The following is a 45,550-nucleotide window of genomic DNA, read 5'->3' as shown; positions in this document are numbered from 1 at the left end:
GGTTTGGCGAAGCGTCGGACCTGCAGCTTCTTGCGGGTGGCGTACAGTGTCACACCCGAAAGCTTCGCCTGCTGGGCTTCGGCGGCGATTTGCGAGCCCCAACCACACACTTTGCGGTCGTTCTGATCAAGCGGCTTGGCGTGTGCGCCGAAGGCCAAGGCGGTGAGTGAGAAGACGGCTACTGTAGCTCGAATGGGTCGCATGTTGCTGTCCTAAGCATCTGAAGATCAAAGGAGTTTGCCTGTGCTTGCGCAACCTGGGGGCCAGCATTTTCCCATCAAGTCACCGGGTGCAAGCCCATGGGTGGTGCCTGGCGCAGGGTCCACAGCGCAAGCGCCGCCACCCACATTACCGACACGCCATAGTTGAGCCGTTGATACAAACCGAATAGATGGCCGTTTTGTGCTGCTTGGGCCATCAGCGCTGCTGTCACCAAGGCGGCTATCAGGCAGAACAGAGACAACCGGCTCAAAGCAGGCGCAGCGGCCAATCTCTTGCCGAGCCTTACCCAGATTGCGCAGGCTAGCGTCAACGATAGGAACATCAGCAAACCGCTGAGGTTATGAATTTGTTGAGCATGCGAGGGGACGGTGGGAGCGCAGCCTTCGTCGCAAGCGAAAACCCCAGTACCGAGGCTGCCTACACCGTGTAAGAAAACGAGTGCCGCACTCAGCATGGCCAACTTCGAGTGGCGCCATTGCCGGGCCAGCCCGAATGCGCAGCAGGTAAATAGTACGGCGAGTGGAAAGTTGTTCACCCACGCAGACCAACGCTGGGTTGGTGCGCCGGTAGCACCCAGTTGGCTCATGGCATGATGCAAATGATCATACCCCGGATAGGCCAGTGCGGTGAGCCAGACACCTATCAACAACCAGAACGGGATGATCACCGCGCAGGTGAGCAGGGCACGGTCGAGTGGTTTCATGCGCATTGCTTCCTTCCATGGAAAGCGCACACGATAGATAAGTTGCGGAGCTTTGTCTCGCGCCCTTCAAAAGGCGCTGAGATGTGGAGCTGCGCGCAGCCGGGGGTTGTGCAGGGTAATCTGCAGACTTACAGCGCGAGCGTGAAATACCGCATAGGGTGTATGTGATCGTACAACTGCTTGCGCTATCATGGGCGCTGTCTTTCAAGGTGAAATACACGGCATGACAGAGCAGCAGGTACAGGCTAGGACCCGGCGCAAGCCGCGCAGTCTGGCTCAGGAACTGGTCACGGTGCTGACCGAGCGCATTCGCAGCGGCCAACTCAAGCGCGGCGACAAGCTACCGACCGAATCGCAGATCATGGCCGAGGAGGGTGTCAGCCGCACCGTGGTGCGTGAGGCGATCTCCCGGCTGCAGGCGGCGGGGCAGGTCGAGACGCGACACGGTATCGGCACCTTCGTGCTGGATGCACCAGCGACTGGCGGCTTTCGAATCGACCCGGCGACCGTGGTTACCTTGCGCGAGGTGCTGGCGGTGCTGGAGCTGCGCATCGCCCTGGAAATCGAAGCGGCGGGCCTTGCGGCACAGCGGCGCAGCGATGAAGAACTGGCGGGTATGCGCGCGGCGCTGGACGAACTCAACGAAGGTGCTGCCCACGCCAACGATGCGGTGTCGGCAGACTTCCAGTTCCATTTACGTATTGCCCAGGCCAGCGGCAACCATTACTTCGCTGATATTCTCAACCACTTGGGCACCAGTATCATTCCGCGTACCCGGTTGAATTCGGCACGTTTGGCCCACGACGACCAGGCCCACTACATGAGCCGACTGATGCATGAACATGAAGCGATCTATGAAAGCATCTCGCGGCGCGACAGCGAAGGGGCGAAAATGGCCATGCGCATGCATCTGAGCAATAGTCGCGAGCGTTTGCGTCAGGCCCATGAGCAAGCCGAGGCGCAAGGGGCCTGATTGCTCAAGAGCTTGTTCCGGTCTCTTCGCGGGTAAATCCGCACGCACCCCACTCTGTAGCAGGTTGATGCTGGAAACGCCCGCATAATGCTGTCAATCCAAGGCCTGCTCGGACCTTGTACTCAGCCTTAGGCAGGCAAAGGGCCGCAAAGCGACCCCCCTAGTTCACTGAGCAGCGTTAGCGCACGTGCGGAGCGTGCGCGTTTCAGAGCCTTTAAATCGAGCCTTCGCTCCACTGCCCGTTGACCAAGCGGCGCAGCCCAAGCGGGTTGCTGTCGCGCAGTGCTTCGGGCAGCAACGCCTGCGGGTAGTTCTGATAGCACACCGGGCGCAGGAAGCGGTCGATGGCCAGGGTGCCAACCGACGTGCCGCGGGCATCGGAGGTAGCCGGGTAAGGGCCGCCATGCACCATCGCGTCGCAGACTTCAACGCCGGTCGGGTATCCGTTGATTAGAATGCGGCCGACTTTTTCCTCTAGCAAAGGCACCAGCCAGGCATATGCCTCGAAGTCTTCAGCCTCGCCGATCAATGTGGCGGTAAGCTGGCCACGCAGCCCGAGCAGTGCGGCGCGCAACTGGTCGTCGTCCTGAACCTCCACAGCAACGGTGGTCGGGCCGAACACTTCTTCCTGCAGCAGCGGATCGGCGTTGATCAGCAGGCTGGCATCAGCTTTGAAGAGTTGCGCGCGGGCCTGACTGCCTTCCTGGGCTTGACCAGCCAGATGCTGGATGCCGGCATGGGCTTGCAAATGCTCCAACCCGCCTACGTAGCTTCGCAGGCCGCCAGCATTGAGCATGGTCTGGCCGGCTTGGGCATCCAGCTGCTGCCCCAGATTCGTCAGCAGTTGACTGAACTGTGGCGAGCTCAGGCCGATTACCATCCCTGGGTTGGTGCAGAACTGGCCTGCGCCCATGCACACAGAGCCTGCCAATTCACCCGCGATGGCTTCGCCACGCTTGGCCAGGGCACCGGGCAGGATGATCACCGGGTTGATGCTCGACATTTCGGCGAACACCGGAATCGGCTGTGGGCGTTCTGCAGCCATGCGACACAACGCGTCACCCCCGTTCAACGAGCCGGTGAAGCCTACGGCCTGGATGGCCGGGTGCTTCACGAGCGTTTCGCCAACACGGCTGCCGAAGATCATATTGAACACGCCTTGGGGCATGCCGGTGCGCTCGGCGGCGCGGATGATCGCCGTGCCCACCAGGTCTGCGGTGGCCATGTGGCCGCTGTGGGCCTTGAAAACCACCGGGCAACCGGCGGCAAAGGCGGCTGCGGTATCACCACCGGCGGTGGAGAAGGCCAACGGGAAGTTGCTGGCGCCGAATACCGCGACAGGCCCGACACCAATGCGCATCTGACGTAGGTCGACCCGTGGCAGCGGCTTGCGCTCAGGCAGGGCCAGGTCGATCCGAGCCCCGAGGAAGTCCCCGCGGCGTAGCACTTGGGCGAACAGGCGCATTTGGCCGCTGGTGCGGCCGCGCTCGCCCTGGATGCGAGCGGCTGGAAGGGCAGTTTCGCGGCAGACGATGGCGACGAAACTGTCATCGAGCTCGTCCAGTTCGGCGGCGATCGCTTCGAGGAATTCGGCGCGCCGCGTCGGGCTCAGTTGGCGGAACTCAGCAAAAGCGGCTTTGGCAGCGTTAGCGGCCTGATCGACTTCGCCGTCAGTGGCTTGGGCAAAGCTGTAAGGCAGGGCCTCGCCGGTGGTGGCGTCCAGGCTTTGCAAGCGTTGCGGGCCGGCGGCGCTGCGTTGACCTGCGATGAAATTGTGGCCGAGGATCTCTGGCATGTGGGTCTCCTAGGGATATCAGGTAATGGGTGCCGGATTGAACAAGGTGATGTCGTTATGCAGGCGGTGTTGTTCAGCCCAGGTCTGCTTACGGCCGCTGGCAACGTCCAGGTAGCAGTGGAACAGCTCCCAGCCCAGGGTTTCGATGGTCGAGCGACCGCTGGCGATGCTGCCTGCGTCTATGTCGATCAAATCGGGCCAGCGCTGAGCCAGTTCGGTACGGGTACAGACCTTGACCACGGGCGCCATGGCCAAGCCATACGGCGTGCCACGGCCAGTGGTGAATACATGCAGGTTCATGCCAGCAGCCAGTTGCAGGGTGCCGCAGACAAAGTCGCTGGCCGGGGTGGCGCAGAAGATCAGGCCCTTGCGGTTGACCCGCTCGCCTGGGCCAAGGACGCCCTGGATGGCGCCGCTGCCAGATTTGACGATCGAACCGAGGGACTTCTCGACGATATTCGACAGGCCGCCTTTCTTGTTGCCCGGCGTGGTGTTGGCGCTACGGTCTGCCGCACCTTGTTGCAGGTAACGGTCGTACCAGTCCATCTCGCGTACCAAGGCGGCGGCGACTTCTTGGTTCTCGGCGCGGGAAGTGAGCATGTAGATGGCATCACGCACCTCGGTCACTTCCGAGAACAGTACTGTGGCGCCTGCACGCACCAGCAGGTCGGCGGCAAAGCCCAGCGCCGGGTTGGCGGTAATGCCGGAGAAGGCGTCGCTGCCACCGCACTGCATGCCAAGAATCAATTCGCTGGCCGGGACGGTTTCGCGGCGGCGTTGGTCGAGTTTTTTCAGGCGGGTGTCGGCCAGGCCCATGATCTGTTCGATCATTTCGCTGAAGCCAAGGGTGGCGTCCTGCAAGCGATACAGCCACGGTTCACTTAGGTCAACCGAAGGGTCGCCATCGTGCATGACCTGCCCGGCCTGGAGCTTTTCGCAGCCCAGGCTGATTACCAGCGCTTCGCCTCCCAGGTTGGGGTTGCGCGCCAGGTTGCGCACAGTGCGGATCGGGATGTACGCATCGCGCGCGTTGATTGCCACGCCGCAACCGTAACTGTGGGTGATGGCTACCACGTCGTCGACGTTGGGATACTTGGGCAGCAGTTCGCTGCGGATACGTTTGACCGCGTGCTCCAGCACGCCGGTTACGCATTGCACAGTGGTGGTGATGCCAAGGATGTTGCGGGTGCCGACAGTGCCGTCGGCGTTGCGAAAGCCTTCGAAGGTGAAGCCCTCTAGTGGCGGCAGGGCAGCCGGGACTGCGTCGCAGCGCGGCAGGCTATCGAGCTCCGGTGCAGCAGGCATTGCCAGTTGGCTTTCCTGCACCCAACTGCCCTGGCGCAGGTCTTCCAGCGCGTAGCCGATGACTTGCCCGTAACGTCGCACCGCCTCACCCTTAGCGATGGTTACGGTCGCAACCTTGTGGCTTTGTGGTACAGCTTCGATCAGCGTCAGGCCATCGGCGAACCGTGCCCCTTCACCTAGGCCACCGTCGTTCACTACGACCACGACGTTATCGTTCTCGTGCAGGCGTACGTAGCGGGGCGAATCGGAATGTTCGATCAACTGCATGTTTGGGCCCTACTTGTCGGATTCTCAGGCTTTTTGTACATCCGCCCGTTTCGGCATTGCCGGCACGGGCGTGATCACTCAGTGCTGCGAGGTGGCCAGCTTGCTGCTAGCGCTTGGCTCAGAATTGGAAAGCGGTGCATCTTCGCGCAACTCGATACGCTTGATCGGGCCGACGATCACCAGATAGCTGAAGACCGCCACCAGCGCATTGGCACCCACATACACCAAGGCCCACTTGAACGAACCTGTGGCGCTGATGATGTAGCCGATAACGATGGGCGTAGTGATCGAGGCAATATTGCCGAAGGTGTTGAACAGCCCTCCCGAAAGCCCGGCGATCTGCTTGGGTGAAGTATCTGCCACCACCGCCCAGCCCAGCGCCCCGATACCCTTGCCGAAGAACGCCAGGGTCATGAAACCCACCACCATCCATTCGGTATCCACGTAATTGCAGAAAACCATGGTGGTGGACAGTAGCAAGCCACAGACGATTGGCAGCTTGCGCGAGAAGGTCAGCGAGTTGCCGCGACGCAGCAGCCAGTCCGAGATGACTCCGCCCAGCACGCCCCCTATAAAGCCGCAGATCGCTGGCAGCGAGGCGATAAAGCCCGCTTTGAGGATGGTCATGCCCCGTTCCTGAACCAGATAGACAGGGAACCAGGTAAGGAAGAAGTAAGTGATGGCGTTGATGCAGTACTGGCCCAGGTACACCCCAAGCAACATGCGGCTGGTCAGCAATTGCTTGATGTAGCCCCATTTGGGGCCGCTGTTACCACGCTTCTGGTCCATGTCGACCAGGCCGCCGTTTTGCTCGATGTGGTCCAGTTCGCTTTGGCTGATGCGCGGGTGCTGACGCGGGTTGTAGATGGTCTTGAGCCATACCATGGAAAACAGGATCCCCAGCGCCCCCATGACCACGAACACATGTTCCCAACCGAAACTGAAGACTATCCAGCCCATGATCGGGGCAAACAGTGCGGTGGCGAAATACTGCGCTGAATTGAAGATCGCCGAAGCCGTTCCGCGTTCTTGGGTCGGGAACCAAGCCGCGACGACCCGGGCGTTGCCGGGGAACGAGGGGGCTTCGGCAAAGCCGACGAGAAAGCGCAAGGTAAACAAGGTCACCACTGCCCATGCAACTGGCAGACCGCCGACAAAGCCCTGCAGCAGGGTGAACAGCGACCAGGTGAAAATGCTGAAGGCGTAGACGTTCTTCGAACCGAAGCGGTCCAGCAGCCAGCCGCCGGGGATCTGCCCGGCCACGTACGCCCATCCGAAGGCGGAGAAAATATACCCGAGGGTGACGGCATCGATGCCGAGGTCTTTCTGCAGGCTGGAGCCTGCAATGGCGATGGTTGCACGGTCTGCGTAGTTGATCGTGGTCACCAGGAACAGCATGAACAGGATCAGGTAGCGCACATGCGTCTTTTTAGTCGCTTGCATGCTGGCATCACTCCCACTAGTTATTTTTGTGCGGGCTCACGAGTTGTAGCCGGAGTGGGGCAGCCCACTCCGGAGGCGGCAATGGCAGGCCGCAGAGCACGCTTATTGCGGGCCCATCTTGTCCATCAATGCGGCAAGCATCTCGTACTCTTCGCCGGTGAGGTCGGTCAGCGGTGTGCGTACTGGGCCTGCATCGTAACCGGCAATCTTGGCCCCGGCCTTGACGATGCTCACGGCGTAGCCGGCTTTACGGTTGCGAATATCCAGGTACGGCAAGAAGAAGTCGTCAATCAACTTGGCCACGGTGGCGTGATCGTCACGGGCGATGGCGTGGTAGAAGTCCATCGCGGTCTTGGGGATGAAGTTGAACACTGCCGAAGAATAAACCGGAACACCCAGTGCCTTGTAGGCGGCTGCGTAGACCTCGGCAGTCGGCAGGCCGCCCAGGTAGCTGAAGCGATCACCCAGGCGGCGACGGATCGACACCATCAGCTCGATATCACCCAGGCCGTCCTTGTAGCCGATCAGGTTCGGGCAGCGCTCGGCCAGCTGTTCCAGGAGGCTGGCATTGAGCCGGCAGACGTTGCGGTTGTACACCACTACCCCGATGTTGACCGATTTGCACACTGCCTCGACGTGCGCGGCGACACCGTCCTGACTGGCTTCGGTGAGGTAATGAGGCAGCAGCAGCAGGCCCTTGGCACCCAGGCGCTCGGCTTCTTGTGCGTACTCGATGGCCTGGCGGGTGGAGCCGCCTACGCCGGCGAGGATGGGTACCGACTTGGCGCAGGTGTCGACCGCGGTCTTGATCACCTGGCTGTACTCGCTGGCGGCCAGGGAGAAGAACTCACCCGTACCACCTGCGGCGAAGAGTGCGCTGGCACCGTACGGGGCCAGCCACTCCAGGCGTTTGATGTAGCTGGCTTGGTTGAAATCGCCTTGAGCGTTGAAGTCGGTGACCGGGAAGGAAAGCAGGCCGTGAGAGAGGATGGATTTGAGTTCTTGTGGATTCATTGTTGTAGGCATCCTAAGGCGCTTGGGTGAGGGTGTTGTTTTGCGTTGGAGGTAAGTTATCGTACAACCTCGCGGATGACTAGTCCCCTTTGCAGAATATTTTCGCAGCGTAACAGGGAGCCCAGGGAGTTACTGGCCTCTACGCGGACAAACCATTTTCCAGAGGGATAGTGTCAGGGATATTGGTGGGATGGATAAAACGGCCAACGGGGCATTACTGGTGCTGGATGACCTGATGGCAGCCTGAACGCCGCTCAGCTGCAGGCTTGTCATCGTATCTCTTGGTGGTGTTCAAAAACGATCGCGGAGACAGGCGCAAGCCCGCCGCCCGTTCCTACGGGAAGTGTTCTGGGACCAGCAGAGGGTGACCGAAGAAACGGGGGCGACGTTGCGCCGCCCCGCGATCAAAGCTAACGAAGCTGGAAAAGAGTGTCAGGCAGCCTGTTGGCGCTTGAGCTGGCTTTTGCGCACTTGCGCGCGGCAGGCATCACCGAAAGCCTGGAAGATCTTGATCGAATCAGGGTTTTGCGCCGCCTGCCATTCCGGGTGCCACTGTACGGCAAACAGGAAAGGCGAGATGCTCGGTGCGTGGATTGCCTCGACCAGGCCGTCTTCGGCATGGGCGATCGGCTCGATGCCTGCACCCAGGTTGCGCAAACCCTGGCCGTGCAGTGAGTTCACGCGAATCTCGTCGGCACCCAGGGTTTCGCGCAGCCAGCTGCCCGGCTTGATCTTCACCCCATGCACTTGTGCGTACTGCACATCCACAGGGTCTTGCGGGTTTTCTCGGTGGTCGTTGAAGCCAGGCTCGGCATAGACCTTCTGGTAAATGTCGCCGCCCAAGGCAACGTTGATTTCCTGCATACCACGGCAGATGCCGAAGATCGGCAGGCCGCGCTTGAGGGCTGCCTTGACCAGCGGGATGTCGAACAGGTCGCGGTTCTTGTCCTGGCCTTTACCGGGTGTTTCGTTTTCCTGGCCATACAGCGCCGGGTCGATATTACTGCCGGCACCGGTCAGGTACACACCGTCGGCCATGTCCAGATAGGTCTCCAGGTCGTCGATGCCGCAGCAGGTGGGCACCAGAACCGGGACGCAGTCGGCGAAGTCGACCAGCGGAGTGATGTATTTATGAGTCATGACCTGATAGTCATGGCCTTTGCGCTCTTGGCTGCCCATGGTCATCAGAACGACGGGTTTGCGCAGGGAAGGTTGCTTGTTGCCAATGTTGCTGTTGGACATATGTCACCTTATGACAGGGCTCTGCCTGTCGTTGTTGTGCAGGTGCACGGCCTGTGGCCTGGGTGTGCTGCCTGAAGTCCCGAGCACTGCCGGCTCGTCACTGGGCGAATCCGGTCGGGGCTTGTCGATAGCTTGCCAGAGCCGTTCGATATGTCAAACGAGTCAAACGCGTTCAGGCCCCCGAATCATGGGGGCTTGCCTCCTTGCGAGCCTTACCCGGCAAGGGTTTGGCAGGGGGCGAGGTCAATTATATTTAACGATGCAGTTGGCTCATTGCAGCGCTGCAATAATCTGCGCTTCAGTGCAGGATCTGAGCGAGGAATGCCTTGGCTCGTGGGGTGCGTGGTTGATTGAAGAATTCTTGCGGCGGGCTGTCTTCGATGATTTGACCACCCTCTAGAAACAGCACCCGCTCCGCTACCTGCCGAGCGAAGCCCATTTCATGGGTAACGCAGAGCATGGTCATCCCGGAGCCGGCCAGTTGCACCAGCACCTCCAGTACCTCGGCGACCATTTCCGGGTCGAGCGCAGAAGTGGGTTCATCGAACAGCATGATGCGCGGTTTCATGCACAGCGCACGGGCAATCGCCACCCGCTGCTGTTGGCCGCCCGACAATTGGCTTGGGTACTTGTTAGCCTGGCTCTGGATACCGACTTTGCTCAGGTAATGATAAGCCAGCTCCTCGGCATCCTTGCGCGACAGGCCACGCACGCTGGTGGGGGCCAGCAGGCAGTTGTCCAGCACGCTCAGGTGCGGGAACAAATTGAAGTGCTGGAACACCATGCCGATTTCGCTACGCACCTGAGCTGCCTGGCGGGTATTGGCAGCCAGGTCGGTGTTGGCAACCCGGATGCTACCTTGCTCGGCGATTTCCAGGCGATTGATGCAGCGGATCAGGGTCGACTTACCCGAACCAGACGGGCCACACAGAACAATACGCTCGCCTTCGCGCACGCGCAGGTCGATATCGCGCAGCACATGGAAGGCGCCATAGTGCTTGTTCAGGCGCTCGATGCGAATAAGCTCCCGGCGTGGGTCATGTTCCGGCGCCGGGCTGGCAACGCTCATTGGGGCGGTCATGTTGTTGGTCTTCCGCTGGATATCAGTCGAAACGCGCAGCGCTGTAGGGCGCAGGGTCGGTAAAAGGGTGTTCGCCAGTGACGAGCTCGGCCACCAAGCGGCCGCTGACTGGGCCGAGTGTGAGGCCGTGATGGGCGTGGCCGAAGTTGAACCACAGCCCTGGGTGTCGATGCGCTGGGCCTATCACTGGGCGCATGTCAGGCAAGCATGGCCGGCGGCCGAGCCAAGGTTTGTCGTCCAAGCGCTCACCGAGGGCGGGGAACAGCTTGCGGGCCAGGGCCTCGCAGCGCTGGAGCTGAATTTCGTTGCCCGGCGCGTCGCTGGCGGCGAACTCGATGCCGGTGGTCAGGCGCACGCCTTGGGCCATGGGCGCCAGTACATAGCCGCCTTGTGTATCGCAAATTGAATGCAACAACTTACCGCCGTCACGGGTGCCATAGTGCATGTGGTAGCCGCGCTTTATGCCCAGCGGAATCCGGTAGCCCAGCTGGTGGTAAAGCGCTCGGGACTGAGGGCCGAGGCACGCTACCACCTCATGTGCAGTGATCGGCCCGCGCTGGCTGTCGACCTGCCAGTGGCCGGCGACCTGGCGCAGGCTGCGCGCATCGCCATGCAAGAATTGCCCACCGCGCTGGGTGAAGAGGGCGGCGTAGCCTCGGGTGAGGGCGCCTGGGTTGGTGACGGTCTTGGGGTCCAGCCAGTGGATACCGCCGACCGCCGTACTGCCAAGTGCATCCTCGCGGGCCTGGAGTTGGCCGCGCTCGAGGATTTCATACTGCAAGCCATAACGGGCCAGCCCTTTGAGCTCAGCCTTTGCCTGTTCGAACAGCCAAGGGTCGCGATACACCTCGATCCAGCCTTTGGCTTGGATCAGCCCTTCAAGGCCGGCCGCGTGAACCAGCGCATCGTGCTCTACGACACTGCGCTGCACCAGCGGCAGCATGTCGGCCGCTGCCCCGGCAAGGCGCGCCGGTGCCGACTGGTGCCAGTAGCGCATCAGCCATGACGCCGCCTTGGGCAGATGCAGCAGGTTGTAGCGCACGTCTGGCTGACGGTTCAGGCCATAACGCAACAGCGCGCCCCACTGCCTGGGGAAGGCATAGGGAATCACGCTGGATCGCTCGATCAGCCCGGCGTTGCCATGGCTGGTGCCACTGCCTGGAGCGTTGCGGTCGATCAGGATTACCTGGCGCCCTCGGGCCTGCAGGTGCAGTGCGGTACTGACGCCGACGATTCCGGCGCCTAGTACAAGGGTTTGGCAATGCATGGAGAGGTCCTTGAGTCAGTTCAGGTGGCGGCCCAGTCGGGCCTCCAGTTGTTTGAGCAGGCGCCGTACCAGTTCGACGATCAACAGATACAGCACCGCGGCCCACAGGTAGATCTGGAAGTCGAAACTGCGTGAGAACGCCAGTTTGGTCACCCCCATGAGGTCGTAGATGGTCACCAGTGAAGCGATGGCACTGGCCTTGATCATCAATATCAGCTCGTTACCCAGCGGGCCGATGGCTACCAGCAACGATTGCGGCAGGATCACCTTGAAGAAGGTGGTCGAGCGCTTCAAATTCAGCGCCCGCGCTGCCTCATACTGACCCGGCGCGACAGCCATCAGGCTGCCGCGAAAGATCTCGGCCTGATAGGCGGCGGTATTGAGGGTGAACGCCAGCAATGTGCAGAACCAGGCTTCACGAAAAAACCACCACAGCCCAACGTCTTGCCAGAACCCCTTCAGAGAGCCAAGGCCGTAGTAGAGCAGGAACAGTTGTGCCAGCAGCGGCGAGCCGCGAAAGAAGTAGATGTAACTGGCGGCCAAGCGTTGCAGGATCAAATTGCCAGACATACGCGCCAGGGCCAGCAGCAGGCCAAGGACAGCGCCCAGGCTGAAGGAAATGGCCACCAGCTTGGCGGTTACCAGCAAACCATCGACGAAACGTGGGCCATAGCGCTCCAGCAGGTCTGGGTCCATGATCAGCCCCAGGAGTTGATCGGCACTCATACGCGGGCTCCTTGCAGATGGCGGTTGCTGCGGTGTTCGATGTAGGCGAACGCCCGACCCGAAACAGCGGAGAATAGGAGGTAAGCAACGCAGGCCACGGCGTAAAAGAACATCGGCTCCTTGGTTACGCTGACTGCCAGGTTGGTCTGGCGCATCAGATCGACCAGCGAGATGGTCGATACCAGCGAGGTGTCCTTGAGCAATGACAGCCAATTGTTCGACAGCCCCGGCAGGGCGATGCGAGTCAGTTGTGGCAGTACCACCTTGATGAACCCGGTGCGCTTGCTCAGCCCCAGCGCCGAACAAGCCTCAAGTTGCCCTTTGGGCAGGGTCTTGAACGCAGCCAGCCAAATTTCACTGGAGAAGGCTGCGAACACCAAGCTGAAGGCGATCATCGCCGCGAGGAAGGTGTTGATCAGGAACTCGCCTTCATAGCCCATGGCGCCCAGCAGCTTTTGCGCCGCGATCTGGCATCCGTAGTAGATGATGAGCAGGGTCAGAAGCTCGGGCAGCCCGCGGAACACGGTGGAAAACAGGGTGGCCCAAGCTCTTGGCAGGCGTTTGTTCGAGCGCGCCGCGATTGCTACCAGCAGCCCCAGTGGTAGGCCGATGGGCAGGCAGGCCAGGGCCAGCGAAACGGTCACCAGCGCCCCAGTGAGCAACGCTTGGCCCCAGCCTCCATTGGCCAATGACAGTAAATACAATTGATCGAGCATGACGAACCCCTTGCATGGGCAGCGCGGCTTTGGTGCTGCTACGGCCTCGTTTGGGCAAAGGGCCGCTGAGCGGCCCTGGCGATCGCGTCGTTTCCGAAGATCAGTTGTAGATATCGAAAGCGAAGTATTTGCTGGCGATCTTCTGGTAGGTACCGTTGGCGACGATCGCGGCCAGTGCAGTATTGAGCCGCTGGCGCAGGGCCTCGTCGTCTTTGCGCACGGCAATAGCGGCATCAGCCCGGGTTCCGGCAACGTCGCCCAGCACCTTGCAGCAGCCCTGACCGTTCTTGTTCATCCACTCGTGCAGGGGGAATTTGTCGGCGATCACCCCGTCCAGGCGCCCGGCAGCGAGGTCGGCGTTGGCCTCGTCCATGGTCGGGTACAGCTTCACATTGCCCCGGCCTTGGCGTACACGTCTTCGGCATAGATGGCCTGTGTCGAGGACGACTGGGCGCCGACGGTGTAGCCGTCGAAGTTGGTCTGTGCGTCGTCGATCTTGCTGTCTTTGGCCACTGCGACGGTCAGTGGGGTGCGATAGTAGTGGTCGGTGAAGGCGATTTTCTTGCGCCGTTCGTCTGTATTGATCATCGATGCGACCACAGCATCGTATTTGCGCGCCATCAGCGCCGGAATGATGCCCTCCCAGTCCTGGGCGGCCAACGTGCACTCGACCTTCATCTGTTCGCAAAGAGCATGAGTGATATCGATGTCGAAGCCGTGTAGCTGGTTGTTGGCATCGACATAGTTGAACGGCGGGTAGGCACCTTCGGTGGCAAAGCGCAGGGTCTCTGCACTGGCGTTACCTGTGAGCAACAGGGCACACGCACCCAACATAGCCATGGTTTTGGTCATCTCACACCTCTTGCACGCTTACTATTGTTGTTTGCCCGCTGGCCACGAGGTGTAGCCGACGAACTCGTTATGAAGAGCGGCAGTAGCTTCCAAACGCTTTTCAACATCCGGCCCGAGTTTCTTGCAGACCTCGTTGACCATTAGATGAACCCACGACAGCATCGTCGCGGTGGACTCCCAGAACAGATTGAACTCGGTGGGAATGCGAAATACCTCGTCGGCGTGGGCATCGGCCCAGTCGCAGAAGGTGTCGGTCACCAATGTCACCGGGATACCCGCTGCGCGCGCTTTCTGACACAGCTGCAAGGCATGGCGTGAATAGCGGCGGGCCTCGAATACCACCAGCGCCGTGTCTTGGCTGCGTCCAAGCAGTACCTCGCCGAAGTGCCCGGCGCTGCCATCGACCAGTTGCACCCCGTCACGTAGGTATTGCAGCAGGTGGCTCATGCACATGGCGATGCCGCGCTCGGTCTGAAAGCCGGCTATGCACACCCGTGGTTGGCTGGCCAGGCGCTGTGCCACAGCGTGCCACGCGTCGCTCTGGCGGTATTCGTGTACGCGCACCAGAGCAGCGATCTCTCGTTCAAGGCTGCCTGCGGTGTCACTGGCATCCTGGTTCTGGCGATATTCTTGCAGGCGGTCGCCCATCAACCACGGCCCATCACCCAGATCGCTCTGCAGGTCTTGCTTGAGTGCCTTGAGATGGGCATAACCCAGAGATCGGCAGAAGCGGCCCACACTGGATTCGCTAACCCCTAACTTGGCGGCAATGTCCGCTGAGGTCTGGAAGGGCAGCTCGTGCAGGTTCGCGAGCATGTAGCTGGCAATTTTGCGACCCGAGGCAGCGGCCCCTTGCAGGCTGTTTTCCAGGCGTTGCTTGATCGGTTGGCTCATGTTGCTGTTCCAAATGAAGCGTAGGTAGAAAATGGCTGTTTTCTGTCATTACGTCAACAATTGACAGATAGCTGTCACTTGTCAGAAAGTTTTTGTCGTTGCCAGGCTGTTGCTATTCCAATTCCAAGAAAGGAGCTACAGATGTCCACACCGTCCCATGGCCCGCTCGTGCGCGTCCCATTCGCCGACCTGCAGGCGCTATTGCAGCGGATCTTTCAGCGTCACGGCTGCAGCGAAACGGTGGCTGGCGTGCTTGCGCACAATTGCAGCAGCGCCCAACGCGATGGCGCACACAGCCATGGCGTGTTTCGTATCCCTGGCTACGTCTCGACCCTGGCCAGCGGTTGGGTCGATGGCCGAGCCACCCCCACGGTCACCGACGTTGCCCCAGGGTATGTGCGCGTCGATGCCGCAGGCGGCTTTGCCCAGCCGGCACTGGCTGCAGCACGCCAGTTGTTGATTGAAAAGGCCCGTAAGGCGGGCATCGCCGTGCTGGCGATCCACAACTCGCACCATTTTGCAGCGCTATGGCCTGATGTAGAGCCGTTTGCCGACCAAGGCCTGGTGGCGCTGAGTGTGGTCAACAGCATGACGTGCGTGGTGCCGCATGGTGCACGCAAGCCATTGTTCGGTACCAACCCGATTGCCTTCGCTGCGCCGTGCGCAGGGCAACCCCCGATCGTTTTCGACATGGCCACCAGCGCCATGGCCCATGGCGATGTGCAGATCGCCGCACGGGCGGGCGAGCAGCTGGCCGAAGGCATGGGTGTCGATGCGCAAGGTCAGCCGACCACTGACCCGCGAGCGATACTCGAAGGCGGCGCGCTGTTGCCCTTTGGTGGGCACAAGGGCTCGGCACTGTCGATGATGGTTGAGTTACTGGCCGCGGCCCTGACCGGTGGGCACTTTTCCTGGGAATTCGACTGGTCCGGGCACCCGGGGGCGAAAACCCCATGGACCGGCCAACTGCTCATCGTCATCGACCCGAGCATGGCCGAGGGAAGTCGCTTCGCTCAGCGCAGCCGGGAGTTGGTCGAGCACATGCAGGCTTGTGGGTTGTCGCGGATGCCGGGCGAGCGTCGCTACCGCGAACGGGAAGCAGCCGAGCGGGAAGGGGTGGCGTTGCAAGAGCAGGAGCTGCAGAGCCTTACGGCACTGCTGGGCTGAGCAGCTGTGCAAAGTTGCATAGACAACCTTGCACTTCTGTGATGTTCCTTGGCCGCAACTGCGGGTATGCTCAGGGCTGTCTTTCCGAACTGTCCTGATCCAAGGAGCTGCACGCTGTGTTCAAACATGTCGATGCCTATGCCGGCGACCCGATCCTCTCGTTGATGGAAACCTTCAAGGCCGACCCGCGCGCCGACAAGGTCAACCTGAGTATCGGCCTTTATTACGACGAGGCCGGTGTGGTGCCGCAGCTGGCAGCTGTGGATGCGGTGGAGAAGCGTATCGCAGGCCAGGCCCATGAAGCCTCGCTGTACCTGCCAATGGAGGGCCTGGGCAGCTACCGTCAGGCGATTCAGGCGCTGCTGTTCGGCGCCGATCACCCGGCGGTGACCGCCAAACGCGTGGCTACCGTGCAGACCGTGGGCGGCTCTGGCGCACTGAAAGTCGGCGCCGACTTCCTCAAGCGTTATTTCCCGCAGTCTGAAGTCTGGGTCAGCAACCCGACGTGGGACAACCACCGCGCCATCTTCGAAGGTGCAGGGTTCAAGGTGAACACCTACCCATATTTCGACTCGGCCAGCCGGGGCGTCGATTTCGACGGCATGCTGCAAACCCTGCAAAGCCTGCCGGCACACAGCATCGTGTTGTTGCACCCGTGCTGCCACAACCCTACCGGGGCCGACCTTGAGCAGGGCCAGTGGCAACATGTGGTCGAAGTGGTCAAGGCGCGCCAGCTGATTCCATTCCTCGACATCGCTTACCAAGGCTTCGGCCAAGGCCTTGTCGAAGATGCCTACGCCATCCGCGAAATGGCCCGCGCCGGTGTGCCGTGCCTGGTCAGTAACTCCTTCTCGAAGATCTTCTCGCTGTATGGTGAGCGCGTAGGGGGCCTGTCGGTGGTTTGCGATGACGAAGCTACCACCCAAAGCGTGCTGGGCCAGCTCAAAGCTACCGTGCGGCGCAACTACTCGAGCCCACCGAATTTCGGCGCTCAGTTGGTTGCCGGCGTGCTCGGCGACGCCGCACTCAACGCCCAGTGGGCCAGCGAAGTCGAGGTGATGCGCAAGCGGATTCTCGATATGCGTCAGGCACTGGTCGATGCATTGGCGGTGCTGTTGCCCGGTCAGGACTTCCAGTTCTTCTTGCGCCAGCGCGGCATGTTCAGCTACACCGGCTTTAGCGTTGAGCAGGTGCGCCGCCTGCGGGACGAGTTCGGCGTTTACCTGATCGACAGCGGCCGAGTGTGCATGTCCGGCCTGCGTCCGGCCAACCTGCAACGGGTTGCTGAGGCGTTCGCCGCTGTTCAGAAGTAATTCTCGGGCCCATGTGGCTACTCGGTTGGGCCGCTTTGCGGCCCTTTCGGCCAAAGGGCCGGTCCTGGCCTAGAGGCTCGGCGTGAGCTCTTCGGTGAGGCGCAGATCGAGCGCCGCCCGCGCGGCGCATCGCGAGCTTTGCTCGCTCCTACGTTTGTTTCGGGCCAGTAACGCCTGTGGCAGGTGCGCGCGACCGCCTTGTTTGTACGACGCTATCTCGCGCCATGCACCAAGGCGTCCGCGCGCAAATCTCGCAGGCATAATTGGCCCGAAACAAACGTAGGAGCGAGCGCAGCTCGCGATGCGCCGCGCGGGCGGCGCTCGATCTCACAGGCGCTAAAAGCCTCAGATTGAACCCCCAAAAAATCCAACACCAGATCACTGGTATCAGATTTATCGCCCCCAAGCCTGGACTCAAATGCTTAAGTGAACAGGCCCTACAGCGGCCCCTTTTGGACAACCTACTTGTAAAGACAAGTGCAACCACTCCTCGGAAAAGGGCTTCGCAAGTGCAACCTTTCCGTGCACAATCGCGCCCCTCTTTTCCGGTTGAGTTGGGCGAAACCTCTAGTTCGCCATTCTCAGCCTGTTGCAGTCTTGCGAGTGGAGCTTCACCCGGAATGAATGAGCAGGCCCCAAGCGTTGAGCAACGCTTTGTAGAATCGACCCCCGCCACCCTTGGCAGCTGGTCGCGTCACGACACCACCTGGATGCTGGGCCTGTTCGGCACGGCCATCGGCGCAGGCACATTGTTCTTGCCGATCAACGCTGGCCTTGGAGGGTTCTGGCCGCTGCTGATTCTGGCCGTGCTGGCCTTTCCGATGACCTATTTCTCCCACCGCGGCCTGACCCGTTTCGTGCTCTCGGGCAAAACCGGTGGCGATATCACCCAAGTGGTCGAGGAGCATTTCGGGATAAAGGCCGGCGCGCTGATCACTGTGCTGTACTTCTTCGCCATTTTCCCGATTCTGCTCATCTATAGCGTGGCACTGACCAATACCGTCAGCAGCTTCATGGAGCACCAGTTGCATCTGGCCCCGCCGCCCCGGGCTATCCTGTCGTTCGTGCTGATTCTGGGGCTGTTGGCAATCGTGCGCTGCGGCGAGCAGGCTACGGTGAAAGTCATGAGCCTGCTGGTTTATCCATTCATCGTTGCCCTAGGCCTGCTGGGCCTGTACCTGATACCGCACTGGACCGGTGGCATCCTTGACAGCGCGAGCGAGGTACCATCGAGCTCGGCCTTCCTGCATACCCTGTGGTTGGCCATTCCGGTCATGGTGTTCTCGTTCAACCACTCGCCGATCATCTCGGCCTTCGCCGTTGACCAGAAGCGCCGCTATGGTGTGCATGCCGATGAGCGCAGCGGTCAAATCCTGCGTCGGGCGCACCTGTTGATGGTGGTGATGGTGCTGTTCTTCGTATTCAGTTGCGTGCTCACCCTGAGCAGTGGGCAGTTGGCCGAGGCCAAAGCGCAGAACCTGTCGATCCTCTCGTACCTGGCCAACCACTTCAGCAACCCGACCATCGCCTTCGCCGCACCGCTGATCGCATTCGTCGCAATTGCCAAGTCGTTCCTCGGCCACTACATCGGTGCTAGTGAGGGCTTGAAGGGCATAATCGCCAAGGCCGGTGCACGGCCGGCGGCCAAAGTGCTCGACCGGGTTGTCGCAGGGTTGATGCTGGTGGTCTGCTGGATCGTCGCCACACTCAACCCCAGTATCCTGGGCATGATCGAGTCCCTGGGCGGGCCGATCCTCGCCGTGCTGCTGTTCCTGATGCCGATGTACGCCATCGCCCGGGTGCCGTCGATGCGCAAATACAGTGGCGCGCTGTCCAATGTCTTCGTGGTGGTGATTGGCTTGGTCGCACTGACCTCGGTGGTCTACGGCCTGATCGGCTGATCCTTAGCCACCCATGGAAAAAGCCCGGCGCGCTTGTGGCGCGCCGGGCTTTTTTTGTCCACAGGAATTCTGCGGCAATAGAACAATTTCTTCGTACCCCATAGGCACCCGGCCGCCTTCATGCTTAACTCAGTGTCCTTTTCAAACCCCGCATAAGGATTTCGTCATGGCTCAAGTGACTCTCAAAGGCAACCCGGTTCAGGTGAAAGGCAACCTGCCACAAGCCGGCGCCCAGGCTCCGGCTTTCTCCCTGGTTGGTGAAGGCCTGGCTGACAAGTCGCTGAAGGACTACGCCGGCAAGCGCAAGGTGCTGAACATTTTCCCAAGCGTCGACACCCCGACATGCGCGACCTCCGTTCGCAAGTTCAACGCCCAGGCCAACGACGTTGATAACACCGTGGTGCTGTGCATCTCGGCCGACCTGCCATTCGCTCAGGCGCGTTTCTGCGGCGCAGAGGGCCTGGAAAACGTCAAGAACCTGTCGACCTTGCGTGGGCGTGAGTTCCTGGAAAACTACGGCGTTGCCATTGCTGACGGCCCACTGGCCGGCCTGGCAGCTCGCGCCGTAGTGGTGCTGGACGAAAACGACAAAGTGCTGCACAGCGAGCTGGTTGGCGAAATCGCCGAAGAGCCGAATTACGAAGCAGCCCTGGCTGTTCTGAAGTAAGGTTCGCGGGCGGGAAGGGCAGGCTAAGGAACTCGATCGCCTGCCGCCTCTCCAAGCAACACCCTGTAACGGCTCGGAACGTTTTCCGGGCCGTTTTCATTTAAAGTTCAACCTGTTGGCAACGTCAGGCAAAGGTAAACCTCTGGTAAAGAGGCTTTGCTTAACCACAGTCAGTGCTTATCGTTCAACCTCCCACGCTGCCATTTCCGAACAAGGTTCGTTCAACCCATGCAAGTGTCCAACTCCCGTTCCCCTCGTCGCTGGCTCGTTGGCCTGCTGATCCTGTTGCTGGTGGCTCTGCTGGCCTGGTGGCTGTGGCCCGCTGCAACACCCGAGCACAAAGCGGCCGGCACAGGGCGCGGTGATAAAGGCGCGGGTATGATGGGCGGGCGGCCTGGTTTCGGTGGCTCCACCGACCCGGTGCCCGTACGTGTCGAGCCTGTTCGTGTGGGTGATTTCCCGCTTTACTACAAAGCCCTGGGCACGGTCACCGCCACCAACACGGTGAATGTGCGCAGTCGTGTGGCCGGCGAGCTGGTGAAGATCCTGTTCAAGGAGGGCCAGCAGGTCAAGGCCGGCGATCTGCTCGCTGAAATCGACCCACGCCCGTATCGCATTGCCCTACAGCAGGCTGAGGGCACGCTGGCCCAGAACCAGGCTCAGCTCAAGAACGCTCAAGTTGACTTGGCCCGTTACAAGGGCCTGTACGCCCAGGACAGCATCGCCAAGCAGACCCTCGATACCGCCCAAGCCCAGGTGGCTCAATACCAGGGTCTGGTCAAAACCAATCAGGCGCAGGTCAACGATGCCCGCCTGAACCTCGATTTCACTCAGATCCGCGCGCCCATTAGTGGCCGTGTCGGCCTTCGCCAGCTTGATCTGGGCAACCTGGTGGCCGCCAATGACACCACCGCGCTGGTCGTGATCACTCAAACCGAACCGATCAATGTGGCCTTCACCCTGCCAGAAACCGAGTTGAGTACGGTGCTGGAGCGCTACCGCAGCGGCGCCAGCCTGCCTGTCGAGGCCTGGGATCGCAGCGACAGCAAGCTGCAAGCTAGCGGTGTGCTCGGCAGCATCGATAACCAGATCGACACCACCACTGGCACCCTGAAGTTCAAAGGCCGTTTCGAGAACAAAGACCTGGCGCTGTTTCCCAACCAGTTCGTCAATGTCCGCCTGCTCGCCGACACGCTCAAGCAGGTGGTATTGGCCCCAGCGGCAGCTGTGCAGTTCGGCAATGATGGCACTTTCGCCTATGTGGTCGATGACCAGAGCAAGGTCAATATCCGCAAGCTCAAAGTCGGTGCCAGTGATGGCCAGAGCAGTGTGATCCTCGAAGGGCTCAAAGCCGGCGACCGCCTGGTGCTGGAAGGGACCGACCGCTTGCGCGAGGGTACTCAGGTGGAAGTGGTCGAGGACAGCTCGCAAGTGCCGAGCACCCCGGGCCAGCACCTGCAGGGCCAGGATGGCAAGGGCTCGGCGCAAAGCCATGGCGCGCCTACTGGCACAGCGGCAGGCAAGGCGGGCGCATGAACCTGTCGCGGCTGTTCATTCTACGCCCGGTCGCAACGACGCTGACCATGTTGGCCATCGTCCTGGCCGGGTTGATCGCCTACACGTTGTTGCCGGTATCGGCCTTGCCCCAGGTCGACTACCCGACCATCCGGGTCATGACCCTGTATCCCGGCGCCAGCCCGCAGGTGATGACCAGCGCGGTGACTGCACCCTTGGAGCGCCAGTTCGGCCAGATGCCCGGCCTTGAGCAGATGGCCTCGACCAGTTCCGGTGGTGCCTCGGTGCTGACTCTGCGTTTCAGCCTGAACATGAACATGGACGTTGCCGAGCAGCAAGTACAAGCTGCGATCAACGCCGCCAGCAATCTGCTGCCCAGCGATCTACCGGCGCCGCCTGTGTACAACAAGGTCAACCCCGCCGACACCCCTGTGCTGACCTTGGCCATATCCAGCAAGACCATGCCGTTGCCCAAGCTCAATGACCTGGTCGATACCCGCGTGGCGCAAAAGCTCGCGCAGATCAGCGGCGTGGGTATGGTGAGCATCGCCGGTGGCCAGCGTCAGGCAGTGAGGATCAAGGTGAATGTCGATGCGCTCGCCGCCAACGGCCTGAACCTCGACGACGTGCGTACCTTGATAGGCGCATCCAACGTCAACCAGCCCAAGGGCAACTTCGACGGCCCAACCCGGGTGTCGATGCTCGACGCCAACGATCAGCTTCGCTCGCCAGAGGAATACGCCAACCTCATTCTCGCCTACAACAACGGCGCGCCGCTGCGCTTGAAGGACGTCGCGGAAATCGTCGACGGCGCGGAAAACGAGCGCCTGGCTGCCTGGGCCAACCAAAATCAGGCGGTACTGCTGAACATCCAGCGCCAGCCGGGCGCTAACGTCATCGAGGTGGTCGACCGCATCAAAGAGCTGCTGCCGTCGATCACCGATAACCTGCCTGCTGGCCTTGATGTGTCGGTGCTCACCGACCGTACCCAGACCATCCGCGCGGCAGTCAAAGACGTGCAGCATGAATTGCTGATTGCCATTGTGCTCGTGGTGATGGTCACCTTCGTGTTCCTGCGCCGCTTCAGCGCCACATTGATCCCCTCAATTGCCGTACCCCTGTCGCTGGTGGGGACGTTCGGGGTGATGTATCTGGCCGGTTTTTCGATCAACAACCTCACGCTCATGGCGCTGACCATCGCCACCGGCTTCGTGGTCGACGATGCCATCGTCATGCTCGAGAACATATCCCGGCACATCGAGGAGGGTGAAACGCCCTTGCAGGCGGCCCTCAAAGGCGCCAGGCAGATCGGATTTACTCTGATTTCGCTGACCTTTTCGCTGATTGCGGTGTTGATCCCGCTGCTATTCATGGCCGATGTAGTCGGGCGTTTGTTCCGCGAGTTCGCCATTACCCTGGCGGTGGCGATCCTGATTTCCTTGGTGGTTTCGCTGACCCTGACCCCAATGATGTGCGCGCGCTTGCTCAAGCGTGAACCCCGTGAGGACGAACAGAGCCGCTTCTACCGTGCCAGTGGCGCGTGGATCGACTGGTTGATCAAACATTACGGCCGTGGCCTACAGTGGGTGCTCAGGCATCAACCGCTGACCCTGCTGGTGGCCGTGGCGACTCTGGCACTGACCGTGCTCCTGTACATGGTGGTGCCCAAGGGCTTCTTCCCCGTGCAAGACACCGGGGTGATCCAGGGCATATCAGAAGCGCCGCAGTCAACATCGTTCGCCGCCATGAGCGAGCGTCAGCAGGCCTTGAGCAAGGTCATCCTGCAGGACCCAGCCGTACAGAGCCTGTCGTCCTATATTGGCGTCGATGGCGACAACGCTACCCTCAACAGCGGCCGTTTGCTGATCAACCTCAAGCCCCATGGTGAGCGTGACGTCACTGCAGGGGAAGTGATCAGCCGCCTGCAACCTCAGCTGGACAAGCTGGTGGGTATTCGTTTGTTCATGCAGCCGGTACAGGACCTGAGCATCGAAGACCGGGTCAGCCGCACCCAATATCAGTTCAGCTTGTCCTCACCAGACGCCGACCTGCTGGCGCAGTGGAGCGGCAAGCTGGTGCAGGCTCTGCAGCAGCGCCCGCAGTTGCAGGACGTTGCCAGTGACCTGCAAGACAAGGGCCTGCAGGTCTACATGGTGATCGATCGCGACATGGCCAGCCGTCTTGGCATCACCGTGGCGCAAATTACCAACGCACTGTACGACGCCTTCGGCCAGCGGCAGATTTCCACCATCTACACCCAGGCCAGCCAGTATCGGGTGGTATTGCAGGCCCAGGATGCGGCCACTATTGGCCCGTCGGCGTTGGAGTCGATTCACGTCAAGGCCACCGATGGCGGCCAGGTACGCCTCTCGGCGCTAGCGCGCATCGAACAGCGGCAGGCGCAACTGGCCATTTCGCATATCGGGCAGTTCCCGGCGGTGACGCTGTCGTTCAACCTTGCCCATGGCGCATCCCTGGGTGAGGCGGTCAAAGTGATCGAGCAGGCGCAACAGGACATCGGTATGCCGCTCGGTGTGCAGACCCGCTTCCAAGGGGCGGCCGAAGCCTTCCAGGCCTCGCTGTCGAGCACCTTGCTGCTGATCCTGGCCGCCATCGTGACCATGTACATCGTGCTCGGCGTGCTCTACGAGAGTTACATCCACCCGGTGACGATCCTCTCTACCTTGCCGTCGGCGGCAGTCGGTGCGTTGCTGGCATTGATCCTCAGTGGCAACGATCTGGGCATGATCGCCATCATTGGCATCATCCTGCTGATCGGCATCGTCAAGAAGAACGCGATCATGATGATCGATTTCGCCTTGGAGGCCGAACGTCATCAAGGCATGAGCCCGCGAGATGCAATCTATCAGGCCGCGCTGCTGCGTTTCCGGCCGATCCTGATGACCACCCTGGCTGCGCTTTTTGGCGCCGTGCCCCTCATGCTTGCCACCGGCTCGGGTGCGGAGCTGCGCCAGCCGTTGGGCCTGGTGATGGTGGGCGGCTTGCTGGTGAGCCAGGTGCTGACGCTGTTCACCACACCGGTCATCTACCTGTATTTCGACCGCCTTGCCCGGCGCTGGCGGCCAAAGCATGACCCGCAGCAGGCCCAGGCATGAACCTGTCCGGGCCTTTCATCCGCAGGCCGGTGGCGACCATGTTGCTGAGCCTGGCGATCATGTTGCTCGGAGGCGTCAGTTTCGGTCTGTTGCCGGTGTCACCGTTGCCACAGATGGACTTCCCCGTGATCGTGGTGCAGGCCAACCTGTCCGGTGCCAGCCCTGAAGTGATGGCCGCCACCGTTGCCACGCCGCTGGAACGCAAACTGGGCAGCATCGCGGGCGTCACCACGCTCACCAGTAGCTCCAACCAAGGCTCCACTCGGGTCATCATCGGCTTTGAAATGGGCCGGGACATCGACGGCGCAGCGCGTGAGGTGCAGGCTGCGATCAACGCCACGCGCAATCTCTTGCCCAGTGGCATGCGCAGCATGCCCACCTACAAGAAGATAAATCCGTCGCAGGCCCCGATCATGGTGCTGTCGTTGACCTCCAGCGTGCTGCAGAAAGGCCAGCTCTACGACTTGGCTGACACCATCCTGTCGCAGAGCCTTGCCCAAGTCAGTGGAGTAGGGGAAGTGCAGATCGGCGGCAGCTCCTTGCCTGCCGTGCGCATCGCTGTCGAGCCGCAGTTGCTGAACCAGTACGCGCTCTCTCTGGACGAGGTGCGTAACGCGGTATCGAACGCCAACCAGCGTCGGCCCATGGGGTTTGTCGAAGATGCCGAGCGTAACTGGCAGGTGCGGGCGAACGACCAGTTGGAAACTGCCAAGGACTACGAACCGATCGTGATTCGGCAGTCCAATGGCACCATTTTGCGCCTGTCTGACGTAGCGACCGTGACCGATGGCGTGGAAAACCGCTACAACAGTGGCTTCTTCAACGACCAGAGCGCGGTACTGCTGGTGATCAACCGCCAGACCGGCGCCAACATCATCGAGACCGTCGACCAGATCAAGGCCCAGTTGCCAGCCTTGCAGTCGCTGCTGCCGGCCAGCGTGCAGCTCAATGTGGCCATGGACCGTTCGCCGGTGATCAAGGCCACCCTCAAGGAAGCCGAGCACACGCTGCTGATCGCCGTGGTACTGGTGATCCTAGTGGTGTATCTATTCCTCGGCAGCTTGCGTGCATCGCTGATCCCCAGCCTGGCGGTGCCGGTGTCGCTGGTGGGCACCTTCGCGGTGATGTACCTGTGTGGGTTTTCGCTGAACAACCTGTCGTTGATGGCACTGATCTTGGCCACGGGGCTGGTGGTGGACGATGCCATCGTGGTGCTGGAGAACATCTCCCGGCACATCGAGGACGGTCAGCCGCCCATGCGCGCCGCATTCCTCGGTGCCAGGGAAGTGGGCTTCACCTTGCTGTCGATGAACGTCTCGCTGGTGGCAGTGTTCGTGTCGATCCTATTCATGGGTGGCATCGTGCGTAACCTGTTCCAGGAGTTTTCGGTCACGCTGGCGGCAGCGATCATCGTCTCCCTGGTGGTGTCGTTGACCCTCACGCCAATGCTCTGCGCGCGCTGGCTCAAACCCCATCGTGCGCAACAGACTCGCCTGCAGCGCTGGAGCGACAAAGCACATCAGCGCATGGTCGATGCCTATGATCGTAGCCTTGGCTGGGCGCTGCGTCACAAGCGCTTGACCCTGGTCAGCCTGCTGGCGACCATCGGCCTGAATATCGCCCTGTATGTGGTGGTGCCCAAGACACTGATGCCTCAACAGGATACCGGCCAGCTGATGGGCTTCATCCGCGGGGACGATGGGCTGTCGTTCAGTGTGATGCAGCCAAAAATGGAAACCTACCGCCGAGCCTTGCTTGCCGACCCTGCGGTGCAGAGCGTTGCCGGCTTCATCGGCGGCAACAGCGGCACCAACAACGCCATGGTGCTGGTGCGGCTCAAGCCCATCAGCGAGCGCAAGCTCGATGCTCAGAAGGTCATCGAGCGTCTGCGTAAAGAAATGCCCAAAGTACCCGGTGGGCGGCTGTTCCTGATGGCCGACCAAGACCTGCAGCTGGGCGGGGGTGGCCGCGACCAAACTTCCTCACAATATCTGTACACCTTGCAGAGCGGCGACCTCGCTGCCCTGCGCCAGTGGTTCCCCAAGGTGGTTGCAGCGCTGCGCGCATTGCCCGAACTCACCGCCATCGACGCCCGCGACGGTTCCGGCACCCAGCAGGTGACGCTGGTGGTGGACCGCGACCAGGCCAAGCGCCTGGGCATCGACATGGACATGGTCACCGCCGTGCTGAATAACGCCTACAGCCAGCGGCAGATTTCGACCATCTACGACAGCCTCAACCAGTATCAGGTGGTGTTGGAGATCAACCCCAAGTACGCCTGGGACCCGACCACGTTGGAGCAGGTTCAGGTGATCACCAGCGAGGGTGCGCGTGTACCGCTGTCGACCATCGCTCACTACGAGAACAGCCTGGCCAACGATCGGGTGAGCCACGAAGGGCAGTTCGCGTCTGAGGACATCGCCTTCGACGTTGCCGAAGGCTACAGCCCCGACCAAGCCATGGCGGCCGTGGAGCGTGAAATAGCCAAGCTGGGCCTGCCCGAGGAAGTGATTGCCAAGCTCGGCGGCACGGCCAGTGCGTTCGCCAAGACCCAGGAAGGGCAGCCGTTCATGATTCTCGGAGCCTTGGTACTGGTGTACCTGGTGCTGGGTATCCTCTACGAAAGTTACATTCACCCTCTGACGATCCTCTCGACCTTGCCGTCAGCTGGTGTAGGTGCGCTGTTGGCCTTGTATGCCACCGGCGGCGAGTTCAGCCTGATTTCGTTGCTGGGCCTGTTCCTGCTAATTGGCGTCGTGAAAAAGAACGCCATTCTGATGATCGACTTGGCCTTGCAACTGGAGCGTCACCAGGGCCTGAGCCCGGAGGAGTCGATCCGACGCGCTTGTCTGCTGCGCTTGCGGCCCATTCTGATGACCACCCTTGCGGCTATTCTGGGTGCGCTGCCGCTGCTGATCAGCCGTGCCGAAGGTGCCGAAATGCGCCAGCCATTGGGTCTGACCATCATTGGCGGCCTGGTGGTCAGTCAGTTGTTGACCCTGTACACGACACCGGTGGTTTATCTGTATCTGGACCGCCTGCGTCACCGATTCAACCATTGGCGCGGTATTCGCACCGACGCTGCTCTGGACACGCCGTTATGAACTTTGCCCACACCCGAATTCACCGAGCCTTGCAATTATTGACCCGTGGACGCGGCTCACGCTTGGCCGGCGCGGGGCTCTGTGTGGCCATGCTCAGTGCCTGTACCCTGAGCCCGGACTACCACCGCCCGGCCCTGAGTACGCCAGCGCAATACAAGCAGGCCGAGGGCTGGACTCAGGCCAACCCGTCCGATGCCATTGCCCGTGGCGCCTGGTGGGAAATTTACGGTGACCCCGGGTTGAACGCGCTTGTGGAGGAGCTCAACCGCAACAACCAGACCGTCGCGCAGTCCGAAGCTCAGTACCGCCAGGCCCAGGCGCTGGTGCGCAGCAGCCGAGCGTCACTGTTCCCCAGTTTGGACCTGACCACCAGCAAGAACCGCTCGGCCCAAGGTGCTGGCAGTTCCAGTTCGAGCCTGTCCAACAACAGCAGCGGCATCCGCAACACCTACAACGCACAACTGGGCGTCAGTTGGGAGATCGACCTGTGGGGCAAATTGCGCGAAACGCTCAATGCCAACGAGGCCAGTGCACAGGCAAGCTTCGCTGACCTCGCCGCGATTCGCCTTAGTCAGCAATCGGAGCTGGTGCAGAATTACCTGCAACTGCGGGTGATCGATGAGCAGAAACGTTTGCTTGAGGCCACAGTCGCGACTTACGAACGGTCGCTGCGAATGAATGAAAACCAATACAGAGCCGGTGTCGCCGGCCCGGATGCAGTGGCCCAGGCGCGGACCCAGCTCAAATCCACTCAGGCCGACCTGATCGATCTGATCTGGCAGCGTGCGCAGTTTGAAAACGCCATCGCTGTACTCTTGGGTAGGGCGCCGGCACAGTTCGCCCTGGCCGATAGCAAGCGCATACCCGCGTTGCCGCAAATTCCCATGGCGCTACCATCACAGCTGCTCGAACGCCGGCCGGACATTGCTTCCGCCGAACGTAGCGTGATGGCTGCCAATGCCAACATCGGTGTGGCCCGCGCGGCATACTTCCCCGATCTGAGCCTGAGCATGAGTGGCGGCTACTCCAGCAGCAGCTTCAGCAACTGGATCGAGCTGCCGAACCGATACTGGTCGGTAGGCCCGCAGCTGGCTCTGACGCTGTTTGACGCTGGCAAGCGCAGTGCCGAAGTTGACCGCACTCAGGCCGTCTATGACCAGACCGTGGCGCAGTATCGGCAGACGGTGCTCGACGGTTTCAAGGAAGTGGAAAACTACCTGGTGCAGTTGAAAGTGTACGCTGACGAGGCCGTGGTTCGCCAAGAGGCATTGGACGCAGCGCGCGAATCGTTGCGCTTGACCGAAAACCAGTACCGGGCCGGTTTGATCGGCTACCTGGACGTGGTCAACGTACAAACCACTGCCCTGAGCAACGAGCGCAGCGCGTTGACCCTGCTGCAGGGGCGGCTGGTGGCCAGCGTACAACTGATCGCTGCCTTGGGTGGCGGCTGGGATGCAGAGCAGGCGTTCGTCGACCATGATTAGGGCTTTTGCTGGTCTGGCAGAGTGCCTTGCGCAAGCCCAGCACGCATGTTCACACCACTGCTGCAGGCAGCATGACTTGCCGACAAGTGGCAATATGCCTTCATTGGCCATCGCAACCCGCTAAACCAATGCTTTGCAGGTGTTGACGGCTATTTTTGGATCCATTTCCTGCGCTACAAACCGCGTGCGTTTCGCCAACGCTTGAGTACAATCGTCAGCTTTTCCGGGCCCTCCTGTCCCGAGCTGGATTCTCCAATGCTGACCGGTAGTTACTCCCCCGCGCTGGTTCTGATTTCACTCTGCGTAGCCATGCTGGCTTCTTACACTGCTCTGGACTTGGCCGGTCGTATTGTCACTGCCAAGGGCCGTGGGGTGTATCTGTGGATGGGCGGCGGGGCGCTGGCCATGGGGATTGGCATCTGGTCGATGCACTTCATCGGCATGCTCGCGTTCAGCCTGCCCATCGCCTTGGGTTACGACATCAGCCTGACTGCCTACTCGCTGCTGATCGCCGTGCTGTCCTCCGGTTTTGCTTTGTGGCTGGTCAGCCAGCCAAGCTTGCCTTGGCTGCAGTTGGCATTCGGCGCGCTGGTCATGGGCACTGGTATAGCCTGCATGCATTACACCGGCATGGCGGCGCTGCGCATGCTGCCGGGTATCGATTACGACCCGGCGTTGTTCGGCGCCTCACTGGCAATCGCGGTAGGCGCTTCAGCAGCGGCATTGTGGATTGCCTTCCGCTTGCGTATGCATACGCCCTATGTGCGTCAGATCCGTGGGCTGGCAGCCATGGTGATGGGCGTTGCCATCGTCGGCATGCACTACACCGGCATGGCTGCGGCGAATTTTACCGAGGGCAGCTACTGCGGGGCGCTGGTCAACGGGCTGCAGGGCAACAGCTTGGTCTATCTGGTGTTGATCACAACCCTGGCGGTGCTGGCGGTGGCCTTGCTGACCTCGGTGCTGGATGCGCGCCTTGAAGCACGCACGGCCGCGCTGGCCCATTCGCTCACCCTTGCAAACCAGGAGCTCACCCAGCTGGCCCTGCACGATACCTTGACAGGGCTGCCAAACCGCACGTTGCTATCGGATCGCATCGATCAGGCGATCGGTAAAGTGGCAGAACGGGGCGGTTGTTTTGCATTGATGTTCATTGACCTGGACGGATTCAAACCAGTCAACGATGCCTTTGGCCACCATGTCGGCGACCTGTTGCTCAAGGCTGTAGCTGCGCGCTTGCGCGGTCATCTGCACAGCCAGGACACATTGGCGCGGATCGGCGGCGACGAATTCGTGCTACTGGTGGAGCTACGCGAGCCGGAAGATGCCATGGACGTAGCGGTCAAGCAGGTCAATCTGGTCTCGCGCACTTTCCGCGTCGCTGAGCACGACCTGCAACTGACGGCGAGCCTTGGCATTGTGCTGTACCCTGGCAATGGGCAGGACCAGCTTGAGCTGCTGCGCAATGCCGACGCGGCGATGTACCACGCCAAAAGTGTCGGCAAGAATGGCTACTGCTTCTTCGATGCGTCGATGAACAGCAACGCTCGGCAACAGTTGCAGCTGCTGCAGGATCTGCGCGCAGCATTGGAGCAAGGGCAGTTCCGCCTGCACTATCAACCCAAGTTCGACGCAAAGTCCTGCGCGCCCATAGGTGCCGAAGCGTTGTTGCGCTGGGAGCATCCTCAGCATGGTTTGATGCAGCCCGACCGTTTCATTGGCCTGGCGGAAAAAACTGCTCTAATCATTCCAATCGGTGAGTGGGTGCTGCACGAAGCCTGCCGGCAGATGCGCTGCTGGCTCGACCAAGGTCAGGCTGACTGGCGCATGGCGGTCAACCTGTCCGCTATTCAGTTCAGCCACCCAGGCCTGGTCGACAGCGTCGCCCGCGCCTTGCGCGAACACGGTCTGCCGGCCAATTGTCTGACCCTGGAAATCACCGAAACCACGGCAATGCACGACGCCGATGCAAGTTTGATGGTGCTGCAGCGCCTCTCGGATATGGGCGTTGACTTGTCGATCGATGACTTCGGCACGGGTTATTCGAGCCTGATGTACCTCAAGCGCCTGCCGGCCAATGAGCTGAAAATCGACCGCGGTTTTGTGCGCGACCTGGAACAGGACAGCGACGATGCGGCGATCATTTCAGCGATCGTCGCATTGGGGCAGGCGCTGGGCTTGCGCATCGTTGCCGAAGGTGTAGAAACCGGCGGCCAGCAAGCTTTCCTCACTCGCCTTGGCTGCGACTCACTTCAAGGTTACCTGCTCGGTCAGCCTATGCCGGCTGAGCAGTTCATGAGCAGGATGCAGGCGTCGCGCGATGGAAACGAAGCGGTGGCCTAACCTGCATTGAGCAGGCGCACGGGTGGGGCGAACGCTTCGATCTCGGCTTCCACAGCCTCGATGATGCGCTCCACATCGGCGGCGGCCATGATTGCCGTGCAGGGTATGCCAGCGATGGCCAGCAAGGTCACGCCGGTGGTACGGTCGAAAAGCCGAGCAATCATGCTTCGTGGCGCATCCATGCTGGCCTCGAAGCCTAGGGGATGGAAATGCCAGCGCATCACCTGGCAGGCATTGGGGAACGTCATCTTGTTCATGCCAGCCTCCTTAAAAGTGCCGGGTTCGCCGCTCGATGCAGGGAACTTAACAATAGCACCTGTTGCCCCTCATATTCTGCGCTGGACATGACAAATGTAAGAAGGCATGACGGCCGTCACAGCCCGCGCAAACAAGCCGTGTTTCAGCAAATGGGCAGGCAAACGTTTTCCCCGCGCGCCGCGTAGGGCTGGCCTGTTCGCCGTGTCAGGTTTATGGATGTTCCTCACCCGGTTTTTTCGGACAAGCGGTGGATATAACCGCCAGCGAGACAGTCATGTGCTATTACACGCTCACTCAATGCATGGCCGAGGCCGGTACGGTTACTATGGCGTGGGGCATCGATTACCACCGGCGTCGCTACTGGCGTATCGCGGCGTGTGCAGCATGAGGCTAGCCGAGCAGGCCTGCGGCGATGTTGATGGTGAAGCCAAGAATTGCAGTATTGAATACAAAGCCTACCAATGAATGGGCCAACACCACCCGGCGCATGCGCCGGCCGCCTACGCCGACATCGGAAGTCTGCACGGCAACACTGATGGTGAACGAGAAGTAGTGAAAATCCCAATAATCGGGGTTGCGTTCATCGTCGGGGAAGCGCAGAGCCGGTGTATCACCAGCTCCCGTATAGAATATCCGGGCGTAGTGCAGGCTGAAGATGCAACCGATCAGCAGCCACGAGCCTGCAACCGTCATCCCGGTATACAGGTAATGCAAAGCCAGCGCGCTGCCTTGCAGGCCACGGCTGGATACCAATTGCAGGGTGACTGCAGCCAGGCTGGCGATGGCTGCCACGCACACCACCAACAGCACTGCGCCTGCATTTTCGTCTTCTATCTGCGCGACCTTGCGTACGGTGTCGGGCGTCGCCCGCAAGGTCAGTGCTAGAGCCAGCAGCAGATACAGCCAGACGCCCAGGTTCCAGCCGGCAAGCACGCGCTGGATGGGATCGGCGGCCGGGATGAACCAAGCACCGACAACGCCTGCGATGGCGGCGACGATCAGGCGTGGGTGAGTCCGGGTCAGGCGGTGGAAAACCATAGGCGCTCGCACAGTGGGTCATGGGATGCACTCTAGACCACAGCGCCTATCCGGGCCTGGGTTCGATCAAAGGGCGCCGTTTACGGTACCATTGCTGCCGTCGCCTTGCTTCGCTTCAGGATCCATTGTTTTGCCCAGCCCTTCACACAACCCCTTGTTGCAATACCTGGCTCGGCTAGCGCCGTCCAGCCAGCAGACCATGCGCTACATTCTCCAAGACGCCGCCGACCGTCTTGGCTTCATCGACTGCAACCTTGCCGATGTGCCCTGGCACAGGCTGGAGCCGGGTCATGTGATTGGATTGGTGGCGGCTTTGCGCGCAGATGGTTACGCGCCGAACAGCTCGTCGCTCTATGTCAATGCCGTGCGCGGGGTGATGAACGAAGCCTGGCGCTTAGGCATGATCGATCACGAGCAATTGCTACGCATCCGTGAAGTCAAGCCTGCGTCGGGTAGCCGCTTGCCCCCCGGGCGCAATCTACGGCGCAGCCTGATTCGCGAATTGATGGACTTGTGCGAAGCCGATCCACGCCCTCAGGGTGTTAGGGACGCAGCAATCATTGCCCTGCTGTATGGCACTGGCATGCGCAAGTCGGAATCGGTGGATATCGATCTCGATCAGGTCGACTTCCAGGCTCGCAGCCTGCAGGTAACTGGCAAGGGCAATCGCCAGCTCATCAAATATGCTCCGCCCTGGGCATTCGAAAAGCTGCAGGCCTGGCTGGACTTGCGCCGGCATTCACTTCCCGAAGGGGCGGCGGACGACCCATTCCTGTTCAATCGCATTCGCCGTGGTAGCCATATCACGCGCGCGCGGATTACCAAACATGCGATCTACTACATCGCACGCCAACGCGGCGCTCAGGTGGGGGTTAAAATAATGCCTCACGACTTTCGCAGGGCCTTTATCACGCGAGTGATCGAGGAGCATGACCTGTCGATTGCGCAGAAGCTGGCGCATCACGCCAATATCCAGACGACGGCCGGCTATGATCGGCGTGATGACAATGAGCGCAGGCGGGCTGTGGACCGCTTTGACTATTAAAGGCTCAACTGCTCAGTACCGATTCGAGAAAAGGGCCGCGAACCTGAGTTCGCGGCTGGCGTTAAAGTGATCACTGGCTTGCGCCAGAACCGCTGCCGCCCTGTCCCCCAGCCCCTTCTGAACCTGTACCGTCCATGCCGGGCAAGTCGCGGTTGTCCTGCGGAGTAGAGGGTAAGTTCTGTTTGTCGTCACCCTGCAGCCGCGGGTCAGTACTGCGTGGCATGGGCTTTTCGATGGGGTTCAAGGTGCTGTCGACACCCGGTTGGGGCGCAGGGTTATGGGGATCGTCGGGGTAGGTGGGGCCGGTGCCGACCGCAAGGGCCAAGGGCGAGGTGAGCAACGCTAGTAACATCAGGGTCGAGCGGGTCATGGCAGACTCCTTTGCGTAGGGTAGGGCTCATTCATTGTTTGGGCCCTACCCAGGGTGCCCAGGTGCCATCTGTCCGATCAGCGGTCACACCACCGTCGACAGCGCCATGATGAAGATGATGCCAACCACCGACAGAATCGTCTCCATCATGCTCCAGGTCTTGAAGGTTTCGGCAACGGTCATGTTGAAATACTGCTTCACCAGCCAGAACCCAGCATCGTTGACGTGAGACAGGATCAGCGACCCGGCGCCGGTGGCCAGCACCAACAGCTCTCGGTTAACCCCTGGCACCAGGTCGATCACCGGAGCAACGATGCCGGCACCGGTGATCGTCGCTACGGTGGCCGAGCCGGTTGCGATGCGGATGACCGCTGCCACCAGCCAAGCGAGCAGGATCGGTGAAATTTGAGCTTGTACGGCCATTTGCCCAATCACGTTGCCTACGCCAGTGTCGACCAACATCTGCTTGAAGCCACCACCGGCACCCACGATCAATACGATGGCTGCGGTGGGGGCAAGGCTCTGGTCGAGCATCTTCATGATCTGCTGACGGCTGAAGCCGCGCGCGCCACCAAAGGTCCAGAAAGCCAGCAGCAACGCGGCTAGCAGGGCGGTGATGGGGTGGCCGATCAAGTCCATCCACTGACGGAAAATATGCTCGGCTGGCAATACCACGTCGGCGAGGGTCTTCAGTAGCATCAGCGCCACCGGCAGCAGGACGGTGACCAGGGTGATGGTGAAGCTTGGCAGGTTGCCTTGGTCAGACTCCTTGGCGATCTGGTCCATCAGCTCCTGCGACGGGTTGCCGGGAATGTAGCGCGCAATGAAATTGCCGAACAGCGGGCCGGCAATGACCGCCGTGGGCAGAGCGACCAGCAGGCCATAGAAGATGGTTTTGCCGATATCGGCATGAAAGATGCCAATCGCCAGCAGTGGGCCCGGGTGCGGCGGCACCAGGCCATGGACCACCGAAAGACCAGCCAGTAGCGGAATGCCAATCTTGATCAGCGACACTCCCGAACGCCGCGCGACGATGAACACCAGTGGGATCAGCAACACGAAGCCGATTTCGAAGAACAGCGGTATGCCGACCAGGAAAGCAGCGAACATCATTGCCCAATGCACGTTCTTCTTGCCGAAAGCGCGAATCAACGTCTGAGCGATCTGGTCGGCGCCGCCGGAATCGGCCATTAGTTTGCCTAGCATCGTGCCAAGGGCAAGGACGATACCGACAAAGCCGAGCACGCCGCCGAAACCGTCCTGGAACGATTTCATGACCTTGGCTACCGGCATGCCGGATGTCAGGCCGAGGAAGCCTGCAGCCAACGTCAATGCGACGAAGGGGTGAACCTTAAAGTGGGTGATCAGCAGGATTAGCCCGACGATGGTGACCAGCGCGTCGAGCAATAGGTAAGTATCTGTAGCGAGTCCGAACATGGTTTTGATGCCTCGGTCTTATCGTTGTTTTGGGCGTAGCAATGGATCAGGTGGCGGCGCTTTTGGGCGGCAAGACAGCGCTATCTTCGGTGAGCCAGGAAACTGCCGGTTCAGGCAGTGCGCGCCAGGTTCCGGTCACCGTGGGGCTTTAACCACGCGTCGACCGTCTCGGCCAGCACGTTTATTGGCTGGGTGGCATCCAGCGTCAGGGTCAACGGTTCGCCATGGGGAACTTCCAAAGCGGCGAACTGGCTGTCGATCAGGCTGGCCGGCATGAAATGCCCGGGGCGTGCAAGTACGCGCTTTTCGGCCTCGCTCGGGGTAAGTTCGAGGAACACGAATACCAGCTCCGGCATGGCGTCACGCAGTGTGTCGCGGTAGCGGCGTTTGAGCGCCGAGCAGGTGAGTATGGGCCGTTCACCAGCCTGAACCGCCGCTTGCAGCTCCTGGCCAAGACGCACCAACCAACCTGCGCGGTCATTGTCATCCAGTGGGATGCCAGCACTCATCTTGCGGATGTTTTCGGCAGGGTGAAACGCGTCGCCTTCGATCAAGCGACCGCCGCTTCGCTTAGCTATGGCATCGCCGACGCAGCTTTTGCCACAGCCAGCCACGCCCATCACCACGATGGCGGACAGGGAAGAATTCATCAGTACCTCCTGCGGGGCGAGATAGCGCTGTCTTGTAGACAACGAAGCACCGTCTGCCCAGTGTTATTGGTCTTGTCCTTACGCAGTATGGACGCTTGGCAGCGCACTGTATTGGCCACTACCAAAGATTACATTGCCTGCGTCCTGAGACAGCGCTACCTTAGTGGCCGTTCCCCATTCCTGCAAGTAGTAAAATTACAACATTCATGACTCGCATTGGCTCTCGCACCACAGGTCGTCCTACGTTGGCGGAAGTCGCCAGGCTTTCCGGCGTTTCTCCTATCACCGCTTCGCGCGCATTACGCGGGGTTAGTACGGTTGCTCCTGAACTTGTGCTGAAGGTCACGGCCGCCGCTGCCTCGCTGGGCTACGTCGCAAACCCTGCGGCACGTGCTTTGGCGTCGGCGCGCAGTCAGTCTGTCGTTGTGTTGATCCCGTCATTGTCCAACCAATTGTTCATCGACACATTGGAGGCCATCCACGAGGTCATGCGACCGCGCGGGTTAGAAGTGCTGATTGGTAACTACCACTATGATCTCGATGAAGAAGAGAATCTGATTCGCAACTACCTGGCGTATCAACCCTGCGGGATTTTGCTCACTGGCTTTGACCGCAGCGATACATCCCGACAGATGCTAGCGGCCAGCGGTGTACCCTGTGTGCACATGATGGAGCTCGGTGGTGAGCAGGGCGCTTTATCTGTCGGCTTTTCACAGCAACAGGCCGGGCGTGCGGCAGCGCTGCACCTGATCGAACGTGGGCGCCGGCGCCTCGCGTTCATTGCCGCGCAGCTCGACCCGCGGGTGATGCAGCGCGCCGAAGGTTTCCGCCAAGCCCTGGCCGAAGCGGGCATGCAGGCCACTGAGCTTGAGATACTGGCGCCGGAGCCATCGTCCATCGAACTGGGCAGTGAGTTGTTCAGCCAGCTTTTGGCCAAAGCCCCGGATGTGGATGGCATTTTCTTTTGCAACGACGACCTGGCCCAGGGGGCGGTCCTGCAAGCGCTGCGTCAAGGCATCGAAGTGCCTCGCCAAGTGGCCATGGTTGGGTTCAACGACCTGCCCGCTTCGGCGCACATGGTGCCGCGCCTGACCTCCATCCGCACGCCAAGGGCAGCCGTTGGTCGGGGCGCGGCGCAGGCCTTGCTGGCGCTGCTCGATGGCAAGCGCGTGGCAGCTGAACAGCAGGACTTGGGCTTTGAACTGATGGTGCGCGAAAGTACCTAGCGGCAAGCGGAAATCGACACTGCAAAAGGCCTGATTCCAAGGTGGTAGCAAGTGGCTTGCATGGTAAAAATGTCGATCTATCCTCAGAAAGTCTGCGCACAAAGGACCCTGGCGCCATGTTCGACTTCCATCGCAAATCTGACCTTATCGAAATTCAGCGCACCCGCAAGGCCCTAACCGATACCCAGGCGAAGCTGGCCGCAATAAGCCGGTGCATGGCTATGATCGAATTCACGCCCGAGGGCGTCATTGTCGATGCCAATACCCACTTCTGTAACGCACTGGGATACAGCGTCGACGAACTGCGTGGCAAGCACCACCGCCTGTTCTGTGACCCCGGCTACGCCCAAAGCGCCGAGTACCAGCAGTTGTGGCAGCAGCTGGCTCAGGGCAAGGCCATCAGCGGCACGTTCGAACGGGTCGATAAGGCCGGCCGTGAAGTGTGGCTTGAGGCCAGCTATATGCCGGTGTTGGACGAGCAACAGCACGTCACCAGCGTCATCGAGATTGCGGCCGACATCAGCCAGCGTGTGAAGGACGAGCACGAAAGCGAAAGCCTGCTCAAGGCCATAGGCCGCTCCATGGCGGTGGTCGAGTTCACGCCTCAGGGCCGCGTGATCAAGGCCAATGCCAACTTCCTTCAGACGATGGGTTATCGCCTGGAAGAAGTCGAGGGCCGCCACCACGGCCTGTTTTGCCTGCCCCATGAGCGTGAGTCTGGTGCCTATCGTGAGTTCTGGGCCTCGCTCAATCGCGGTGAGTACCACTCCCATCGCTTCGAGCGGGTGAACAAGCAAGGGCAGACGGTCTATCTGGAGGCTTCATACAACCCAATCTTCGATAACAAGGGCCGCTTGTACAAAGTGGTCAAATTTGCCAGTGACATCACTGCCCAGGTCAGCACTCAACAAAGCGCCGCCGATGCGGCCCATGCCAGCTCTGTGCAGACCGATGCATGTGCACGCAAAGGCACCGAGGTGGTGCAGCAGGCCGTAGCGGTGATCGAGCAGATTTCCCAGGAGCTCAATGACGCTGCGCGCAGTATCGATGCTGTGAGCAAACAGTCGGATGTGATAGGGCAGATCGTGCTGACGATTCGCGGCATTGCCGATCAGACCAATTTGCTGGCGTTGAACGCCGCCATCGAGGCGGCGCGAGCCGGTGAGCATGGCCGTGGCTTCGCGGTGGTCGCCGATGAGGTGCGCAGCCTGGCTGCGCGCACCAGCAAAGCCACTTTGGAGATCGTCGATGTGGTGAGGCAGAACCACGACTTATCGCTGACCGCAGTGGCCAGCATGCAATCGAGCTTGTCACGCACAGATCGTGGCGTTGCGCTGGCCAACGAGGCCGGAACGGTGATCATGGAAATCCAGCAGGGCTCGCGCCATGTTGTGGATGCCATCAGCCAGATCAGCTCGACGCTGCAATTGCACTGAGGGTCTCACGCAGTTCTTTGAGCAAAGACTCAAGGCTAAGTTCGAGCTGGCGGGCCAACGCTTGGGTCGGCAGCCCCTGATTGTGCGCTTGCTCGATTGCCTCGCACGCCATGACCACCCCGCGTACCCGCAGCATTTTGGCGCCTCCTTTTATCCGGTGGGCGAGGGCGCGCAACGCATGGCCGTCGCCCTCGCCGTCGCAAGCAAGCGCCTGAAGGGCTGCAAGGTCTTGCTGGGCGCTGTGGGTCAGTTGCTCAAGCAGGCGCTTGGTCAGCTGCTGGTCACCTTGGGTCAGATGGCGCAGTTCGTCGAGGTTGAAGCCGCTTGTCGGGGCTGGAACGCCTGCTTGGCCGGGGCGCAGGTGCGCCAAACGAGCCTTCAGGGTCTGCAGCCCGATGGGCTTGAACAGGCAGTCATCCATGCCGCTGTCCAGGCAGCGCTGCCGCTCCTCGGCCTGGGCATTGGCGGTCACCCCGAGAATGCTGCAGGCAGGCTGCCCACTTACTTGCTCCAGTTGGCGTACCTTTCGAGTGAATTCATGGCCGTCCATCACCGGCATGCTGCAATCAGTGATGACCAGATCAAAGGTATGCGCTTGCCACAACGCCAGCCCTGTTTCGCCATTTTCCGCGAGCGTCACCTGATGGCCGAGGCTATTGAGCTGCTTTTCCAGCAGCATCAGGTTGGCCGGGTAATCATCGACCACAAGCACGTTCAGTGGCCCTCCTTGGTATTGCTCGGCGGCCTGGTCCTGTTCGGTCGGCACAGGTGGTGCAGTGAGCGCGAGCGGCAACTGGACCTCCACACGGGTGCCTACGCTTTCCACGCTTTGCAGCTGCAAACTGCCGCCCATCAGTTCGGCCAAGGTGCGGCTGATCACCAAGCCCAAGCCTGCCCCCTGGCTTGCCCGCGGCCCCGAAGCTTGAGTAAAGGTGTTGAACAACCGCGCCTGATCCTGGGGTGCTATTCCTATGCCGGTGTCGCTCACCATTAGCGCTACCTGCGCGGTGTCGCCATCTGTCGGCACGCTGAAGGTCAGACGGGCCAGTACATCACCACGGTCGGTGAACTTGATGGCATTGCTCAGCAGGTTGGAGAGGATCTGTTTTATCCGTAAAGGGTCCGCCAGCACCCACAGCGGCGCAGCTGGCAGTTCGCCTTGCAAGTGCAGGCCTTTCATTCGCGCATTGCCTTCGAACACGCGAACAGTGCTGCGCACCAGGTCGGCCAAGTCGGTTGGCACTGGCTGCAGGGTCATGTGCCCGGTTTCGATGCGTGAAATGTCTAGAATGTCGCCGATCAGCGCGAGCAAGCCGACGGCAGAGTCATGGGCCGTCTTGATGATCTGGGGATCGCAGTGCCCTGAACGGTTGTCTTCCAGCGCAAGTTCCAGCAGCCCGATTACCGCATTCATGGGGGTGCGAATTTCGTGGCTCATGGTGGCCACGAATGCACTTTTGGTTCGGCTAGCCTGTTCGGCGGCGTCCTTGGCTTGGCGTAGTTGCTCCAGCAGGCCGCTGCTGAAGGCCAATTGTGTCTGCAAAGCGCGTTGCGCCTCGGTACGCTGGTTGATCAGTTTGCGCAGATAGCTGTTCCAGAACACCACACCGGCCAGCAACAGGGCGGAGAGCACCAATACCTGCAGCGCCAGTGTCCGGTAGTTGCGCCACGGGCTATCGCTGACCAGTGTGCCGGTTCGCCAGCGGTTGATCAGTTGATCCAGCTCCTCGGGCGGAATGCTCAACAGCGCCTTGTCGAGAATGGCCTGAAGTTGCGGTTGGTCAGGGGCTACGGCGAAGGCAGCGACGGCGGGCTCGTCGCTTACCACTCCAGCGATGCGCAACTGGTCCTTGAAGACATGGCTGATGTAGTAGGAGGCGTTGATATTACTGCTGTAGGCAACATCTGCATCGCCTTTGGCCACCGCTTCCATCAGGCTCAATGAATTATCGACCATGACCAATTTTGCTTTGGGAAAGCGCTGCATCACCTCGCTGCGCAGATGCGAGCCATGCAACAGAGCGATGCGCATGCCGTCGAGGTTGTTGGCCAGCGGTTTAGCAGGCGACGAATTGCGCGTTACCAGTACGCGAGGGCTCACCAGGTAGGGGCGGGTGTAGCGCAGCTGCGTTGCGCGCTCTGTGCCGTAACCCAAAGCGCCTATCATCTGCGCCTTGCCCGTGGCCACTTCTTCGACCATTTGCTGCACGGTACTGCGCTCATGGAATTGGAACTGCAAGCCGGTTCGCAGTGAGATCTGCTTGAGTAGGTCGACGGTAATGCCGTTTACCTTTTGCCCAGCATCGTTGAAGGTCAAAGGGGCAAGGGCGGTGTCCACCAGAACACTAACGGTCGGATGGCCCGCTATCCAGGCCAGTTCTTCTTCCGTCAGTGCTGAAATGCGACGCTCCAGCAATAAGCTGGTGTTGCCGCTGCTCCAGCGGTGCAGAATGTTCAGTCGTTCGCTCTCGGTGATCCTGGCCATGGCGCTGTCGACCAATCGGCGCAAACGCAGGTTTTCGTTAGCGAACCCGAAGGCGAAGGTACCCGGCGGTACCTGGGGAAAGTGATCGATCTTCACCAGGCCCTGGTAACTCTTGCCAATCAGGTAGTCGGTGCTGATGGCATCGCCCAGGTAGGCGTCTGCCTCACCGAGTTCGACTGCTGCCAGGCCGGCCAGGGTCGAGCGGTAGAGGCTCAACTGCGCTTTTGGATACAACTGGCGAACCTTCTGCGCCGGCAGGTAGTGATCGACCATCGCCAAGCGCAGGCCTGCCAGGTCCTTGTCTTGCATCATGGGCGCGTCATGGCGCGTTACGATTACCGGCAGATCATCGGCATAGGGCAGGCTGAGGCCAAGCTTTGCATCTGCCGCCTCGAACTCGTTGGAACTACCAAGCAGATCGATCTTACCTTCGCGTAACGCGGCGATAGCTTCGTGGCGGCTGGCGTAGCGCGTGACCCGCACGGATACGCCGAGTTGTTCGGCGATCAGCCCGGCGTAGTCTGCGCTCAAGCCTTCATAGTCGTTCAGGCTGACATTGATTTCGAAGGGCGGGTAATCCGGCCGTGAACTCCCAAGCAACAGCTCGCCGCGCTCCTGCAACCACTGACGGTCGGCTGCATCGAGCTGTAGGGGTGGTGCGGCGCTGGTGGCGCGTGCCAGCAGGTGGCGTGATTCGCCTTCGGCGAGTGTCAAAAGTGGGCAGCAGGCCAAGGTGACGACGAGGGCCAGGTGGCCCAAAGCCCGTTTCATGCTGCCCGGGTAGTCAGCTGACATGATTGCGTTTGGCCAGATCAACCATTTCTACCAATGACTCGGTCTTGAGTTTTTCCATGATCCGGCCACGGTAAGTGCTGATGGTCTTGGCGCTAAGGTTCATGCTGGCGCCGATGTTCTTGTTGTTTTCGCCACGGCTCAGGCGCCGCAGCACTTCCATTTCGCGGTTGGACAGGCTGCTCAGCCGCTCGGGTTCACTTTCAAGGGTGTTACTGTTGACCGCCATCTGGGGGAAGGTCGAGTAACCCTTTATCAACGCCTTCAGGGCGAAGACCACGGCCTCTAGGTCTTCGCCTTTAGTGACGAATGCGCCAATGCCGGCATCCAGGCAACGGCGCACGTAAAGGTCGGTGGCTTGCCCGGTCAGTACCATGATTTTCGGCGCCGGCTCCTGTTGTTGCAGGCGCTTGATCACTTCCATGCCATCCAGGCCAGGCAAGCCGATGTCCAGTACCACGACGTCCGGCCGCAACTCGCGCACCTTTTGCGCGACCTCACTGCCATTGTCGACCTCACCCACGATACGAAAGCGCTCCCGTTCGAGCAGTATGCGCAACGAAAAACGGACGATGGCATGATCATCAACGATGAGCACGGTAGTCATATCACTAACTCCTGTCGGAATATGGTCGGCTGCCTGAAGCAATCAGGAAGTCTTCTGCAGGCTTTTTCTGCTGCGCAGCACGATACGACCATTCCGGATCGCTGGTAATGGCGAGTATAGATGTGTTGAGCAAGCGGGCCGGTATTGTGGAAAATTCCTACAAAGAGACCGTCCCAGGCACCACCAGCAGCGGTGATGCCTGAGATGACAGGGGTAGATCAGGCGCAGTTTGGGTGGGGCTTCAGAACACGCTGTGTCGAGGCAGGGTTGTTGTTCAGTGCAGCCCCAACCCTGGTCGGGCGGGGCAGCAACTGGCCGCCGCAGTTCGGGCAGCGTCCCTGCAAACGATGGGTTGCGCAGGGGCGGCAGAACGTACATTCGAACGAGCAAATCAGCGCGTCTGGGCTATCGCCTGGCAGATCGGCATCACAGCACTCGCAGTTGGGGCGTAGCTCCAGCATGGTTAACCTCCGGGTGGGGTGCACCAGGCAGTCTGCGCCGACCGACTTTGCTCTTGCAACGCTATTCGCCAGCTCTGTACAGGTGGGCGTGGCTGGCACGGTATAGCGCCGATTCGCTAAATGGCGCGTCTCCCAGTACGTGGCCGACGAGGATCAGTGCAGTGCGACGGAATCCTTTTCTGGCGACCTGTTCTGCAATGTCCGTCAGGGTGCCCTGTACCCAGTCCTGGTCAGGCCAGGTGGCGCGATGGACCACTGCCACTGGGCAGTCAGGCCCGTAGTGGGGCAGCAGTTCATCGACGATGCGTGACAGGTTCTTGACCCCAAGGTGGATGACCAGGGTACTGCCGTGTCTAGCCAGGTCTGCTAGTTGTTCGCCTTCGGGCATGGGCGAGCTGTCGCCGTAACGGGTCAGGATGACCGTCTGCGAAACCTCAGGCAGGGTCAGTTCACAGCCAAGCAGCGCTGCGCTTGCCGCGGTGGCCGTGACGCCCGGTATGATCTGGTAGTCGATGCCCAGCTCGCGTAGGCGGCGGATCTGTTCGCCGATGGCTCCATACAAGCTGGGGTCGCCACTGTGCACACGAGCTATATCCAGGCCTTTGGCATGGGCGGCACGGATGACATCGATGATCTGCTCCAAATGCAGTTCGGCACTATTGATGACTGTTTCAGCCTGGTGGCCCTGCAGCACGGCGGCAGGCACCAACGAGCCGGCGTAGATGATTACCGGGCATTGACGAATCAGACGCTGGCCTTTGACCGTGATCAGTTCCGGGTCGCCGGGGCCGGCACCAATGAAGTAGACCGTCATGGCAAATCCTTGATGGGTGAAAGATGCAATTATTCCCCGCAGGCCAGCGCCAGGGTAGCTGGGCCAAGTACCTGGCGGGTAACTCGCAGGTTCGCGTGTGCGTGCCCGAGGCTAGCCAAGGCCAGCGCGGCACTTTCGGCCACGCCCCAGCAACCTGTTTGGGCGAAGGCGACCGCAGAACGGTGACTGAGTTGTGCTTGGAATGCGTGCAGCTGGTCGGCCTCGAAAAGCACCAGTGGCAGGTGGTAACGCGTGGCGAGTTGTTGCAGGCCAGGCTCGGCGGCTTTACTGGCGATGCTGGCGATGCCGCGCAGCGCTTTGGGCTGCAGCCCATGAAGGGCTAGCACTTCATGCAACAGTTGATCGAGCGCTTGCACTGGGCAGCCTCGGCGGCAACCAATGCCGGCATAAAGTGCCGGCATTGGTAAGTGCGTGCTCATCAAGCGTGGCTGGCGCGGCGATAGAGCCAGGCGCTGAGTAAGCCCAGCGCTACCCAGAACACTGCATTGGTCAGCCAGGAGGCGATCTTGAACTGGGTTTCCAGGGCTTGCGGCGCCAGGCTCTCGTGAACGTCGGGCTGTGGTGCCCCGATCACATGGGGCACTACCAGCAAGACGGCACCAAGCGCCTTGAGCAGGCCATGGCGGGCGAATACCAGCAGTGCCAGGCCGGTGGCGGTGGCTGCGGCCGTGCCGATCCACCAGCTCTGGCGCTGTCCCAGATCCGCAGCGGCAGTGCCGGGTAATTCTGGCGGCAAGCCCAGGGTGGGGGCCAGGCAGAACACGGCAAAACCGGCCAACCCCCAGAGCGCCCCAGTGCTGGTGCGGCCTGGTTCGCGCAGGCTGTAAAGGGCGGCGAGGATCAGTGCGAAGCCGACCGCAACCACCAGGTTGCCGCCCGTCGTGGAGAGGATGCGCTGCCAACCATCTTCTGGCGACCAGGCTTCTTCACTGTGGCTGTGCCCGGCGTTCGCCTCTGCGTCATGGCTATGGTGCTCGGCGCTAGGGGCGGCAGTTTCATAGGTTTCCGCTTGGAGGATCAGTGGTGCGACCCAGAAGCTTTGCAGCACTGTCAGCAGCAAGGCTGCGAGCAGGCCGCTGAACCCGGCGGTGCTGGCGATACGCTTGATCATGATGGCCTCAGTGGCAAGGGAAGGCGGCGCTGTGGCGGGTGTCGTGCGCGGCGTTGTGCACGGCCTCTATGTGCGAGAATCCGGCAAAATACACTAGGCACAGGCCTAGAAGGCTGGCGCTGATAGCGATGGCCATGCGTTGGCTGAGGGAAACCTGTGTAGCGATGCTGTGATTGGCACTGGTGACTGGCATGATGCGGTCCTCTGCTTTGCTTTTTGTCAGTGCAATGGGCACGAGCGCGGCAGCCCCGGTTGCCAGACAACCGGGGGTATGCGACAGCGCCCGCCCACCGCGGGGTGTTCATGAACGCCAGGCCGGTCTCCGGGCTTGCGAGGAGGAGCATGACTCCTTGAAAAGCATCACCTTCCCATGCACTACGCACTGGCACAGTGGTCTTGATGCTTCGCTCGCTTACCGTTGCGGGGGCAGCATCGGCTTTGCCTGGCCCTGGCGAGGGCCTGAGACGCACCGATTTCCCGTTTCACCCCAAGGGGGCACCTGACGCAAGGCATAAGGAGAGCACGGGGCGGTGGTGGCGTCAAATCCAATAAACCGGCTCGCGCTTGCGCTCGCTACAACTCCTGCAATTCTTGCTCTTGCTCTTGCTCTTGCTCTTGCTCTTGCTCTTGCTCTTGCTCTTGCTCTTGGCTTTTGCTTCTAAGCGCACGGTAGTTCAGGCGACGCAGAT

At 60.8% G+C, this 45,550-nt stretch carries 36 protein-coding genes, 3 pseudogenes and 1 riboswitch; of the genes and pseudogenes, 14 read left to right on the top strand and 25 right to left on the bottom strand.

Annotation, left to right across the window (positions count from 1 at the left end; all coding sequences use genetic code 11):
* Together ACK59H_RS16150 and ACK59H_RS16145 are read right to left on the bottom strand one after the other, a co-directional pair.
* Positions 1 to 203: pseudogene (locus tag ACK59H_RS16150) on the bottom strand (hypothetical protein); the annotation flags it as partial.
* Between the two features lie 74 nt (positions 204 to 277).
* Positions 278 to 925 carry a DUF998 domain-containing protein gene (locus tag ACK59H_RS16145; RefSeq protein WP_060479667.1) on the bottom strand — a complete coding sequence of 216 codons (648 nt, stop codon included), beginning with the start codon at positions 923 to 925 and terminating at the stop codon, positions 278 to 280.
* A gap of 223 nt (positions 926 to 1,148) precedes the next feature.
* On the opposite strand from ACK59H_RS16145, the gene ACK59H_RS16140 reads away from it, so the two are divergent.
* Positions 1,149 to 1,898 carry a FadR/GntR family transcriptional regulator gene (locus tag ACK59H_RS16140; RefSeq protein ID WP_186477353.1) on the top strand — a complete coding sequence of 250 codons (750 nt, stop codon included), beginning with the start codon at positions 1,149 to 1,151 and terminating at the stop codon, positions 1,896 to 1,898.
* Between the two features lie 214 nt (positions 1,899 to 2,112).
* Here the strand turns inward: ACK59H_RS16140 and ACK59H_RS16135 are convergent, their stop codons facing one another.
* The 11 genes and pseudogenes from ACK59H_RS16135 to ACK59H_RS16085 all read right to left on the bottom strand — a co-directional run bounded on the left by ACK59H_RS16135 (position 2,113) and on the right by ACK59H_RS16085 (position 14,500).
* Entirely contained in the window at positions 2,113 to 3,693 is a 1,581-nt protein-coding gene (locus ACK59H_RS16135; protein WP_060479650.1) for an aldehyde dehydrogenase (NADP(+)), read from the bottom strand.
* Positions 3,694 to 3,711: 18 nt separating this feature from the next.
* The gene (garD, locus tag ACK59H_RS16130; protein WP_060479649.1) at positions 3,712 to 5,265 is read right to left on the bottom strand and encodes a galactarate dehydratase; all 1,554 of its coding nucleotides are present in this window, start codon (positions 5,263 to 5,265) and stop codon (positions 3,712 to 3,714) included.
* Positions 5,266 to 5,343: 78 nt separating this feature from the next.
* Positions 5,344 to 6,708, bottom strand: coding sequence for an MFS transporter (locus ACK59H_RS16125; protein ID WP_060479648.1), 1,365 nt, complete (start codon positions 6,706 to 6,708; stop codon positions 5,344 to 5,346).
* Positions 6,709 to 6,810: 102 nt separating this feature from the next.
* Positions 6,811 to 7,722: a 5-dehydro-4-deoxyglucarate dehydratase gene (gene kdgD / locus ACK59H_RS16120; protein WP_060479647.1), complete on the bottom strand. Its 912-nt coding sequence runs from the start codon at positions 7,720 to 7,722 to the stop codon at positions 6,811 to 6,813.
* Positions 7,723 to 8,154: 432 nt separating this feature from the next.
* Positions 8,155 to 8,964, bottom strand: coding sequence for a gamma-glutamyl-gamma-aminobutyrate hydrolase family protein (locus tag ACK59H_RS16115; protein ID WP_060479646.1), 810 nt, complete (start codon positions 8,962 to 8,964; stop codon positions 8,155 to 8,157).
* A gap of 298 nt (positions 8,965 to 9,262) precedes the next feature.
* Complete coding sequence (locus ACK59H_RS16110) at positions 9,263 to 10,045, bottom strand: amino acid ABC transporter ATP-binding protein (RefSeq protein WP_060479645.1); 783 nt, start codon at positions 10,043 to 10,045, stop codon at positions 9,263 to 9,265.
* 22 nt (positions 10,046 to 10,067) lie between these two features.
* On the bottom strand, positions 10,068 to 11,312 hold the full coding sequence (locus ACK59H_RS16105; RefSeq protein WP_409264629.1) for an NAD(P)/FAD-dependent oxidoreductase: 1,245 nt from the start codon (positions 11,310 to 11,312) through the stop codon (positions 10,068 to 10,070).
* Between the two features lie 15 nt (positions 11,313 to 11,327).
* A complete protein-coding gene (locus ACK59H_RS16100) occupies positions 11,328 to 12,038 on the bottom strand; it encodes an ABC transporter permease (RefSeq protein ID WP_060479643.1) in 711 nt (236 codons plus the stop codon).
* Positions 12,035 to 12,754 (bottom strand): ABC transporter permease, encoded by a 720-nt coding sequence (locus ACK59H_RS16095; RefSeq protein WP_409264628.1) that lies wholly within the window; start codon positions 12,752 to 12,754, stop codon positions 12,035 to 12,037. Before ACK59H_RS16095 ends, ACK59H_RS16100 begins: the two co-directional genes overlap by 4 nt.
* Positions 12,755 to 12,854: 100 nt before the next feature.
* A pseudogene (locus ACK59H_RS16090) lies at positions 12,855 to 13,606 on the bottom strand (transporter substrate-binding domain-containing protein).
* A gap of 21 nt (positions 13,607 to 13,627) precedes the next feature.
* Positions 13,628 to 14,500 carry a MurR/RpiR family transcriptional regulator gene (locus ACK59H_RS16085; RefSeq protein ID WP_060479640.1) on the bottom strand — a complete coding sequence of 291 codons (873 nt, stop codon included), beginning with the start codon at positions 14,498 to 14,500 and terminating at the stop codon, positions 13,628 to 13,630.
* Between the two features lie 141 nt (positions 14,501 to 14,641).
* On the opposite strand from ACK59H_RS16085, the gene ACK59H_RS16080 reads away from it, so the two are divergent.
* The 9 genes from ACK59H_RS16080 to ACK59H_RS16040 all read left to right on the top strand — a co-directional run bounded on the left by ACK59H_RS16080 (position 14,642) and on the right by ACK59H_RS16040 (position 31,110).
* A complete protein-coding gene (locus ACK59H_RS16080) occupies positions 14,642 to 15,667 on the top strand; it encodes an Ldh family oxidoreductase (RefSeq protein ID WP_060479639.1) in 1,026 nt (341 codons plus the stop codon).
* Between the two features lie 116 nt (positions 15,668 to 15,783).
* Positions 15,784 to 16,980 (top strand): amino acid aminotransferase, encoded by a 1,197-nt coding sequence (locus ACK59H_RS16075; protein ID WP_060479638.1) that lies wholly within the window; start codon positions 15,784 to 15,786, stop codon positions 16,978 to 16,980.
* A gap of 620 nt (positions 16,981 to 17,600) precedes the next feature.
* Positions 17,601 to 18,881, top strand: coding sequence for a serine/threonine transporter (locus ACK59H_RS16070; RefSeq protein WP_409264627.1), 1,281 nt, complete (start codon positions 17,601 to 17,603; stop codon positions 18,879 to 18,881).
* 166 nt (positions 18,882 to 19,047) lie between these two features.
* Positions 19,048 to 19,548 carry a thiol peroxidase gene (tpx, locus tag ACK59H_RS16065; RefSeq protein WP_060477282.1) on the top strand — a complete coding sequence of 167 codons (501 nt, stop codon included), beginning with the start codon at positions 19,048 to 19,050 and terminating at the stop codon, positions 19,546 to 19,548.
* Positions 19,549 to 19,776: 228 nt separating this feature from the next.
* Positions 19,777 to 21,084 (top strand): MdtA/MuxA family multidrug efflux RND transporter periplasmic adaptor subunit, encoded by a 1,308-nt coding sequence (locus ACK59H_RS16060; RefSeq protein WP_409264626.1) that lies wholly within the window; start codon positions 19,777 to 19,779, stop codon positions 21,082 to 21,084.
* Positions 21,081 to 24,179, top strand: coding sequence for an MdtB/MuxB family multidrug efflux RND transporter permease subunit (locus tag ACK59H_RS16055; RefSeq protein ID WP_409264625.1), 3,099 nt, complete (start codon positions 21,081 to 21,083; stop codon positions 24,177 to 24,179). Before ACK59H_RS16060 ends, ACK59H_RS16055 begins: the two co-directional genes overlap by 4 nt.
* Positions 24,176 to 27,283 (top strand): efflux RND transporter permease subunit, encoded by a 3,108-nt coding sequence (locus ACK59H_RS16050; RefSeq protein ID WP_060477285.1) that lies wholly within the window; start codon positions 24,176 to 24,178, stop codon positions 27,281 to 27,283. The genes ACK59H_RS16055 and ACK59H_RS16050 overlap by 4 nt, the downstream gene beginning before the upstream one ends.
* Positions 27,280 to 28,767, top strand: a complete 1,488-nt coding sequence (locus ACK59H_RS16045; RefSeq protein ID WP_060477286.1) for an efflux transporter outer membrane subunit — start codon at positions 27,280 to 27,282, stop codon at positions 28,765 to 28,767. Before ACK59H_RS16050 ends, ACK59H_RS16045 begins: the two co-directional genes overlap by 4 nt.
* Before the next feature lie 255 nt (positions 28,768 to 29,022).
* The gene (locus ACK59H_RS16040; RefSeq protein ID WP_060477287.1) at positions 29,023 to 31,110 is read left to right on the top strand and encodes an EAL domain-containing protein; all 2,088 of its coding nucleotides are present in this window, start codon (positions 29,023 to 29,025) and stop codon (positions 31,108 to 31,110) included.
* On the opposite strand, the gene ACK59H_RS16035 is transcribed toward ACK59H_RS16040, so the two are convergent.
* A complete protein-coding gene (locus ACK59H_RS16035; protein ID WP_060477288.1) occupies positions 31,107 to 31,367 on the bottom strand; it encodes a DUF1652 domain-containing protein in 261 nt (86 codons plus the stop codon). The genes ACK59H_RS16040 and ACK59H_RS16035 overlap by 4 nt on opposite strands.
* Positions 31,368 to 31,758: 391 nt before the next feature.
* Complete coding sequence (locus tag ACK59H_RS16030; protein WP_060477289.1) at positions 31,759 to 32,406, bottom strand: DUF1345 domain-containing protein; 648 nt, start codon at positions 32,404 to 32,406, stop codon at positions 31,759 to 31,761.
* A 199-nt stretch (positions 32,407 to 32,605) separates the two neighbouring features.
* Between ACK59H_RS16030 and xerC the strand changes: the two genes are divergently transcribed.
* Entirely contained in the window at positions 32,606 to 33,451 is an 846-nt protein-coding gene (xerC, locus tag ACK59H_RS16025) for a tyrosine recombinase XerC (RefSeq protein WP_371326759.1), read from the top strand.
* Positions 33,452 to 33,521: 70 nt separating this feature from the next.
* On the opposite strand, the gene ACK59H_RS16020 is transcribed toward xerC, so the two are convergent.
* The 3 genes from ACK59H_RS16020 to ACK59H_RS16010 all read right to left on the bottom strand — a co-directional run bounded on the left by ACK59H_RS16020 (position 33,522) and on the right by ACK59H_RS16010 (position 35,908).
* Positions 33,522 to 33,821 (bottom strand): hypothetical protein, encoded by a 300-nt coding sequence (locus ACK59H_RS16020; protein ID WP_060477291.1) that lies wholly within the window; start codon positions 33,819 to 33,821, stop codon positions 33,522 to 33,524.
* A gap of 84 nt (positions 33,822 to 33,905) precedes the next feature.
* Positions 33,906 to 35,258 carry a GntP family permease gene (locus ACK59H_RS16015; RefSeq protein ID WP_060477292.1) on the bottom strand — a complete coding sequence of 451 codons (1,353 nt, stop codon included), beginning with the start codon at positions 35,256 to 35,258 and terminating at the stop codon, positions 33,906 to 33,908.
* A 110-nt stretch (positions 35,259 to 35,368) separates the two neighbouring features.
* Positions 35,369 to 35,908, bottom strand: coding sequence for a gluconokinase (locus ACK59H_RS16010; RefSeq protein WP_261743410.1), 540 nt, complete (start codon positions 35,906 to 35,908; stop codon positions 35,369 to 35,371).
* A gap of 206 nt (positions 35,909 to 36,114) precedes the next feature.
* Between ACK59H_RS16010 and ACK59H_RS16005 the strand changes: the two genes are divergently transcribed.
* The 3 genes and pseudogenes from ACK59H_RS16005 to ACK59H_RS15995 all read left to right on the top strand — a co-directional run bounded on the left by ACK59H_RS16005 (position 36,115) and on the right by ACK59H_RS15995 (position 38,570).
* The gene (locus ACK59H_RS16005) at positions 36,115 to 37,134 is read left to right on the top strand and encodes a LacI family DNA-binding transcriptional regulator (RefSeq protein WP_409264624.1); all 1,020 of its coding nucleotides are present in this window, start codon (positions 36,115 to 36,117) and stop codon (positions 37,132 to 37,134) included.
* 116 nt (positions 37,135 to 37,250) lie between these two features.
* Positions 37,251 to 38,033, top strand: a pseudogene (locus ACK59H_RS16000) (PAS domain-containing protein); the annotation flags it as partial.
* Positions 38,034 to 38,075: 42 nt separating this feature from the next.
* Positions 38,076 to 38,570, top strand: coding sequence for a methyl-accepting chemotaxis protein (locus tag ACK59H_RS15995; RefSeq protein ID WP_397468457.1), 495 nt, complete (start codon positions 38,076 to 38,078; stop codon positions 38,568 to 38,570).
* Here the strand turns inward: ACK59H_RS15995 and ACK59H_RS15990 are convergent.
* The 7 genes from ACK59H_RS15990 to ACK59H_RS15960 form a co-directional block, all read right to left on the bottom strand.
* Complete coding sequence (locus ACK59H_RS15990) at positions 38,545 to 41,826, bottom strand: transporter substrate-binding domain-containing protein (RefSeq protein ID WP_409264630.1); 3,282 nt, start codon at positions 41,824 to 41,826, stop codon at positions 38,545 to 38,547. The two genes, ACK59H_RS15995 and ACK59H_RS15990, sit on opposite strands and share 26 nt — an antisense overlap.
* Positions 41,827 to 41,839: 13 nt before the next feature.
* The gene (locus ACK59H_RS15985) at positions 41,840 to 42,454 is read right to left on the bottom strand and encodes a response regulator transcription factor (protein WP_060477296.1); all 615 of its coding nucleotides are present in this window, start codon (positions 42,452 to 42,454) and stop codon (positions 41,840 to 41,842) included.
* 218 nt (positions 42,455 to 42,672) lie between these two features.
* Positions 42,673 to 42,915, bottom strand: a complete 243-nt coding sequence (locus ACK59H_RS15980) for a DUF1272 domain-containing protein (RefSeq protein WP_081016603.1) — start codon at positions 42,913 to 42,915, stop codon at positions 42,673 to 42,675.
* Between the two features lie 61 nt (positions 42,916 to 42,976).
* Positions 42,977 to 43,729, bottom strand: coding sequence for a precorrin-4 C(11)-methyltransferase (cobM, locus tag ACK59H_RS15975; RefSeq protein WP_060477297.1), 753 nt, complete (start codon positions 43,727 to 43,729; stop codon positions 42,977 to 42,979).
* A gap of 29 nt (positions 43,730 to 43,758) precedes the next feature.
* Positions 43,759 to 44,151 carry a cobalamin biosynthesis protein gene (locus ACK59H_RS15970; protein ID WP_060477298.1) on the bottom strand — a complete coding sequence of 131 codons (393 nt, stop codon included), beginning with the start codon at positions 44,149 to 44,151 and terminating at the stop codon, positions 43,759 to 43,761.
* A gap of 17 nt (positions 44,152 to 44,168) precedes the next feature.
* A complete protein-coding gene (locus tag ACK59H_RS15965; protein ID WP_060477299.1) occupies positions 44,169 to 44,861 on the bottom strand; it encodes a CbtA family protein in 693 nt (230 codons plus the stop codon).
* A gap of 7 nt (positions 44,862 to 44,868) precedes the next feature.
* Positions 44,869 to 45,054, bottom strand: a complete 186-nt coding sequence (locus ACK59H_RS15960; protein WP_060477300.1) for a CbtB-domain containing protein — start codon at positions 45,052 to 45,054, stop codon at positions 44,869 to 44,871.
* A gap of 102 nt (positions 45,055 to 45,156) precedes the next feature.
* Positions 45,157 to 45,379, bottom strand: a riboswitch (cobalamin riboswitch).
* Between the last annotated feature and the right edge of the window lie 171 nt (positions 45,380 to 45,550).

This window comes from Pseudomonas sp. KCJK9000, from assembly GCF_046230725.1.
Lineage (GTDB): Bacteria > Pseudomonadota > Gammaproteobacteria > Pseudomonadales > Pseudomonadaceae > Aquipseudomonas > Aquipseudomonas promysalinigenes.
The sequence above is the reverse complement of the archived record's forward strand: the minus strand, read 5'-3'. Positions and strand labels throughout refer to the sequence as shown.

Coding starts and splice junctions, on each gene's coding strand:
- ACK59H_RS16140 (WP_186477353.1), top strand. CDS start 1,149: ATGACAGAGCAGCAGGTACAGGCTAGGACCCGGCGCAAGCCGCGCAGT.
- tpx (WP_060477282.1), top strand. CDS start 19,048: ATGGCTCAAGTGACTCTCAAAGGCAACCCGGTTCAGGTGAAAGGCAAC.
- ACK59H_RS16035 (WP_060477288.1), bottom strand. CDS start 31,367: ATGAACAAGATGACGTTCCCCAATGCCTGCCAGGTGATGCGCTGGCAT.
- ACK59H_RS16135 (WP_060479650.1), bottom strand. CDS start 3,693: ATGCCAGAGATCCTCGGCCACAATTTCATCGCAGGTCAACGCAGCGCC.
- ACK59H_RS16005 (WP_409264624.1), top strand. CDS start 36,115: ATGACTCGCATTGGCTCTCGCACCACAGGTCGTCCTACGTTGGCGGAA.
- kdgD (WP_060479647.1), bottom strand. CDS start 7,722: ATGAATCCACAAGAACTCAAATCCATCCTCTCTCACGGCCTGCTTTCC.
- ACK59H_RS16100 (WP_060479643.1), bottom strand. CDS start 12,038: ATGAGTGCCGATCAACTCCTGGGGCTGATCATGGACCCAGACCTGCTG.
- ACK59H_RS16125 (WP_060479648.1), bottom strand. CDS start 6,708: ATGCAAGCGACTAAAAAGACGCATGTGCGCTACCTGATCCTGTTCATG.
- xerC (WP_371326759.1), top strand. CDS start 32,606: ATGCGCTACATTCTCCAAGACGCCGCCGACCGTCTTGGCTTCATCGAC.
- ACK59H_RS16010 (WP_261743410.1), bottom strand. CDS start 35,908: ATGAATTCTTCCCTGTCCGCCATCGTGGTGATGGGCGTGGCTGGCTGT.
- ACK59H_RS15985 (WP_060477296.1), bottom strand. CDS start 42,454: ATGACTACCGTGCTCATCGTTGATGATCATGCCATCGTCCGTTTTTCG.
- ACK59H_RS16070 (WP_409264627.1), top strand. CDS start 17,601: ATGAATGAGCAGGCCCCAAGCGTTGAGCAACGCTTTGTAGAATCGACC.
- ACK59H_RS16040 (WP_060477287.1), top strand. CDS start 29,023: ATGCTGACCGGTAGTTACTCCCCCGCGCTGGTTCTGATTTCACTCTGC.
- cobM (WP_060477297.1), bottom strand. CDS start 43,729: ATGACGGTCTACTTCATTGGTGCCGGCCCCGGCGACCCGGAACTGATC.
- ACK59H_RS16015 (WP_060477292.1), bottom strand. CDS start 35,258: ATGTTCGGACTCGCTACAGATACTTACCTATTGCTCGACGCGCTGGTC.
- ACK59H_RS16110 (WP_060479645.1), bottom strand. CDS start 10,045: ATGACCGCCCCAATGAGCGTTGCCAGCCCGGCGCCGGAACATGACCCA.
- ACK59H_RS16080 (WP_060479639.1), top strand. CDS start 14,642: ATGTCCACACCGTCCCATGGCCCGCTCGTGCGCGTCCCATTCGCCGAC.
- ACK59H_RS16060 (WP_409264626.1), top strand. CDS start 19,777: ATGCAAGTGTCCAACTCCCGTTCCCCTCGTCGCTGGCTCGTTGGCCTG.
- ACK59H_RS16030 (WP_060477289.1), bottom strand. CDS start 32,406: ATGGTTTTCCACCGCCTGACCCGGACTCACCCACGCCTGATCGTCGCC.
- ACK59H_RS15980 (WP_081016603.1), bottom strand. CDS start 42,915: ATGCTGGAGCTACGCCCCAACTGCGAGTGCTGTGATGCCGATCTGCCA.
- ACK59H_RS15990 (WP_409264630.1), bottom strand. CDS start 41,826: ATGAAACGGGCTTTGGGCCACCTGGCCCTCGTCGTCACCTTGGCCTGC.
- ACK59H_RS16085 (WP_060479640.1), bottom strand. CDS start 14,500: ATGAGCCAACCGATCAAGCAACGCCTGGAAAACAGCCTGCAAGGGGCC.
- ACK59H_RS15965 (WP_060477299.1), bottom strand. CDS start 44,861: ATGATCAAGCGTATCGCCAGCACCGCCGGGTTCAGCGGCCTGCTCGCA.
- ACK59H_RS16095 (WP_409264628.1), bottom strand. CDS start 12,754: ATGCTCGATCAATTGTATTTACTGTCATTGGCCAATGGAGGCTGGGGC.
- ACK59H_RS16145 (WP_060479667.1), bottom strand. CDS start 925: ATGAAACCACTCGACCGTGCCCTGCTCACCTGCGCGGTGATCATCCCG.
- ACK59H_RS16115 (WP_060479646.1), bottom strand. CDS start 8,964: ATGTCCAACAGCAACATTGGCAACAAGCAACCTTCCCTGCGCAAACCC.
- ACK59H_RS16055 (WP_409264625.1), top strand. CDS start 21,081: ATGAACCTGTCGCGGCTGTTCATTCTACGCCCGGTCGCAACGACGCTG.
- ACK59H_RS15970 (WP_060477298.1), bottom strand. CDS start 44,151: ATGCCGGCACTTTATGCCGGCATTGGTTGCCGCCGAGGCTGCCCAGTG.
- ACK59H_RS16050 (WP_060477285.1), top strand. CDS start 24,176: ATGAACCTGTCCGGGCCTTTCATCCGCAGGCCGGTGGCGACCATGTTG.
- ACK59H_RS16105 (WP_409264629.1), bottom strand. CDS start 11,312: ATGCATTGCCAAACCCTTGTACTAGGCGCCGGAATCGTCGGCGTCAGT.
- ACK59H_RS16045 (WP_060477286.1), top strand. CDS start 27,280: ATGAACTTTGCCCACACCCGAATTCACCGAGCCTTGCAATTATTGACC.
- garD (WP_060479649.1), bottom strand. CDS start 5,265: ATGCAGTTGATCGAACATTCCGATTCGCCCCGCTACGTACGCCTGCAC.
- ACK59H_RS16020 (WP_060477291.1), bottom strand. CDS start 33,821: ATGACCCGCTCGACCCTGATGTTACTAGCGTTGCTCACCTCGCCCTTG.
- ACK59H_RS15960 (WP_060477300.1), bottom strand. CDS start 45,054: ATGCCAGTCACCAGTGCCAATCACAGCATCGCTACACAGGTTTCCCTC.